This window comes from Streptomyces sp. NPDC006610, assembly GCF_040611575.1.
Lineage (GTDB): Bacteria > Actinomycetota > Actinomycetes > Streptomycetales > Streptomycetaceae > Streptomyces.
On record NZ_JBEXOP010000027.1, the window covers coordinates 57,672 to 110,783 of the forward strand.

Below are 53,112 nucleotides of genomic sequence, written 5' to 3' on the forward strand. Positions count from 1 at the left end.
CGCCGCGCCGACTACGTCATCGCCGACGAGGCGCAGTTCCTCGCCCCGGCACAGATCGACCAGCTCGCGCGCGTGGTGGACGACCTGGAGGTGGACGTCTACGCCTTCGGCATCACGACCGACTTCCGCACCAAGCTGTTCCCCGGTTCCCAGCGGCTGGTGGAACTGGCGGACCGGGTGGAGGTGCTCCAGGTGGAGGCCCTGTGCTGGTGCGGCGCCCGCGCCACCCACAACGCCCGCACGGTGGGCGGGGTGATGGTGGTCGAGGGCGCGCAGGTGGTCGTGGGGGACGTCGACCAGGGTGACACGATCGGCTACGAGGTCCTGTGCCGGCGTCACCACCGCCGCCGCATGACGGCCGCATCGGCCCGCGCTGCGGCGCTGTCGCCGGACGTCCTGCCGATCACCTCGGCCTGACCCGCGGCCCGGCCGGCACGGGGACGACGGCCGACCCGACCCGCCGCCCGGTCGGCCGGACGAGGGGGCCGCCGTCCGGCCGACACCTGAACGATGGGCCTCGCCCGGCAGTTGATCAGCCGATGCGGGCCCCGGCGCCGCCGACCCGGACCCGTCGGTCGCCCGCGCGCAGCGTCACCGTCAGCTCGCCGGGCCGGCCGAGATCCTCGCCCTGATGCAGGGTGAGCACGGCATCCTCGGGGACCAGGCCCAGCTCCCGGAGGTACGCGCCGAACGCGGCGGCCGCGGCCCCGGTCGCCGGGTCCTCCACGACACCGCCCACGGGGAACGGGTCGCGGACGTGGAAGACGGTGGCCGACTCCCGCCATGCCAACTGGACGGTGGTCAGGTCCAAGCGGTGCATCAGTGCTTCCAGCCGCGCGAAGTCGTAGGCCAGATCGGCGAGGCGGGCGCGCGTCGCCGCCGCCAGCACGAGATGACGGGCGCCGGCGAACGCGATCCGGGGCGGGAAGGCAGGATCGAGATCGGCAGCCGGCCACCCTAGCGCGGCGAGCGCCTCCGCGAGGTCGGCGTCGGCGATCCCCTCGACGTGCGGCTCGACGCTGGTGAGCGTGGCCCGGAGGGCCCCGTCCACCTCGGCCACCTCCACCGGCACGGTGCCCGCCCGCGTCGCGAACACCAGCTCCCCGGGCCCGATCCGCTCGGCGAGCGCGACGGCGGTCGCGACGGTGGCGTGCCCGCAGAACGGCACCTCGGCCTTGGGACTGAAGTAACGGATCCCGAACGCCCGCCCCTCCTGACCGCCGAGCCCTTCCGGGGGAGCGGTCAGGAACGCGGACTCCGAGTAACCGAGGTCCGCGGCGATGGCCAGCATGTCCTCGTCGCCCAGCCCGGTGGCGTCCAGCACGACACCGGCGGGGTTCCCGCCCTCGGGATCGCCGGAGAAGGCGGTGTACTTCAGTACCTCGGGCTTGGATGCGCTCGTCGTCATGATCGCGGCAACGCGGGGTGGGGCGGGCCTATTCCGGCTACGGACGCCCCGCTGAGACGGGCCCGACGAACTCCGCCCACGCCTGGCGCGAGACGGTGAGGACGGGGCCGGTTATGGCCTTGGAGTCGCGGACGTGCACGACTGCCGTGGCGTCAGCGACCTCGACACATTGACCGCCCTCGGTGTCGCTGTAGCTGCTCTTGAACCAGGTGAGTTCGGACTCGGCGGTGTTCATAGCTCTCCCAGCAATCTCTCGATGAACTGCGAGGACTCTCGCGGACTGAGAGCCTGTGATCGGATGATCCCATAGCGTGCGGCGGCGAGAACCGTCTGTTCAGGGTCGGCTTCGAGCGCGCTGATCGCGTGGGCCTCGGAGTAGACGAACTTCTTGCCGTCCCTACGAGTGACGACGGTGAACGGCCCGTTCACACCCGCGTTGTCCTCGCAGTTGAGCGGCATGACCTGGATCTCAACGTTTCGCTTCTGTCCGACCAGGAGTAGGTGTTCCAGTTGGCCGCGTAGTACGCCGTTGCCGCCGTACAGTTGCCGCAACACCGCCTCGGTCATCACGAAGCCCAGTAGTGGCGCGGGCTGCCGGTCGAAAATGTCCTGTCGGGCCAGCCGCGCGGCCACCCGCTGATCGATCGTTTCTTGTGTGAGGGGCGGTCGCCTCATGCCGAGCAGGGCCCGCATGTACGCCTCGGTCTGGAGGAGGCCGTTGACGATGAGCGCGTCGTACATGAGCAGTTCGATGCACTGCTTCTCCAACTGCGCCATGCCTTGGAATCGCACCGGATACTGCGCCCGCTCCACCTCCTCCTTCCACAGACACAGCAACCCCCCGGCCCCCAGCACCTCGTCCGCCCGGTCGATCGTCCTCGGCGACGGAATCCTCCGCCCCTGCTCGAACGACGCGACCGTGGACGCGGAGTACCCGAGCAGCCGCCCGAACTCCTCGCGCTCCAGCCCCGCCCGCACCCGGAGCGCCTTCATCGTCTGCCCGAAGGCGACGACCACTCCGTGCCCGGCCTCGTCCTCCGGACGCCGCCCCGCCCCGTCGTCGTCCCAGCCGTCCCCGAGCCCCACGACCGACCCGGTGCCGTCGTTCTCACGCTGTCCCGGCACTTCACCGGCCCCCGTCGCACCCTTGCGCTCGGCCATCCGCATCACCGCCTCCTCGAACCAACGCCCCGCAGTGGACGCCGTCACGATCCGCGGCGCAGACACGCGCCGACACCGCGCGTACAGCCGCCCCCTGTCGTAGCGTGACCGATGGTAACGCTACGCGACCGGCGGCATCTTGGTCGGCATGACGACGAACCCCATGGCGGCCCCGACCGCGGCGCGCACGTTCGCGATGTGCTTCACCTCCACACCGCGCGGGGCGCGCCTCGCCCGGAGACTGGCTGCCGTCAGGCTGGACGAGTGGGGAATTCCGTACGGCACCGAGCCGCACGAGGAAATCACCCTGATCGTCGCGGAGCTGGCCGCGAACGCCGTGCGGCACGGACACGTCCCCGGCCGGGACTTCCGCCTGCGGTTGCAGGCCGCGCCCCACGGCGGAGCCGTCCGTGTCGAGGTCGCCGACGCCCGCGCGGAGCGCGTTCCCCGCCGCCCCGCGCTCCGGGAGGGCGACGCCGGTGACGGGGAAACCGGCCGTGGGCTGCTCCTCGTGTCGGAGCTCGCGGCCCGTTGGGACTGGCATCCGCGCCCGGACGGGCCGGGCAAGACGGTGTGGGCGGAGTACGCGCTCGGGTCCCGGCCGGTCACGGGCTGACGCCGGGCGGCCGAGCGGAGAGCGCTACCGCCCGCTCCGGATCAGGGAGAACCGCGCCCCCGCCGGATCGGTCACCGTCGCCGTCCTGCCCCGCCCCGTCTCGTGCGGCGGATCCAGCACCTGTCCGCCCAGGTCGGTCACCAGGTCCGCCGCGGCATCCGGGTCGGCGGTCTCGAAGTACGTCAGCCAGTGCGGGCCCCGGTCGCGGGGCAGGGCTCTGCCGAGGCCGTGCACCCCGGCGACCGGGCGGCCGTCGAGGTGCAGCATCACCCGGTCGAGGCCGGCGGACTCCACCGTCTTGACCTCGTGGCCGAAGAGGGTGCCGTAGAACTTGGCGACGTTCGTGGTCTCGTACGTCAGCAGCTCGTGCCACGCCGGGGCGCCGGGGACGCCGGCGACGTCCGTGCCGCGGTGCGCCGCCGCCTGCCACACGCCGAAGACCGCGCCCGCCGGGTCCGAGCAGATGGCGAGCCGCCCGGCGTCGTCGGCGTCGAGCGGGCCCACGCCGACCGTGCCGCCGCACAGCCGCACCCGCTCGGCCGTCCGGTCGGCGTCGTCGGAGGCGAAGTACGGCGTCCACGCGACCGGCAGATGCCGGTCCGGCGGCAGCAGTCCGATGCCCGCGACGTCGTGGCCGTCGAGCAGGGCCCGCACGTACGGGCCGAGTTGGCGCGGGCCGGGCCGGAACTCCCAGCCGAACAGTGCTCCGTAGAAGTCCTGGGTCGCGGCCATGCCGTGCACCATCAGGCTCACCCAGCAGGGCGCGCCGGGCGTGTACCGGGCGTGTGCTGCGCCGCGTCGGCCGTCCGGCCCCCGTGCCTCGGTCATCGTCAACTCTCTCCTCGGCCCCTCGTGGTGGCCGCGTCGTGTCCGCACTCCGGCCCCCCGGGGGCCGATGCTCGCACCGGCCCCGGCGTCACGCGCTCCGGCGCGCCGCCGCTACCGGACCGTGTCCGAAGGGTGTCCGAAGCGCGGCTTACGTCCGTTCGGTGAGTGGGTTGATCGATGGTTGACCGAGTGACTTGATGCGGCTTGCTGTGGCTCGCTACAGCTTGATGCGGGTGGATGCGGGGTGATTGCGTCTCATTGATCGGCTGCACAGCAGGTACTCGGTCGAGTACGGGCGGTGATGCAGCCTGTCAGGCCGAGCAGAGTAGCCGGACCTGGACGACGCGGCCACCCTGTGCGCCAGGATGGGGCCATGAACGCCATCATCTCCGCATCCGACCTCGCGACCGCGCTGGCGGGCGAGGCGCCGCCCGTACTGCTCGACGTGCGCTGGCAGTTGAGCGTGGCCAAGGCGGCCGGCGAGCCGTCCTTCGACGGGCGGGCCGAGTACGCGGCCGGCCACATCCCCGGTGCGGTCTTCGTCGATCTGGACCGTGAGCTGGCCGGCCCGCCGGGCGCCGGCGGCCGGCATCCGCTGCCGGACCTGGAGGTGTTCGGCGCGGCCATGCGCCGGGCCGGGGTGTCGGCCGGGCGGCCGGTCGTCGTGTACGACGGCGGGCAGGGCTGGGCCGCCGCCCGCGCGTGGTGGCTGCTGCGCTGGACGGGTCACCCGGAAGTGAGCGTCCTCGACGGAGGATTGACCGCCTGGGAGGGACCGCTGTCGGTGGAGGCGCCGTCGCCCGAAGCGGGCGACTTCCGGCCGGCGCCCGGCGCGACGGGGCTGCTGGACGCCGACGGGGCCGCGGCGCTGGCCCGCACCGGCGTGCTGTTCGACGCCCGCGCGGGGGAGCGGTACCGCGGGGATGTGGAGCCGATCGACCGGGTCGGCGGGCACATCCCGGGCGCGGTGTCCGCGCCGACGACCGGGAACGTGGCGGCGGACGGCCGGTTCCGGCCGGCGGATGAACTGGCGGCGCGGTTCGCGTCGCTGGGCGCCTCCGGCGGCACGGAGGTCGGCGTGTACTGCGGGTCGGGTGTCTCGGGAGCGCACGAGGTGCTGGCGCTCGCGGTGGCGGGCATCCCGGCCGCGCTGTACGTCGGCTCGTGGTCGGAGTGGTCCTCGGACCCGGAGCGCCCGGTCGCGGTCGGCCCCGACCCGCAGTAGCTCGCCGTAGGGCCCTCACGGGCCCCGTACGCGACGAGGCCCGCGCCGTTTCGACGGCGCGGGCCTCATGGTCGTACGACCGCCATGGTCGTACGGCCGATTACTCCTGCTTCTTGCGCCGGGTCCCGAACACGATCTCGTCCCAGCTCGGGACCGCCGCGCGGCGGCCCGGGCGGACGCCGTCGGCCTCGGCCTGGCGGTCGGTCGCGCCGACGAGGCGGTCGCGGTGGGCGCCGACCGAGCGGGGCATGAGGACGTCGGCGTAGGCCGAGCCGGCCCCGGCCGAGGCGGCGGGCGCGGGCGGCTCCTCCTCCACGGGGACGGGCGCCGATGCCGCCGGCTCCTCCTCCGGGTCCGTGGGACGCTCGGGCACCACGAGGTCGCCCCGGAAGCTCGGCACCGCCTCCAGCAGGCTGGTCAGCGAGTCGCGCTCGCTCGCGCTCTCCTCGGCCGGCTCCGGCGGACCGGGCAGGCTCGGGCGCTCGCGGTCGCCGCCGCGGTCCAGCGGGCGGTCGCGCGGCAGCCGGGCGATGCGCGGCACGAACGGGAAACTGGGCTCGGGGGCGCCGAGGTCGTCGGTCTCGCCGATCAGCGAGCGCGCCTCGTCGTCCACGGCCTGGACGAGCCGCCGGGGCGGGTCGTAGGTCCAGCTCGCCGAGTGCGGCTCGCCCGCGACGCGGTAGACCAGCAGCACTTCCCAGGTGCCGTCGTCGCGCCGCCAGGAGTCCCACTGGACGGTGTCCTTCTCGGCGCCGCGCAGCAGCAGTCGCTCCTGGACGGCCTCGCCGAGCAGCGGGCCGGAGTTCTCGCCGGGGCGGCGGACGGGGGTCTTGCGGGCACGCTCGGCCATGAAGGCGCGCTCGGCCAGCACGGGGCCCTCGAAGCGGCGGACCCGGTCGACGGGGATGCCCGCCATCTGGGCGACCTCTTCCGCGGTCGCACCCGCGCGTATCCGCGCCTGGATGTCGCGGGGGCGGAGATGGCTCTCCACCTCGATCTCGATCTGGCCGAGGCGAGGACGGTCGCCGCGCACGGCGGCGCGGAGCCGTTCGTCGATCGGAAGCGTGTACTCCGTGCTGTCCGCAGCCTTCAGCACCAGCCGTGTGCCGTCATTGGAGACGGCCACGACACGCAGTTCGGGCATGGGGACCTCCCGGGTGGTGCCTGCCGACGTCACGTGCGTCGCTGCTTCCGCTAGTCGAGTGTGGCCTGCCCGGGTGCAGCCTGCCACAACCTTGCCGAGTTGCCCGGCGTGTCGGGCACGGGCCCTGGAACGCCGTTATGGCACGGTTACCTATTCGCAACGCTAAGTGACCAACTCCGTCACCCTGTGCAACAAGCCCCCTCCCGGCGGTCCTTCGCGGTCCCGGACGCCCAGGTGGGAGACCGGACCCAGGGCTCGCAACAGTACTCCATTCGGGCCAAGAGCGTGGGTCGCCGCGCCGCCCAACTTGCTCGGGGCGACGGGACTTCGCCGTCACGCGGGGGTTTCCCGGATCATGAACGTGGCGAACTTCACGGAATCACCGGAAGCGGAAGCGACGGTTTCCCGGGCCCGGCGGACGGTCCCCGGATCACGCCATCGGGTGACGCCGCGTTCGCGGACTACGGCCCAAGAACCCTCCGCAAGTAGTCGTTCTGGAACAGCCGTTCGGGATCGAGTCGGTCGCGCAGGGCCGTGAACTCACCGAAACGCGGATACACCCGCGCGAAGTACTCCGCGTCACGGGTGTGCACCTTGCCCCAGTGCGGCCGGCCCTCGTGCGCGACGAAGATCCGCTCGGCCTCGGTGAAGTACGCCCGATAGGGGGTGCCGCGGAACATGTGCACGGCGATGTACGCGCTGTCCCGGCCCGACGCGGTGGACAGCGCGATGTCGTCGGCCGGTGCGGTGCGCACCTCGACGGGGAAGCTGATCCGCAGCCGGGACCGGTCCACCATCGCCTTCAGCTCGCGCAGCGCGTCCACGACCGCCGCACGCGGAACGGCGTACTCCATCTCCACGAAGCGCACGCGGCGCGGAGAGGTGAAGACCTTGTAGGGGATGTCGGTGTAGGTCCGCGCGGACAGCGCCCGGCTGGAGACGCGGGCGATCGCCGGGACGGCGGCGGGCGCCGCGCGGCCGACCCAGTTGGCCGCCCGGAAGACGCCGTTGGAGAGGAACTCGTCCTCCAGCCAGCCCCTGACCGGGCTCACCGGCCGTGCCGGGCCCCCGCTGCGGTTGTTGCGCTTGGTGTTGGTGTTGCCGGTGTGCGGGAACCAGTAGAACTCGAAGTGCTCGTTCTCGGCCCACAGCTCGTCGAACGCGCCGGTGACCCGGTCGAGGCTCATCGGCTCCTCGCGGGCCGTGAGCAGGAAGATCGGCTCCACGGCGAACGTGATCGCGCTGACGACGCCCAGGGCGCCCAGGCCGATCCGGGCGGCGGCGAAGACGTCCGGGTTCTCCCGCGCGGAGCAGGTGAGGACCGAGCCGTCGGCGGTGACCAGTTCCAGCGCCCTGATCTGGGCGGCGAGGGAGGCGGAGTCGCGGCCCGTGCCGTGCGTGCCCGTGCCGACGGCCCCGGCGACCGTCTGCTCCATGATGTCGCCCATGTTGGTCAGCGACAGACCCTCGCGGGCCAGGGCGATGTTGAGTCTCTTGAGCGGAGTGCCGGCCTCCACGGTGACCGTCCCGGCCTCCCGGTCGATGTCACGTATGCCGGTCAGCAGTTGAGGGCGGATCAACATGCCGTCCGTCGCCGCTATGGACGTGAACGAGTGCCCGGTGCCGACGGCCTTCACGCGCAGGCCGTCCTCCGCGGCCCGCCGCACCGCGGCGCACAGCTCCTCCACGGAGGCGGGCGCGACCTCCCGCGCCGGCCGGGCCGAGACGTTGCCGGCCCAGTTACGCCAGGTGCCGTTCTTTCCGTTCGCTGTGCTGCCCAACGGTGCCTCCCCGACCCGGAACCGGCCGCTTGAGCCGGCGGTACCCGAGGAAACCGACCGCGACCGCGACGGCTCCGGACACCGCCGGAACCCCGTACCCGGCGCGCGCCCCGGCGGCGTCGATCACCCAGCCGGCCACGGCGGAGCCCAGCGCGACCCCCACCGCGAGCCCGGTGCTCACCCAGGTCATGCCCTCGGTCAGCTGCGCGCGTGGTACGTGCTCCTCGATCAGGGACATCGTCGTGATCATCGTGGGAGCGATGGCCAGACCCGCGACGAAGAGCGCCACGGCCAGAAACGGCAGGTTCCCGACCAGTAGGAGGGGGATCATACTCACGCCCATCGCACACACGCCCAGCAGCCAGCGAGGTTCGGGCGCCCCCTTGAAGTGCAGCAGCCCGAACACGGCGCCCGCCACACAGGAGCCCGCCGCGTACAGCGCGAGGACGATGCTGGCCGCGGCCTTGTGGCCCTGCTCCTCGGCGAAGGCCACGGTGACCACGTCGACCGCGCCGAAGACCGCGCCGGTGGCGACGAACGTCATGACCAGCACCTGGAGGCCCGGGGCGCGCAGGGCGCTGCCGCCGCCGTGGCGCTCGCGCGGATGAGGCTCGGGTTCGGTCGAGCGCTGCGCGGTCAGCCAGAAGACGCCGGCCGCCAGGAAGCAGGCCGCCAGCAGCGGCCCGGCCTCGGGGAACCACGCGGTGGACAGACCGATGGAGATGATCGGCCCGAAGATGAAGCAGACCTCGTCCACCACGGACTCGAAGGAGTACGCGGTGTGCAGCTGCGGGGTGCCCCGGTACAGGGCCGCCCAGCGGGCCCGGACCATCGCACCCACGCTGGGCACGCAGCCGACGCCGACGCACGCGACGAACAGCGTCCAGTCCGGCCACCGGTAGTGCGCGGCCAGCAGCAGCACGCCCGCGGCGACCAGCGACACCAGCGTCGCCGGGCGCAGCACCCGCCGCTGCCCGTGCCGGTCCACCAGCCGGGACACCTGCGGACCGGCCACCGCCGCCGACAGGGCGATGGTGGCCGACAGCGCGCCCGCGAGGCCGTAGCGGCCGGTCAGCTGGGAGACCATCGTGACCACGCCGATGCCCATCATCGACAGCGGCATCCGGCCGAGGAGACCCGCCGCGGAGAAGGCCTTGGAGCCGGGGGCGGCGAACAGGGCGCTGTAAGGGCTGGGCACGGGGTCTCCGACGGCAGGGTAAGGCGTGAACGCTGCGGATACAGCTTACGAGTTAGGTGACCCTAACGCACCTCGTGCGCGTCCCGATCGGCACCCCACCGTTTCCCGGCCGTCAGTGCCGGGTGGCAGGATCGACCTCATGCCAGACGCGCTCGATTCCGCCCCTTCCACCCCTTACGACGCCCTGCTCCTGCTCTCGTTCGGCGGCCCGGAGGGGCCGGACGACGTCGTCCCGTTCCTGGAGAACGTGACGCGCGGACGCGGCATCCCGGCCGAACGCCTCAAGGAGGTCGGCAAGCACTACTTCCTGTTCGGCGGGGTCAGCCCGATCAACGACCAGAACCGCGCCCTGCTCCAGGCCCTGCGCGAGGACTTCGCCGACCACGGCCTCGACCTGCCGGTCTACTGGGGCAACCGCAACTGGGCCCCCTACCTGACCGACACCCTGCGCGACATGGTCCGGGACGGCCGCCGGCGCGTCCTGGTCCTCGCCACCAGCGCGTACGCCTCCTACTCGGGCTGCCGCCAGTACCGCGAGAACCTCGCCGAGTCGCTGGAGGCGCTGAAGGCCGAGGGCCTCGAGCCGCCGCGGATCGACAAGCTGCGGCACTACTTCAACCACCCCGGCTTCCTGGAGCCCATGATCGACGGCGTCCTCGAGTCCCTCGCCGACCTCCCCGGGCACGTACGCGACCAGGCGCACATCGCGTTCACCACCCACTCCATCCCGGTCTCCGCGGCGGACACCTCCGGTCCGGTGGAGGGCCACGGCGACGGCGGCGCCTACGTCAGGCAGCACCTGGACGTGGCCCGGCTGATCGCCGACGCCGTCCGCGAGCGCACCGGCGTCGACCACCCGTGGCAGCTCGTCTACCAGTCCCGCTCCGGCGCCCCGCACATCCCCTGGCTGGAGCCCGACATCTGCGACCACCTCGAGGAGCGGCACGCGGCCGGCGTCCCGGCCGTCGTGATGGCCCCGATCGGTTTCGTCTCCGACCACATGGAGGTCCTCTACGACCTCGACACGGAGGCGAAGGCCAAGGCCGAGGAACTGGGCCTGCCGGTGCGCCGTTCGGCCACCGTCGGCGCGGACCCCCGGTTCGCCGCCGCCGTGCGCGACCTCGTCCTGGAGCGCGCCGCCCTGGAACGCGGCCAGGACGTCACGCCCTGCGCGCTCGGCGCCCTCGGCCCGAGCCACCAGCTCTGCCCCGTGGGCTGCTGCCCGGCCCGCGCCCCGCGCCCCGCCGCCGCGGGCGCCGACAGCCCCGTCGCCTGAATCCCCGAGTCCCCGCATCCGGAACCGAAGCCGGAATCCCGAAGCCGGAATCCCGACTCCCGAATCCGGGATTGCGGCTCCCCACCCGGAATCCGAAGCCGAAGCGCGAACAAGGAGCACCGTGACCGACGCCCTGCCCACCGAACTGCTGCGGCTCGCCCGGGAGGCCGCCCGGCGCGCGGGCGAGCTGCTGCGGGACGGCCGCCCGGCCGACCTCGCGGTGGCCGCCACCAAGTCGAGCCCCATCGACGTGGTGACCGAGATGGACATCGCGGCGGAGAAACTGATCACCGGCCTGATCGCCGAGCACCGCCCCGACGACGGCTTCCTCGGCGAGGAGGGCGCCGCCACCGAGGGCACCAGCGGCGTCCGCTGGGTCATCGACCCGCTCGACGGCACCGTCAACTACCTCTACGGCCTGCCCACCTGGGCCGTGTCCATCGCGGCCGAGCAGGACGGCGAGACCGTCGTCGGCGTGGTCGCGGCGCCCATGCGCGGCGAGACGTACCACGCGGTGCGCGGCGGCGGGGCCTGGGCCACCGGCGCCTGGGACGGCGAACGCCGGCTCTCCTGCCGCCCGGCGCCGCCCCTGGACCAGGCCCTGGTCTCCACCGGGTTCAACTACGTCACCGAGGTCAAGATCCACCAGGCCGAGGTGGCCCACCGGCTGATCCCGCTGCTGCGCGACATCCGCCGAGGCGGCTCGGCCGCGGTCGACCTGTGCGACCTGGCCGCCGGCCGCCTGGACGGCTACTACGAGCGCGGCCTCAACGCCTGGGACTACGCCGCGGGCGACCTGATCGCCCGGGAAGCGGGCGCGCTGACCGGTGGACGCCCCGGAGAGCGCCCCTCACGCGACCTGACGGTCGCGGCCACCCCCGGCGTCTTCGAGCCCCTCCAGCGCCTCCTGGAGGACTTCGGCGCCTGGCACGACTGATCGCGGGGCCTGCCCTCGGTGCCTGCGGTGGACACACCACTGCCCCGGCGATGGATTCGCCGGGGCAGTGGCGCACGGATCGGTCGGCCGGTTGGTCGCTCGGCCGGTCAGACGCCGGACATGCCGACTTCCACGCCGTGTTCGGCCGCGAGGCGGCGCAGGTCGTCGAGCTCGCCCTGCTCCACCTCGACGAGGAAGTCGTCGCCCTCGTCCCGGGCCCGCGTCAGGTCGGACTCGGTCGCCCTTATGCGCTGCAGAAGTCCTGCGGTGAAAGCGTCCATGCTGCGCCCCCTCGTCCTGGGTCGGTGGGTCGTCGGCACGGGGGTGTGCCGTACTGGAAGGGGCGATCACGTCTCCCATGGGTGCCCAGCGCAGCCCTGCCGGGCGGCGACGGTGCCGGACACCCACGCCCACTCTGCGGAAAGCGGACCCGATGTACCGCATGGTGGCGCGGCACAAGCAGAGCGTGATCGCGGGGTGTAAACCGTCCTCCCCCCGCCGTCCTTCGCGGAAACCTCCACTCGGGGAGAAAATCTCGCATTCCCGGACCCGCCGCCCTCCAGTCGCCCTCCGGTCGCAGTCCCGCCACCGTCCCGCCGCCGTCCCGGCGCGGGGCCGCCCGGCCGCCTTACCGCCGACTTATGGCCGAAAAAGGCAGGATGGAGGCAACAGACCACAGAGGAAGGACAACCGACGTGCGCGTACTCGTCGTCGAGGACGAGCAGCTGCTCGCCGATGCGGTGGCCACCGGACTGCGCCGGGAGGCCATGGCCGTCGACGTCGTGTACGACGGTGCGGCCGCCCTGGAGCGCATCGGCGTCAACGACTACGACGTGGTCGTCCTCGACCGCGACCTCCCGCTGGTGCACGGCGACGACGTCTGCCGCAGGATCGTGGAGCTGGGGATGCCCACGCGCGTGCTGATGCTCACGGCCTCCGGCGACGTCAGCGACCGCGTCGAGGGGCTGGAGCTGGGCGCCGACGACTACCTCCCCAAGCCCTTCGCCTTCAGCGAGCTGACGGCACGCGTGCGTGCCCTCGGCCGGCGCACCAGCGTGCCGCTGCCGCCGGTCCTGGAGCGCGCCGGGATCAAGCTCGACCCCAACCGCCGCGAGGTCTTCCGCGACGGCAGGGAGGTCCAGCTCGCCCCCAAGGAGTTCGCCGTCCTGGAGGTGCTGATGCGCAGCGAGGGCGCCGTCGTCTCCGCCGAGCAGCTCCTGGAGAAGGCGTGGGACGAGAACACCGACCCGTTCACCAACGTCGTCCGGGTCACCGTGATGACCCTGCGCCGCAAGCTGGGCGAGCCGCCCGTCATCGTCACCGTCCCCGGCTCCGGTTACCGGATCTGATTCGATGGCGACCACCCCCGTACCTCCCCAGGCGCCTCCCAAGCCCACCTGGGACCCGAGGAAGCCGCCCCCCTTCCCGCTGCTGCGCCCGACCATCCGGATAAGGCTCACGCTGCTGTACGGCGGGATGTTCCTGATCGCCGGCATCCTGCTGCTGTCGATCATCTACCTGCTGGCCGCGAACGCGCTGAACGTCGGCAGCGACCTGCCCTTCAAGATCGTCTCCGGCGCGGTCTCCAGCGACGTGTGCAACCTGCGCAGCAGCGAGCTGGAGGCGGTCGAGCTCAACCGGGCCCTGAACGAGTGCGTCAACGAGCAGCGCCAGCACGCCCTGGACGACCTGCTCAGCCGCTCCCTGCTGGCCCTGCTCGGGCTCGCGGTCATCGCCTTCGCGTTCGGCTACGCCATGGCCGGCCGGGTGCTCTCCCCGCTCGGCCGGATCCTGCGCACCGCGCGCGCGGTGGCCGGCTCGGACCTGTCCCGGCGGATCGAGCTGGACGGCCCCGACGACGAGCTGAAGGAGCTGGCCGACACCTTCGACGACATGCTGGAGCGGCTCCAGCGGGCGTTCACCGCCCAGCAGCGCTTCGTCGGCAACGCCTCCCACGAGCTGCGCACCCCCCTGGCGATCAACCGCACGCTCCTGGAGGTGCACCTGTCCGACCCGGACGCCCCGGTGGAACTCCAGCAGCTGGGCAGGACGCTGCTGGCCACCAACGAGCGCAGCGAACAGCTCGTGGAGGGTCTGCTGCTGCTCGCCCGCAGCGACAACCAGATCGTGGAGCGCAAGCCGGTCGACCTGGCCGAGGTGGCCTCACGGGCCGTCGACCAGGTGCACGGCGAGGCCGAGGCCAAGGGCGTGGAGATCCGCGGCGCGCGCGAGCCCGTGATCGTCCAGGGCAACGGCGTCCTGCTGGAGCGCATCGCCCTGAACCTGGTGCAGAACGCCGTGCGCTACAACATCCCCGAGGGCGGCTGGGTCGAGGTCACCACCGAGAGCCGGCCGGGCCAGGCCGTCCTGGTCGTCGCCAACACGGGGCCGGTGGTGCCGGCGTACGAGATCGACAACCTCTTCGAGCCGTTCCGGCGGCTGCGCACCGAGCGCACGGGCAGCGACAAGGGCGTCGGCCTCGGCCTGTCCATCGTGCGGTCGGTGACCCGGGCGCACGGCGGGCACATCACGGCGCAGCCGCGCGAGGGGGGTGGTCTCGTGATGCGGGTGACCTTCCCTGTCTGAGATCATGTCGCGACACACTCGAGGATGTTCGCTTTGCGCGGAATTTTCGGGGCACTCTTCAAGTTGCTTCATGTGTGATCGATCACAGGGAGGATTTTCCGGCCATCTACTCTCCGTGATCATGTGACCGGACGGAAAGCCCGTAAACTCCGGGTTTTCCAGCGGTCCGATCACGGGAAGTACCGGATGGGACCCCTTTGTAGTGCGACATTCGGACCGTGTACGGTCCCGATCGCCATCCAAGCCGATCGCTCCTGCGGAGTCCGGTTGGGTGTCGATTGAGTAACAGACCTTGATGTGAGGCAAAATCTCCGCCTCGGGTCGGGCACAAGTCCGGCCTCTCACGCGTTACGTGCGCTGGAGACACCGCAGACACCCGGAGGGGGAGAGCGACCATGGCCACCGATTACGACACTCCACGCAAGACCGACGACGACGTCGACTCGGACAGCCTCGAAGAGCTGAAGGCACGGCGGAACGACAAGTCGGCCTCTGCGGTCGACGTCGACGAGTTCGAGGCCGCGGAAGGCCTCGAACTGCCCGGCGCCGACCTCTCGAACGAGGAACTGGCAGTCCGCGTGCTGCCGAAGCAGCAGGACGAGTTCACCTGCATGAGCTGCTTCCTGGTCCACCACCGCAGCCAGCTGGCCCGCGAGAAGAACGGCCAGCCGATCTGCCGCGACTGCGACTGAGGCGGGGTCGGCCGTGACTGGCTCGACCCCACCCTGGAAGCGCCGCTTCCCCCGGGGAGCGGACTCGGGGCCGTCCGACGGCCCTCACGGCGTGCGTGACGACGAGCGGGGCTCCTCCGGCACGGGACCGGTTCCTCCGGGGCCGGCCTCGCTCGAACCGGCCGGTGACCGGGCCGACCACCCGGTACCGGCGCCCGTTCCCGTTCCCGCACCCGCCGCCCGACGGCGCGCGGCGGTGCTGCGGGAGAAGGCCGGGGAACTGGCCAGAGAAGGGGTCCGCAAGGGCTCGGACCGCGCCAGAGCGGGTCTCGGGTACCTCGCCGACCGGGTCATCGAGCTGGCTCCGCGAGTGCCCGTACGGGACCTCGCGACGCTGCGTCTGCAGTTCCCGGGCCTGGGGCCCGAGGAACTCGCGGACAAGCTCGTCGCGGGCGCCGCCAAGGCGTCGGCGACGGTCGGAGCCGGCGTCGGCGCGGCGGCGATGCTGCCCGTGCCCCCCGCCATGCCCGCCGAACTGGCCGCGGAGGTCACCGGCGTCGCCGCGGTAGAACTGAAGCTCATCGCCGAGCTGCACGAGGTGTACGGCGTGCGCCCGCCCGGCGGCCTGAAGGACCGCAGCAGCGCCTACCTGAAGGCCTGGACCGAGGAGCGCGGCGTCGATCCGCTCAAGCCCGCCTCGCTCAACTCCGCCCTCGGCGGCCACATGAAGCGGGAACTGCGGCAGCAGATCATGAAGCGCATGGTGCGCAACCTGCCGAACCTCATGCCGTTCATGGTGGGAGCCGCGGTCGGCGCGGCCATGAACCGCCGCGACACCAGAAAGCTCGCCGCCCGCGTCCGCGAGGACCTCCGCAGGATGCAGGTGCCCTGGGAGAAGCTCCCGGAACTGCCCCCGCTGGAGCGCCCCGCCGACCCCCTGGCCCTGGACGAGGGCCCCGGCAGCACCGAGCACAAGCTCTGACCCCGGCCTGACGGCCCGCCGCGGCGGGCCGTGCGGTGGTGCGTCCCTGCGGTCATGGGGTGGTGCGATGGAACGTGCGGTGGTGCGGCTATGCGGCGGTCGCCGCCTTCGCCGCCCGCAGCGCCTCGGCCAGCCGCTCCGGCTCCCGCGTCGACAGATACAGGTACGGCGTCGGGTCCGCCGGATCCACCACCTCCACGCGCAGCGCGGTCGGGATGTAGGCCCGCAGCAGCAGGAAGGCGCGGGTGTCCGCCTTGTGCGTGCGCCAGGCGCGGGCCTCCTCGGCGTCCAGCACCTCCGCCTCGCCCAGTGCCGACACCGGGATCTTCGCCTCGCCCGCGATCAGCGAGTCGCCCACCACGCGGATGCGCACCGAACCGTACGAACTCGCCGCCACGGCCGCCGCGGCGGTGCCCCCGGCCAGCCCGGCCAGCATCGGCAGCACGCCGAACGGCAGCAGGATCAGCGCCATCGAGACCCCGACCAGGAAGCTGATCAGCCACCAGGTCCGGGGCGCGGTGAGGCGTTCTTCGTAGGGGGCGGCGGAGAGCTGCATGAAGTCAAGCTTGGCACGGTGTCCGCAAGAAGCCGACGCGCGGGTAAGGTCTGCGCCTGTGAGTGGTACATCCCCGGCCCTGCAGCCCCCCGCCGACGCGGCCAAGCCCGTACGGCACCCCGACGCGCCCGCGCCCGGCGAACTCCTCGGCCCGCACTACGCCCAGTGCTTCGGCTGCGGCGGCGAGCAGCCCCACGGACTGCACCTGGAGGCGCGGGCCGGCGACGGCGTGACGATCACCGCCGAGTTCACGGTGCGCCCCGAGCACCAGGGCGCCCCCGGCCTCGCCCACGGCGGTGTGCTCACCTCCGCGCTGGACGAGACCCTCGGCTCGCTGAACTGGCTGCTGCGCACCATCGCCGTGACCGGACGGCTGGAGACCGACTTCGTACGGCCCGTGCCGGTCGGCACCACCCTCCACTTGGCCGCCGAGGTGACCGCGGTCGCCGGACGCAAGATCTACTCGACCGCCACCGGACGCGTCGGCGGCCCCGACGGGCCCGTCGCCGTGCGCGCCGACGCCCTCTTCATCGAGGTCAAGGTCGACCACTTCATCGACCACGGCCGCGAGGAGGAGATCCGGGCGGCCATGAACGACCCCGACCAGATCAGGCGGGCCCGCGCGTTCGAGGTGAACCCGTGAGCCGTGACCCCCTGGACGTGCTGATCCGCCGGGTGGACCCGGACGTGCCGCTCCCGTCGTACGCGCACCCCGGCGACGCGGGCGCCGACCTGCGCACCACCGTCGCCGCAAAGCTGCTGCCCGGAGAGCGGGCCGTGCTGCCCACGGGGGTGTCCGTGGCCCTGCCCGAGGGGTACGCGGCCTTCGTGCACCCCCGGTCCGGCCTCGCCGCCCGCTGCGGTGTGGCCCTGGTGAATGCCCCGGGGACGGTTGATGCCGGGTACCGTGGGGAGATCAAGGTGATCGTGGTGAATCTCGACCCGTACGAGCCGGTGCGGTTCGAGCGCTTCGACCGGATTGCCCAACTGGTCGTCCAGCAGGTCGAGAAGGTCCGCTTCCGGGAAGTCGCGGAGCTTCCCGGCTCCGCGCGGGCCGAGGGGGGCTTCGGGTCCACCGGCGGGCACGCCGCGGTGGGCGACGGGGCAGGCACAAACGGTCGTGCCGCCATGGGCGGCGACACGGGTGGGAATCGATACGCTTCGGTCGTATCCGACCGGGAAGGACAGTGACGTGTTCGGACGTCGCAAGAAGAAGGGTGCCGCCGAGGACGCGGCCGGCGAGGCCGAGCAGGTCGTCGACACCGTCGACACCGACGACGCTGAGGCGGACGGCGAGGGCGCACGCGCGCGCGTGCGGCTGGAGCCGGAGCCGCGTCCCGACGGGCCCTGGGACAGTACCGAGGTGCGCGACCCGGGCGAGGGCCGGGTGGACCTGGGCGGCCTGTTCGTGCCGGGCGTCGACGGCATGGAACTGCGCGTGGAGGTCGCGGGCGACGCGATCGTCGCGGCGACCGTGGTGCTGCGCGACAGCGCCATCCAGCTCCAGGCCTTCGCCGCCCCCAAGCGCGAGGGCATCTGGGGCGAGGTGCGCGAGGAGATCGCGACCGGCATCACCCAGCAGGGCGGCATCGTCGACGAGGTCGAGGGCCCCCTCGGCTGGGAGCTGCGGGCCCAGGTGCCGGTGCAGCTGCCCGACGGCACCGGCGGCTTCCAGGTCGTGCGGTTCGTCGGCGTGGACGGCCCCCGCTGGTTCCTGCGCGGTGTGATCTCCGGCCAGGGCGCGGTCCAGCCGCAGGCCGCCGGGCTGCTGGAGCAGATCTTCCGGGACACCGTCGTCGTCCGCGGCGACGGCCCCATGGCGCCCCGCGACCCGATCGTCCTCAAGCTGCCCAACGACGCCCAGATGGTGCCCGAGGGCGTCCAGCAGGACGAACAGGCCGGCTCCCGCTTCTCCGGCGGCATGGGCCAGCTCCAGCGCGGACCGGAGATCACCGAGGTCCGCTGACGAACGTATCCGGACGTCGAGGGCCGCGCCCCCCACGGGGGCCGCGGCCCTCGTCGTGTGTGGGGGCGGGGCGGTGGCTGGGAGCGGGGCTCTCGTCGTCGTGGGGGGAGGGCTTCGTCGCCCCGTCCCCGTGCCAGAGGTCCGGGGCCGGCCGGGGCGTGGCCCTCGCCGTCGCGCACTTCGGGCAGGACGGACAATGAGGCCATGGCACGCGGCAAGCTCAGGATCTACCTCGGCGCGGCGCCCGGCGTGGGCAAGACCTACGCCATGCTCTCCGAGGCCCGGCGCAGGACCGAGCGGGGCACGGACTGCGTGGTGGCGTACGCCGAGCACCACGACCGGCCGCGCACCGAGGCGCTGCTCCTCGGCCTGGAGATCGTCCCACGCCGCCGCCTGGAACACCCGGGGGTGGCCGCCTTCGAGATGGACGTCGACGCCGTCCTCGCCCGCCGCCCGCGCGTGGCCCTGGTGGACGAACTCGCGCACACCAACGACCCCGGCTCGCGCAACGCCAAGCGCTGGCAGGACGTCGAGGAACTGCTCGCGGCCGGCATCGACGTGATCTCCACCGTCAACATCCAGGACCTGGAGTCCCTCGGCGACGTCGTGGAGTCGATCACCGGCGTACGGCAGCGGGAGACCGTGCCGGACGAGGTGGTGCGCCGCGCCGACCAGATCGAGCTGGTCGACATGTCTCCCGAGGCGCTGCGCCGGCGGCTGGCGCACGGCAACGTCTACCGGCCCGACGAGGTGGACGCCGCCCTGTCCAACTACTTCCGGCCCGGCAACCTCACCGCCCTGCGCGAGCTGGCGCTCCTGTGGGTGGCCGACCGGGTCGACGAGTACCTCAAGCGGTACCGCAGCGACCACCGAGTCTCCCGGATCTGGGGCTCCCGGGAGCGCATCGTGGTCGGCCTGACCGGCGGCCCCGAAGGACGCACGCTGATACGGCGGGCCGCGCGGCTCGCCGAGAAGGGCGCCGGCGGCGAGGTACTGGCCGCCCACGTCGCCCGAAGCGACGGCCTCACCTCCGCCTCCCCCGAGGAACTCGCGGTCCAGCGCACCCTGGTGGAGGACCTCGGCGGCACCTTCCACCACGTCGTCGGCGACGACGTGCCGGCCGCGCTGCTGGACTTCGCCCGCGGCGTCAACGCCACCCAGATAGTGCTCGGCTCGTCCCGGCGCAAGACCTGGCAGTACGTCTTCGGACCCGGCGTCGGCGCCACCGTCGCCCGCGAGTCCGGCCCCGACCTGGACGTGCACATCGTCACGCACGAGGAGGCCGCCAAGGGCCGCGGACTGCCGGTGGCGCGCGGGGCGAGGCTCGGGCGGGCCCGCATCGTCTCCGGCTGGCTCGTCGGCCTCGCCGGCCCGCCGCTGCTCGCGCTGCTGCTGAACGCCGTCCACCTCGGCCTCGCCAACGACATGCTGCTGTTCCTCGCGCTGACGGTGGCGGCGGCGCTGCTCGGCGGCCTCTTCCCGGCGCTCGCCGCGGCGGCCTTCGGCACCTTCCTGCTGAACTACTTCCACGCGCCCCCACTCCACCGCCTGACCATCGCCGACCCCCGCAACATCGTCGCCCTGGTGATCTTCGTGGCCGTCGCCGTGTCCGTGGCGTCGGTCGTGGACCTCGCCGCCCGGCGCACCCACCAGGCGGCCCGGCTGCGCGCCGAGTCGGAAATCCTCTCCGTCCTCGCCGGGAACGTGCTGCGCGGCGAGACCAGCGTCGAGGCGCTGCTGGAACGCGTCCGCGAGACCTTCGGCATGGAGTCCGCCGCCCTGCTGGAGCGGGCCAGCGACGTCGAACCGTGGGCCTGCGTCGGCCGCGTCGGCCACGGCGCCCCCGTGGAACGGCCCGAGGACGCCGACGTCGACATGCCGGTCGGCGACCAGCTCGCGCTCGCGCTGACCGGACGCGTGCTGCCCGCCGAGGACCGCCGGGTGCTCGCCGCGTTCGCCGCCCAGGCCGTCGTCGTACTGGACCGCAGGCGCCTGCAGGAAGAGGCGGACCGCGCGCGGGCGCTGGCCGAGGGCAACCGCATCCGCACGGCCCTGCTGGCCGCCGTCAGCCACGACCTGCGCACCCCCCTCGCCGGTATCAAGGCGGCCGTCTCCAGCCTCCGCTCCGACGACGTGCAATGGTCCGAGGAGGACCGGGCGGAACTGCTCCAGGGCATCGAGGAGGGCGCCGACCGCCTCGACCACCTGGTCGGCAACCTGCTCGACATGTCCCGCCTCCAGACCGGCACCGTCACGCCGATCATCCGCGAGGTCGACCTCGACGAGATCGTGCCGAGGGCACTCGGCGGGGTCCCGGAGGACAGCGTCCACCTCGACATCCCCGAGACGCTGCCCATGGTCGACGTCGACGGCGGGCTGCTGGAGCGGGCCGTCGCCAACGTCGTGGAGAACGCCGTCAAGTACAGCCCGCCCGGAACGCCCGTGCTGGTCTCGGCCAGCGCGCTCGCCGACCGCGTCGAGGTCCGGGTCGTGGACCGCGGGCCCGGCGTCCCCGACGAGGCGAAGGAACGCATATTCGAACCCTTCCAGCGGCACGGCGACGCCCCGCGCGGCGCCGGGGTCGGCCTCGGCCTCGCCGTCGCCCGTGGTTTCGCCGAGGCCATGCACGGCACCCTCGACGCCGAGGACACCCCCGGCGGCGGCCTGACCATGGTCCTCACCCTCCGCGCGGCCGGCCACCCCCGTACCCTGTCCCTCGCACAAGCGGAAAGGCAGGTCCGATGGTGAGCAGTGCCGCGGGGACGCCCAGGACCCCCAGGGTGCTCGTGGTCGACGACGAGCCGCAGATCGTGCGCGCGCTCGTGATCAACCTCCGGGCGCGCGCGTACGAGGTCGACGCGGCCCACGACGGCGCCACCGCCCTCCGGCTCGCCACGGCCCGCCACCCCGACGTCGTCGTCCTGGACCTCGGACTGCCCGACATGGAGGGCGTCGAGGTGATCCGCACCCTGCGCAGCCGGACCCGCGTGCCGATCATCGTCCTGTCCGCCCGGCACTCCTCCGACGAGAAGGTCGAGGCGCTGGACGCCGGCGCCGACGACTACGTGACCAAACCCTTCGGCATGGACGAGTTCCTCGCCCGGCTGCGGGCTGCCGTCCGCCGTGCCGAGCCCGTCGGCCCCGGCGAGGACGAGACGGTCGTGGAGACCGACGAGTTCACCGTCGACCTCGCCGCGAAGAAGGTCAACCGCGGCGGCCGGGACGTACGGCTGACCCCGACCGAATGGCATCTGCTGGAGGTGCTGGTCCGCAACGCCGGCCGGCTGGTCGGCCAGAAGCAGCTGCTCCAGGAGGTCTGGGGGCCGTCGTACGGGACGGAGACCAACTACCTGCGGGTCTACATGGCCCAGCTGCGCCGCAAGCTGGAGGCGGACCCCTCGCACCCCAAGCACTTCGTCACCGAGCCCGGCATGGGCTACCGGTTCGAGCGGTAGGCGGGCCGCCGGCTGGGGCGGAGGCAGGGCTGTCGGCTCGGGCGGTGGCCGGGCCGGCGGTTCGGCGGTGGGCGCGGGCTCCCGGTCCGGTGGTGGCCGGGCCGGCGGTCCGGGTGGTGGTGCGGCAGCGCGCGGACAAGGGCCGATACGGGGGTTACCGGGCTGTCGGTGCACCCCGGTACGCTTCAGGTATGAGTGCTGTTCCTCGTTCCGAAAAGCCGGTGGGCCGGTTCCGGCGCATGCTCGACCGGCTCTCCTCCTCGCAGGAGGACCTGGAGTCGGAGGAACTGCGGGAGGACGCCGAGACCGCCGGCTGCACCCGGATCGGCGACTGCCACGACCGGCAGATCGTCACGGTCACTGGTACCTTGCGCACGGTGACGCTGCGCCCCAGGGCCGGGGTACCGGCCCTGGAGGCCGAGCTGTTCGACGGCTCCGCGGCGCTGGACGTGGTGTGGCTCGGCAGACGCTCCATCGTCGGCATAGAGCCGGGACGCAAGCTGATCGCGTCCGGGAGGGTCTCGATGAGCCGGGGCCGCCGGGTGCTGTTCAATCCCAAGTACGAACTGAGACCCCTCGGACGGGAGTAGCCGGTGACGTCGCTCGACAAGCCGACCGAAGACACCGAAGCCATCGAAACCGCCGACGCCGACGGGGCCGCCGACCGGGATGCCCGCGCGGTCACCGAGGCCGCGCTCTTCGAGGCGTTCGGCGGGCTGCGGGGCATGATCGAGACGGTCCTGCCGGGTCTGCTCTTCGTGACCATCTACACGATCAACAAGGACCTGCACCTGTCGGCCATCGCCGCGCTGGGCGTGTCCCTGCTGCTCGTGGTGGTCCGCCTGGTCCGCCGGGACACCGTCAAGCACGCGTTCAGCGGCGTCTTCGGCGTGGCCTTCGGCGTCGTCTTCGCGATGATGACCGGCAACGCCAAGGACTTCTACCTGCCCGGCATGCTCTACACGCTGGGCCTGGCGCTCGCCTACATCATCACCACCCTGTGCGGCGTGCCGCTGATCGGCCTGATGCTCGGCCCGGTCTTCAAGGAGAACCTCTCCTGGCGCACCCGCAACCCCGGCCGCAAGAAGGCGTACGCCAAGGCCAGCTGGGCCTGGGGGCTGATCCTGCTCGGCAAGTGCGCCATCCTCTTCCCGCTGTACTGGTGGGCGGACACCACCCAGCTGGGCTGGGTCCTGGTGGCGCTGAAGATCCCGCCCTTCCTGCTCGCGGTGTGGCTGACCTGGGTGTTCCTGGCCAAGGCGCCCGCGCCGATCGACGTCTTCGCGGAGATGGAGGCGGAGGAGAGGGCGCGGGAGGAACGCGAGGAGCGGGAGCGCGAGGAGCGCGAAAGCGGGGAGCGGGAGGCTCCGGCTCGGGCGGGGGAGTAGACCGCACGGGCGTGCAAGGCGGCGTGGGCGACGCCCCGTCACAGCAGGACCATGCAGGACCATGAGAGAAGGGCGCCCCGGGATTCCCGGGGCGCCCTTCTCGTCGTCCGCCACGACGGCCCGCCGAGCGTCGGCTACGACGGCCCGCCAGCCGTCCGTGCCGACGGTCCGCCGATCGTTCGCTACGACGGGCCGCCAGCCGTCCGTTGCGACGGCCCGCTACTCCGCAGACCCCTCCCGGCGCACCGACAGCAGGTCCTCCAGCTGCTCCTCCCTGGCCTGGGCGGCGACGAAGAGGAGTTCGTCGCCCGCCTCCAGGGAGTCCTCGCGGGACGGGGTCAGGACCCGGGTGCCGCGGATGATCGTGACCAGGGAGGTGTCCTCCGGCCACTCCACGTCGCCCACCTGCGTGCCGGCCAGCGCCGACTCCTCCGGCAGGGTCAGCTCCACCAGGTTGGCGTCGCCGTGGCTGAAGCGCAGCAGCCGGACCAGGTCGCCGACGCTCACCGCCTCCTCCACCAGGGCCGACATCAGGCGCGGGGTGGAGACGGCGACGTCCACGCCCCAGGCCTCGTTGAACAGCCACTCGTTCTTGGGGTTGTTGACGCGGGCGACGACGCGCGGGACGCCGTACTCCGTCTTGGCGAGGAGCGAGACGACCAGGTTGACCTTGTCGTCGCCCGTCGCGGCGATCACGACGTTGCAGCGCTGGAGCGCCGCTTCGTCCAGGGACGTGATCTCACAGGCGTCGGCGAGCAGCCACTCCGCCTGCGGGACGCGCTCGACCGAGATGGCGGTCGGCGCCTTGTCGACGAGCAGGACCTCGTGGCCGTTCTCCAGCAGTTCGCCGGCGATCGACCGGCCGACCGCGCCGGCTCCGGCAATGGCGACCCGCATCAGTGACCGGCCTCCCTCTCAGGTCCCTCGGCGAACGCCGCCTCGACCTTCTCGACGTCGTCCGAGCGCATCATCACATGCACCAGGTCGCCCTCCTGCAGCACGGTCTGCGAGGTGGGCAGTATGGCCTCGCCGAGCCGGGTGAGGAACGCGACGCGGACGCCGGTCTCCTCCTGCATCGTGCTGATCCTGTGACCGACCCAGGCGGCGGAGGCGTGCACCTCGGCGAGCTGGACGCCGCCGGTGGGGTCGCGCCACAGCGGCTCCGAGCCGGACGGCAGCAGCCGGCGCAGCATCTGGTCGGCCGTCCAGCGGACCGTGGCCACGGTCGGGATGCCGAGGCGCTGGTAGACCTCGGCGCGGCGGGGGTCGTAGATGCGGGCCGCGACGTTCTCCACGCCGAACATCTCCCGGGCCACCCGGGCCGCGATGATGTTGGAGTTGTCGCCGCTGGAGACGGCGGCGAACGCCCCCGCCTCCTCGATGCCGGCCTCGCGCAGGGTGTCCTGGTCGAAACCGACCCCGGTGACCCTGCGGCCGCCGAAAGAGGAGCCCAGTCGTCGGAAGGCGGTGGGGTCCTGGTCGATCACGGCGACCGTGTGCCCCTGTTGCTCCAAGTTCTGCGCGAGAGCGGAACCCACTCTGCCGCAGCCCATGATGACGATGTGCACGACCGTCCTTCCGAGATCAAGTGTGGTGACTTGGCTTGAACAGGGTCTCAGACCGCCGACCAAGCTACACACGCACGGTCCGCGGGGGGACCCCCGTGCACCGTGCGCGGCCGGCCGGATCAGCGGCGGCTGATGCTCCAGACGCTGAGGAAGGTGAGCACGGCGAGTCCCGCGAGGGCGGCGGCGGCGCCGATCAGCTCTGCGGTGGCGGGCATGGTGCCTCCGGAGGGGCCCTGGTGGACGGGGGTGACGGGTCGGGGGAGGGAGGTGGACGGGGGTTGTTCATCTAGGCATGAGGGCCGGCCGCGGCGGCGAAACCGCTGCGCGAGCCGTGCGCTATTTCACTCGGGGAGCAGATGTCCGTGCGCCCCCGGAGCCTCACCGCGTCGAGGTCGCGTAGAGGCCCGCGTCAAGGTCGCGTATGGGTCCGCGTCAAGGTCGCGTATAGGTCGGGTGGCGCGGAGGCGCCCCTCAGTTCGAAGGCTTACGATCCTCAGTTGTGTCCAAACTGACCGACGTGCCCAAACGGATCCTGATCGGGCGCGCACTGCGCAGTGACCGGCTGGGCGAAACGCTCCTGCCGAAGCGCGTCGCACTCCCCGTCTTCGCCTCCGACCCGCTGTCCTCCGTGGCCTACGCGCCCGGCGAGGTGCTGCTGGTCCTGTCCGTCGCGGGCGTGTCGGCGTACCACTTCAGCCCCTGGATCGCCGCCGCGGTGGTCGTGCTGATGTTCACGGTCGTCGCCTCCTACCGGCAGAACGTCCACGCCTACCCGAGCGGCGGCGGCGACTACGAGGTGGCCAACACCAACCTCGGTCCCAAGGCCGGCCTCACCGTCGCCAGCGCCCTGCTGGTCGACTACGTCCTGACCGTCGCCGTCTCCATCTCCTCCGGCATCGAGAACCTCGGCTCCGCGATCCCCTTCGTGGTCGAGCACAAGGTGATGTGCGCGATCGCCGTGATCGCGCTGCTGACGGTGATGAACCTGCGCGGCGTCAAGGAGTCCGGTTCGCTCTTCGCCATCCCGACGTACGTGTTCGTCTCGGGCGTCTTCCTCATGATCGCGTGGGGGGCGTTCCGGGGGCTGGTGCTGGACGACACGATGCGGGCGCCCACGGCCGGGTACGAGATCAAGGCCGAGCACGAGGGCCTCGCCGGATTCGCGCTCCTCTTCCTCCTGCTGCGCGCGTTCTCCTCGGGCTGCGCCGCGCTCACCGGCGTGGAGGCGATCTCCAACGGCGTGCCGGCCTTCCGCAAGCCCAAGTCCCGCAACGCGGCCACCACCCTGGCCCTGATGGGCCTGCTGGCCGTCACCATGTTCTGCGGCATCATCGGCCTGGCCATGGCCTCCAAGGTCCGGATGGCCGAGAACCCGGCCCACGACCTGCTCGACAACGGCGTCCCGGTCGGCGCGGACTACGTCCAGAACCCGGTGATCTCCCAGGTCGCCCAGGCCGTCTTCGGCAAGGACAGCCTCCTGTTCATCGTGCTGGCCGCGGCCACCGCGCTGGTGCTGTTCCTCGCCGCGAACACCGCGTACAACGGCTTCCCCGTCCTCGGCTCGATCCTCGCCCAGGACCGCTACCTCCCGCGCCAGCTGCACACCCGCGGCGACCGCCTCGCCTTCTCCAACGGCATCGTGCTGCTGGCCGGCGCCGCCGGACTGCTGGTGTGGATCTACGGCGCCGACTCGACGCGGCTGATCCAGCTGTACATCGTCGGCGTGTTCGTCTCCTTCACGCTCAGCCAGACCGGCATGGTCCGGCACTGGAACCGGCACCTGGCCACCGAGCGGGACCCCGCCAAGCGCCGCCACATGGTCCGCTCCCGCGCGATCAACGCGTTCGGCGCCTTCTTCACCGGCCTGGTCCTGGTCGTCGTCCTCGGCACCAAGTTCACCCACGGCGCCTGGGTCGCCCTGCTCGGCATGGTCATCTTCTACGGCGTGATGACCGCGATCCGCCGCCACTACGACCACGTCGCCAAGGAACTCGCCGCCCCCGAGGGCCCGAGCGACGACAGCGTGCGCCCCTCCCGAGTCCACTCCGTCGTCCTCATCTCCAAGATCCACCGCCCCACCCTGCGGGCCCTGGCCTACGCCAAGCTGATGCGCTCGGACACCCTGGAGGCGCTCAGCGTCAACGTGGACCCGGCCGAGACCAAGGCGCTGCGCGAGGAGTGGGAACGGCGCGGGATCGACGTACCGCTGAAGGTGCTGGACTCGCCGTACCGCGAGGTCACGCGGCCGGTCATCGAGTACGTCAAGAACCTGCGCCGGGAATCGCCGCGCGACGCGGTGTCGGTGATCATCCCCGAGTACGTCGTGGGCCACTGGTACGAGCAGCTGCTGCACAACCAGAGCGCCCTGCGCCTGAAGGGCCGGCTGCTGTTCACGCCGGGGGTGATGGTGACGTCGGTGCCGTACCAGCTGGCCTCGTCGGAGATCGCGAAGAAGCGGGCCCGCAAGCAGGCGGAGTGGGTCGCGCCGGGCTCGGTGCGGCGGGGGCCTGCACAGGAGCGGCCGAAGGGCTGAGGCCGGGGCTCGGGCTTGGGGCTTGGGGCTTGGGGCTGGGGCAGACGCGCGGACGCGGGCGCGGCGGCTGCCGGCTGGTGAACGGCCGGGCGGCGCCGACGTAGACTGGTGGGCTGTTGTCCGGCCGTACAGCCGTTACAGCCCTGGGGCCGGACGGCCGTACCCTCCCTCTCATCTCTGGAGCCACCCCGCCATGCAGGCAGAACCGAAGAATCCGCAGTCGGGGCACGTACGGGCCGGGCAGGCGCCGACCGGTCGCTCGCTGGTCGGCGAGGAGTACGAGGTGGAGGTGGGCCCCGTCGCGCACGGCGGCCACTGCATCGCCCGCACCGACGCCGGCCAGGTGCTGTTCGTCCGGCACACGCTGCCCGGCGAGCGGGTCGTGGCCCGGGTGACCGAGGGAGAGGAGGGCGCCCGGTTCCTGCGCGCGGACGCGGTACGGGTACTGGACGCGTCCAAGGACCGCATCGAGGCCCCCTGCCCCTACGCCGGCCCCGGCCGCTGCGGCGGCTGCGACTGGCAGCACGCCAAGCCGGGGGCCCAGCGCCGGCTCAAGGGCGAGGTCGTCGCCGAGCAGCTCAGGCGCCTGGCGGGTCTCACGCCGGAGGAGGCCGGCTGGGACGGCACGGTGATGCCGGCCGGGGGCGACAAGCTGCCTGCGGGTCAGGTACCGCAGTGGCGGACGCGAGTGCAGTACGCCGTCGACGCGGAGGGGCGGGCGGGACTGCGCCGGCACCGCTCGCACGAGGTGGAGCACATCGACCACTGCATGATCGCCGCCGAGGGGGTCAGCGAGCTGGGCGTCGAGAAGCGGGACTGGACCGGCATGGAGTCGGTCGAGGCGATCGCGGCGACGGGCTCGCAGGACCGGCAGGTCATCCTCACCCCGAGGCCGGGCGCCCGCCTGCCGATCGTCGAGCTGGACCGCCCGGTCTCCGTGATGCGGGTCGGCGAGAAGGACGGCGGCGTCCACCGCGTCCACGGTCGGCCCTTCGTCCGGGAGCGCGCGGACGGCCGTACCTACCGCGTCGGCAGCGGCGGCTTCTGGCAGGTCCACCCGAAGGCCGCCGACACCCTGGTCACGGCGGTCATGCAGGGCCTGCTGCCGCGCAAGGGCGACATGGCGCTCGACCTGTACTGCGGCGTCGGCCTCTTCGCGGGCGCCCTGGCGGACCGGGTCGGCGAGGCGGGCGCGGTCCTCGGCATCGAGTCCGGCAAGCGCGCGGTGGAGGACGCCCGGCACAACCTGGCCGACTTCGACCGCGTCCGCATCGAGCAGGGCAAGGTCGAGAGCGTGCTGCCGCGCACGGGGATCACGGAGGTCGACCTCATCGTCCTCGACCCACCGCGAGCGGGCGCCGGCCGCAGGACGGTCGAACATCTGGCCTCCCTGGGAGCCCGCCGGATCGCGTACGTGGCGTGCGATCCGGCGGCACTGGCCCGGGATCTGGGGTACTTCCGGGACGGGGGGTATCGGGTGCGGATGCTGCGGGTGTTCGATCTGTTTCCGATGACGCATCACGTGGAGTGCGTGGCGATTCTGGAGCCGGCAGGGAAGGGCTCCTGACAGTACGGCGGGTTCCATGAGCCGCAGGTGTCCGAAGTACAGGGAGCCGGCATCCGGTTCTGGTCCTCCCGGCTCCTTCCCGAGCCGGGGAGAAACAGCCCATGCGGCACAACAGGCACCCGCCAGGATGAGCACGAATCCGCCTCGGCCGTCGCATCCGCGACGGCCGACTGGATCTTCCACGCTGTTTCGGTCGGCTCAGTCGGCACCGTGGCATCCCCCCGGGTGCAGCGATTAGCACTCACTGGTGCTGCGCTGAAGGCTGCGCAGGCATGGGGCGGACGTCGCGCGGAGGCGATGGAGATATGCCGCACGAGCGGATTTCCCTGGGGTCGCACTACGCTTTCCCCGTTCGGTCGAGCGGGTGTCGAAGGACAGCCGGCTTCCGCTGGTGAGACCAATCAGCAACTCGTCACTGTCAATCAGGGGTTAGTCGAGCGCGCCGGGTTGGCTCCGTGGACCACTACGATCGCAGTGCGAGTCGGCTTCGCTGCGAGGTGACGTACGCGCTGAGGAATGACCGAAAAGGGACCTCTGGAGTGCTGGTTCGGGTGTCGGCTGCTGTAGTCGTGGCGGCCGTGCGGTCGCGTCGAAGGTCGAGGTCCGCGGGGTGTCGGGTGTGGCTGTCGGCGGCTTCGTGACGAGATTTCGTAGCGTCCTCGCTTGACTTGATTATTCAGGTCGTGGCGACTGGAATAGCGATTATCTGCAAGATCTTCCCTCTCTGTCGATGGGTTGTTTCCTGAAGCCGGTTGTATTGATCGGTCATTGCGGCGTAAGCGGGCCAGAGTTTCGACTGTTGTCCGTCCGGTGAAGGAAAGCAGGGCGAACAGGAAAACGGCCCTGTCCCGCTCGTATCTGCTCCATGAGGAGGTCCCCTCCGCGGTACGGCGAGGGCTGGACACTCTGGCGCCGGTGGGTACGCCCGTGCCTCCGAGCGGCGTCGACGCGAGGCCGTTGTGCTCCGGATGGTGCGCTCGCACCGCCGGACGCCGCCGAGGCGTTGGTGTCTCACGCCCGGCCGTTCGCGCACGGTCGCTCCAGTGAGGGCCGCCGTAGTCCCGCCACCCCGGTTCGAAACTTTCGAACAGGGTGCTCATGCTTGCGTTGTCGCCCCTCCTCATCTCATTCAATCCCCCCTGGCAGTCCGCGCGAAGAAAGGTCTGACCAGCGGCGATGCATTCGCCGAGCCCACTCCTGATTGCGTAGTTGTTTCCGAAAGCCTGTCGAAACTGTTGACAGGCTCATGGCGCTCTACGAAAACTGTCGCCACCGAACGACAGGAGACCGTCGTCCCCTCTCCCCTGTACCGGGGATGGCGGTCGGTCGTTGCGGCACGACGACGGGCGACCCCCGCCGTGTTCCATGCAAGGCCGGCGGGCAGCAGGAGTCGCCCGCCCCCACCAGCCTTCATCGGGAGGACGCATGCACCAGGACGGCACGCAGCAGCACCAGATCCAGCAGAACCCCGCTCCCTTCAGCGGCTTGAGCCGACGTGGCTTCCTCGGCGGCGCCGGCACCGTCGCGATCGCCACCGCGTCGGGACTGCTGCTGCCCGGCACCGCCCACGCCGCCACCACCATCACCACCAACCAGACCGGGTACGACGGCATGTACTACTCGTTCTGGACCGACGGCGGCGGCTCCGTCTCCATGACGCTCAACGGCGGCGGCAGTTACAGCACCCGGTGGACCAACTGCGGCAACTTCGTCGCCGGCAAGGGCTGGAACACCGGCGGGCGCAGGACGGTCCGCTACACCGGCTGGTTCAACCCGTCGGGCAACGGCTACGGCTGCCTCTACGGCTGGACGTCGAACCCGCTGGTGGAGTACTACATCGTCGACAACTGGGGCAGCTACCGGCCCACCGGCCAGCACAGGGGCACGGTCTACAGCGACGGCGGCACGTACGACATCTACCGGACGACGCGGTACAACGCCCCCTCCGTCGAGGGCACCCGCACCTTCGACCAGTACTGGAGCGTCCGGCAGACGAAGGTGACCAGTGGCTCCGGCACCATCACCACCGGCAACCACTTCGACGCCTGGGCGCGCGCGGGCATGAACCTGGGACAGTTCAGGTACTACATGATCATGGCCACCGAGGGCTACCAGAGCAGCGGAAGCTCGAGCATCACGGTCAGCGGCTGACGTAGGGCCGGCGAACGACCGGTTGCGGGCTCCGTCCTCGTGGCGGGGCCCGCAGCCATGACACTCCCGGCACCGTCGTGGGAGTCTTCCGGTCGCCCATGGCATGGTCGGCACGCCGTGCCGACCGCCAGGACCTGGCCGGTGAACCCAGGGGGCGCCGTCGGCCGGACACCGAGAGTGGGCGGCCCGCCTGTCGTGCACAAGCGCCGCGCAGACCACGGCCGGGGGCACGCCGACTTCGGCGGCGACGCAGGCGACGGCGTCACGTGTCGCTGCGCCGCAACGGTGGGCCGGGGCCGGCCCGCGGAGGCGGGCCGGCCCCGAACGAAGTGCTCCGCGATCGCCGCGACCGCGACGAAGTCCCCTGTCAGTCGCGGTAGGAGCCGAGGTGCCAGACGCGGGCATGGTCCAGCTTCACCGAGCCGTGCTCGGCGAAGACCTTCACCCCCCGGCTGTCAGGGTCCGGGAAGATCAGGTCGGTGATCACCGCTTCACCGCTGCCGCCGAAGACCTCGACGGACGACCGGTCGACGAGGATCCGCAGTCTCACCTTGCCGTCCTTCGCCTTCAGCGGCGCCCGCTGGACACCCGGGAAGGTGGTGCTGAAGTCCGCCGTGCCCGAGCGGGTCCGGTCGACGTACAACTCCTCGGTCGTGGCGTCGTAGCCGATGACCGTCTCCTCGCCGTCGGCGCCGGTGCGGACCTTCAGGCCGAAGCGTTCGGCGTCCTTCAGGGAGAACCTGGCCTCGATGTCGAGGGCCTCGCCCTCGGCGGCCGGGCCGATCAAGGGCTTGACGCCGTCCGTGACGGTGACGCCGGCAGCCGTCGCCGGTCCGCCCTGCCGTCTGAGGGATCTCAGGGCGCCCACCGGCTCGCTGGTCAGCCGGATCCGGCCGTCGACGGTGCGCAGGGCCATCTCGCGGGGGACGCTCTGCGCGCCGCGCCAGGGGGAGGTGGGGACGGCGCCGCCGTACTCCCAGTTGCTCATCCAGCCGATCATGTGCCGCTTGCCGCCGGGGGTGTTCTCCCAGGACACGGCCGCGTAGTAGTCCTTGCCGTAGTCCGCCCAGTCGGCGCGCTCCACGACGGAGCGGGCGGGTGCGTCGGCGGCCGTGAACCGGTCGACGAGGATGTGGCCCCAGCCGGCGGTGTTCATGTCGACGACCTGGAGACGCGCCTTCTTCCCGGCGTAGGCGCGCGTGTCGAAGGAGGCCCAGTCGAGGGTCTCGCTGTTGGGGCCGGTGGCGCTGCGGACGACCTTGCCGTCGACGATCAGGTTGACGGAGGTCTCCTGGGAGACCCGCCGGGCGGCGGTGTCGGACAGCATGATGTGGTCGACGTTGATGTGACCCCAGCCGCCGGTGTGCTGGTCGACGATCCTGATCCGCGCCTCCTTGCCGGCGAGGTCGCCGACGTCCCACGACGCCCAGTTGAGCGCCTCGCCGTCCCTGCCGGTGGCGCTGCGGACGACCTTGCCGTCGACGAGGAGTTCGAGGGCGGTGGGATCGAAGGAGCCGGAGGGGTGGTTGCCGCCGCCGATCAGGAAGTTGATGTGCTTCCTGTCGATGGTGAACGCCGGCGAGGTGAGGGTGCCGGTCGTCGCGTCGCCGTTCAGGAAGCTGTTGACCAGGCCGCTGCCGAGGAAACCGGAGACCTCCTGCTGGCCGGGGAGGGTTCCGGGGGCCGGCGCGTCGCCGAAGGCGTCCCCGGTCTTCGTCCAGTCGCCGTAGGCGCCGCCCTCGAAGTCGGCGAGGACCGTGCCGGCGGGCGGCGGCCCCTGCTCCATGACGGTGCCGGGCTCGTGCGGGTGGCGTCCGCCGCCCACCTTGAAGTTCAGGTAGGGGCTGTCGACGGTGAACTCGGGCGAGGTGAGGGTGCCGGTGGCGCCGTCCCCGCCGTGGAAGCTGTTGGCGAGGCCCTTGCCCTCGAAACCCTCGACGGGGAGCTGACCGGACAGGGACCCGGCCGACGGTCCGCCGCCGAAGGCCGTGCCGGTGGTCGTCCACCCGCCGAAGTCGCCGCTCTCGAAGTCCTCAAGGACCGTGCCGGCGGGCGGCGTGTAGGTCCCCTTGTCCTCGGCGGTGAAGGTGGTGCCGTCGAAGTCGCCGATGAAGTACTGGGCGGCCGAGCCTCCGGCGATGCCGCCGGGGTTGATGTTGACGACCAGGACCCACTTGATGTTGTTCTCGTCCCCGTCGACCGCGAGCGGGAAGAGGTCGGGGCACTCCCACACGCCGCCGGTGGCGCCGGCCGGGCCGAACTCGCTGAGCAGCTCCCAGTCCTTGAGGTTCTTGGACGAGTAGAACCGCACCTTGCGCTCGGTGGACAGCGACACCGTCATCAGCCAGCTCCCGGTCGGCTCGTGCCACTGGACCTTGGGATCGCGGAACTCCTTGGAGCCGATGTCGATCACCGGGTTGTCCTGGTACTTCGTCCAGGTGCGCCCGCGGTCGGTGCTGTAGGCGAGCGACTGGGCCTGTGTGCCGTCCTTCTTGGAGGCGCTGGTGTAGACCGCCACCATGGGCGGGTTCTTCTCCGTGCCGAAGCCGGTGGTGTTCTTCCAGTCGACGACCGCACTGCCGGAGAACGCCATCTCCTCGTCGTCGTGCGAGATGGCGACCGGAAGTTCCTCCCAGTGCACGAGGTCCTTGCTCACCGCGTGGCCCCAGGAGATGTCGCCCCAGGAGTCGCCGTTCGGGTTGTACTGGTAGAAGAGGTGGTACTCGCCCTGGTAGTACACGAGACCGTTGGGATCGTTCATCCAGTTCTTCTCCGGGGTGAAGTGGAACCGGGGCCGGTGGGTCTCGGAGTACGGCGGGGTCTCGGCGCCGGCGGCCTGAGGGGCGAGCGAGGCCGAGGACAGAGCGCAGACGGTCGCCACCGCCGCGATCAGCCGCATGCGGGCATGACGGGATACACGTCCTGAGCTCATGGGATCTCCGTGGGTTGCTGCGGCCGTCCACACTGCGGGGCCTGCTGCCCGGCACGGACGGAGGGGTGATGACTTGACGGGCGCCGTCGTCCACGGCGCCCGTCGAGACGGTGAGGGAATGTGGTCGACGACTTGTGTCATCGATGACATCGAGGGCCCGATGATGAGGGCTCTTCGGCCGTCACGTCAACGGCCCGGCATCGAATCACCGCGCGAACCGTCCACCTGCTCAGCCGTTCCCGCCCGTCGCGAGCCGCTCCACCTCGGTCCGCCACGGCGGGTTGGGGCCGGAGACCGAGCAGGTCAGCGCCGCGACCCGGACCGCGAACCGGCAGGCTTCGGCGACGTCGTCGAGCCGCAGCCGCGTCAGCCGGCCGCCGAGGAGGCCGCGGTCCCCGAGGTGGTGCAGCAGTCCGGCGGTGAAGGAGTCCCCGGCCCCCACCGTGTCGACGACCCGCGCACGCACGGCCGGCACCTCGACCCGTTCGCCGTCCAGCGAGGCCAGGACGCCGCCGGAGCCGCGCGTGATCACCACCAGCCGCGCCCCTGCCCGGTGCCAGATGTCGCACGCCTGCTCGGGGGGCGTGCCCGGCAGCAGCAGTTGCAGGTCGTCCTCGCTCATCCGGAGCACATCGGCGAGGGAGCACCAGTGGGCCATCCGCGCACGGTAGACCTCCGGGTCCACCAGCAGCGGCCGGACGTTGGGGTCGATGCTGACGGTCGCCCGAGGGGCCGCGGCGGCCAGGAAGTCCTCCACCGCCGCCGACCCGGGCTCCCGGACGAGGGCCAGCGATCCGGTGTGCAGGCAGACCGTTCCGGTCAGGTCCACCCGGGCCAGTTCCCCGGCCGTCCACTGCCAGTCGGCCGTGTTCTGGGCGTGGAAGGAGAAGGCGGCCTGTCCCTGTCCGTCCAGTTCCGCGACGGCCAGGGTGCTGGGCTCCGCCGCCTCGACGGCGCTCGACAGATCCACCCCGGACGCCTCCAGACGCGTCCGGAACAGGCGGCCGAACACGTCGCCCGACAGTCGCGCCAGGAAACGGGCCGGGGTGCCGAGGCGGGCCAGCGCGACCGCCGTGTTCGCAGGTCCGCCGCCCGGCAGCACGCGCAGGGCGAGCTCGTTCGAGGCGCCGGCGGGTTCGGTGAACGCGTCCGCGATGCATTCCCCCAGGACGGTGATCTGGCTCGGGCTCATGGGCTGCTCTTCTCTGCGAAGGTACGGGCGGCTGCGGGCGCGCACCGTGCACGGACCGGGCGCTCGCCGGGCCGTTACGAACTTGTGTCGGAGGCAAGGCATTGACGTTGCCGGGACGGGGAGTCCATCATCCTCGGCAAGCGAGTGTCAACGATGACATAAGTCATCGATGACACTCCGGGACGGCAATATCCGATGCCGCCGCACCACCCCACGATCCCGCTGGAGTCGTTCATGTCTCGCACCTCTCGCCTGCCCTCGGCCCTCCTGCGGGCCGCCGCGTGCACCGGCCTGGCAGCCCTCACCCTGACGGCCTGCGGCTCCGGCGCCGGCACGGACGGCTCCGGATCCGGCTCGGAAGCCGTCAAGGTCGGCCTGATCACCAAGACCGACACCAACCCGTTCTTCGTGAAGATGAAGGAGGGGGCGGAGAAGGCCGCCGAGGAAGAGGGCGTCCAGCTGTCGACCGCCGCCGGCAAGTTCGACGGCGACAACGCCGGTCAGGTCACCGCCATCGAGAACATGGTGGCCGCCGGGGTGAAGGGCATCCTGATCACGCCCAGCGACTCCAAGGCGATCGTGCCCGCGATCGAGAAGGCCAGGGCGAAGGGCGTGATGGTGATCGCCCTGGACACCCCGACCGACCCGCAGAGCGCCTCCGACGCCCTCTTCGCCACCGACAACTTCAAGGCCGGCGAGCTGATCGGCCAGTACGCCAAGGCCGCCATGAAGGGCAAGGAGGCCAGGATCGCCACCCTCGACCTCGCCCCCGGCGTCTCCGTCGGCGTCCAGCGGCACGACGGCTTCCTCAAGGGCTTCGGCGTCGACGGCGGCAGCCCTGCCGTCGTCTGCTCCCAGGACACCGGCGGCGACCAGGCCAAGGGCCAGACGGCGATGGAGAACTGCCTGCAGAAGGAGCCGGGCATCAACGTCGTCTACACCATCAACGAGCCGGCGGCGCTGGGCGCGTACACCGCGCTGAAGGCGAAGGGCAGGGAGAAGGACGTGCTGATCGTCTCCGTCGACGGCGGCTGCACCGGCACCCGGGCGGTCCAGGAAGGCAAGATCGCCGCCACGTCCCAGCAGTACCCGCTCAAGATGGCCGCCGAGGGCGTCAAGGCCGTGGTGGCGTACGCGAAGGACGGCAAGAAGGCGTCCGGCTACACCGACACCGGCGTCACCCTGATCACCGACAAGACGCAGACGGGCGTCACCTCCAAGGACACCGCCTTCGGCCTGGAGAACTGCTGGGGCTGAGCCGCCGCCCGCCGATCCCGACCACCGTTCGACCTCCTTGGTGGGGCGGCCGGCTCCTCCTCCCCGACCGGGGACGGCCGCCTCCTTCCGCCCTCGACCCGCGCCCGGCGCTCCTTTGCCCGGTCCGGCCGAGGGCGGACAAGGCCGACAAGGACTTCTGTCTTCCGACAAGGACTTCGCATGACCGCCACGTCCACGCCCTCGCCGTACGCCGGGCTGAAAGCTCCGTCCACGGCCCGCAGACTGCTCACGGCACCGACCACCGGACCGCTGGCCGCTCTCCTTCTGGCCTGCGCGTTCTTCTCCCTCTCCACCGACCGGTTCCTCACGGGCGGGAACTTCTCCCTGATCGTGCAGCAGGTCATGGTCGTCGGCACGCTCGCCATCGGACAGACCCTGATCATCCTCACGGCGGGCATCGACCTGTCGTGCGGCGCCGTGATGGCCTTCGGCAGCATCGTGATCGCCAGAATGGCCGCCGAGGGCTCCCTGCCGCCGCTCGCGGCCATCGCCCTGGGCCTGGTCGTCTGCGGCGGCTTCGGCCTGCTCAACGGGCTCCTGGTGCAGAAGATCCCGCTGCCGCCGTTCATCGTCACCCTCGGCATGCTCAACGTGGCGTTCGCCCTGACCCACATCTACTCCGAGGAACAGACCGTCACCGACCTGCCCGGCCCGCTGACGGCCCTGGGGCAGACCTTCCCGCTCGGCAACACCGACATCACCTACGGCTCCCTGGTCACCATCGCCCTCTTCCTCCTGTTCGCCTACGCCCTGAGCAGCACCGGCTGGGGCCGGCACGTCTACGCCCTGGGCAACAGCCCGGAAGCGGCACGCCTGAACGGCATCCGCACCTCCCGCCTGACCATCGGCGTCTACACCGTCGCCGGCCTCCTCTACGGCGTCGCCGCCCTCCTGCTCATCTCCCGCACCGGAGTGGGCGACCCGCAGGCGGGCCAGACCGACAACCTCGACAGCATCACCGCCGTGGTCCTCGGCGGCACCAGCCTCTTCGGCGGACGCGGATCGGTCCTGGGCACCTTCATCGGCGTCCTCATCGTCGGCGTCTTCCGCAACGGCCTGCAGCTGATGGGCGTCGCCTCCATCTACCAGACCCTGATCACCGGAATCCTGGTCATCCTCGCGGTGACCGTCGACCAGATCTCCCGGAGGAAGGCCCGATGACCACCCCCGCCCCCACCCCCGTCCTGCAGGCCCGCGGCCTGGTCAAGCGGTACGGCCAGGTCACCGCGATCGACGGCGCCGACTTCGACCTGCTGCCCGGCGAGGTGCTCGCCGTCATCGGCGACAACGGCGCCGGCAAGACCAGCCTGATCAAGGCGCTCACCGGAGCACTCGTCCCGGACGCGGGCGAGATCCTCCTCAACGGCGAACCCGTCCACTTCTCCGGACCGCAGAGCGCCCGCGCCCACGGCATCGAGACGGTCTACCAGGACCTCGCCGTCGCCGCCTCCATGGACATCGCCTCCAACATGTTCCTCGGCCGCGAACTGCGCCGCCCCGGCGTCCTGGGCAGCGTCCTGCGCATGCTCGACAAGAAGCGCATGCGCCGGGAGGCCGCCGAGCACATGGCCGACCTCAAGATCGGCCTGCGCTCGCTCACCCAGGCCGTCGAGACCCTCTCCGGCGGCCAGCGGCAGGCCGTGGCCGTCGCCCGCTCGGTCGCCTGGGCCCGCAGCGTCGTCGTCATGGACGAACCCACCGCCGCCCTCGGCGTCAAGGAGTCCGGCCAGGTCCTCGAACTCATCCGCCGCGTCCGCGACAAGGGCATGCCGGTCGTCCTGATCAGCCACAACATGCCGCACGTCTTCGAGATCGCCGACCGGATCCACGTCCACCGGCTCGGCCGGCGCGCCGCCGTGATCAAGCCCTCCGACTACTCCATGGCCGAAGTCGTCGCCATCATGACCGGGGCGCTCACCGTCGACGCGGGCGGGGATACTGTCGTGGCGGATTCCGAGGCGGCCAAGGCCGCAGGCGTCCGCGCCACCTGACCGCATCACCCGACAACTCGACACTCGACGGATTCCGGCCGGGGCCGCGGCCGGATCCGCCCGGCACAGGAGACCGTCCATGGCAGCGAACCGCCGCCCCACCCTGGCCGACGTCGCCCGAGAAGTGGGCGTCAGCGCCAAGACCGTCTCCCGTGTCCTCAACGAGGACGGGCCCGCCTCGGCCCGCACCAGGGAACAGGTGCTGGCCGCAGTGGCCAAGCTCGGCTTCCAGCCGAACCTGATGGCCCGCAACATCCGGGTCGGCGGGCCCGACACCACCATCGGGCTGGTCGTCCCCGACCTGGGCAACCCCTTCTTCGGAGCCGTGGCCCAGAGCATCGAGGACACCGTCCGCGACCGCGGCCTGACCCTGCTGATGGGCTCGTCCGCGGACGACCCCGACCGCGAACGCGCCCTGACGGACAAGTTCCTGGCCCGCCGCGTCAGCGTCCTGATGGTGGTGCCGTCCGTGGGCGCCGACCACTCCGCTCTGAAGACCCACCGCGCCGGGGGTCTGCCCGTCGTCTTCCTCGACCGGCCGGGCGCGGGCCTGACCACGGACAGCGTCGTCAGCTCCAACCGCACCGGCGCTCAGGACGGCGTCGCCCACCTGATCGCCCACGGACACCGGCGCATCGGCTTCGTCGGCGACCTCCCCGCCAAGCTGTACACCCGCCGCGAGCGTCTGGCCGGGTACCGCACGGCCCTCCAGGACGCCGGCATCGCGTACGACCGGTCCCTCGTCGTCGACGCCCACGGCCTCGGCGAGGCGTCCGCCGTGACCTCCCGGCTGCTGAACCTGGCGGATCCGCCGACCGCGCTGTTCGCCGGCAACAACATCGTCGGCCTGGGCATCGTCACCGAACTCGCCCGCCGCGGGCGGAAGGACGTCGCCGTCGTCGTCTTCGACGACGTGGAGCTCGCCGAGGCGCTGGAGCCGGCGCTGACGGTCGTCGCCCAGAACCCCGGGGAGATCGGCCGGGCTGCGGCGACCACCGCACTGGCCCGCCTGGACGGCGACCGCTCCCGTGCCCGCAGCATCACCGTCCCCACCCGCCTGATAGCCCGCGGGTCGGGGGAACAGCCGGCGCCGGGGCGGTAGGGAAGCCCGGTGCCGCCGGCCCGGCCCGCGAGGGATTCGCGGACCGGGCCGGCCGGGAGCGGGCCGGTCGTCGGTGTCCGCGGGCCGGGACCGATCGGGACTCGGCTGCCCATGCCGACTGCCGCCCGGTGAGGACGCCGGGCGGCGCGCGGACGGGCAACCGGTCAAGCAGCCGCCGCTGCCGTCATCCGGTGTCCCTCGGCCTCGTGCAGGGACTCCAGCAGGGAGGTCCGCGCGCGGGCCACGCGGGAGCGTACGGTGCCGACCGGGCAGCCGCTGACCAGGGCCGCCTCCGCGTAGGACAGTCCCAGCAGCTGGGTCAGGACGAACGCCTCGCGGCGTCCGACGGGGAGTGCGGCCAGCAGCTCGGCGAGGGCGATGCCGTCGTCGAATCCCGGGAGGCCGCGCGGCTGGGCGCGTTCGACCGCCGACTGCCAGTCCTCGGTGGGTGACAGGCGGGGCCGGGCGGCGGCGTGCCGGAAGTTGTCGATCACCGTACGGCGTGCGATGGACAGCAGCCAGCTGCGCGCCGAGGAGCGGCCCTGGAAGCGGTGGAGGCTGCCGAGGGCGCGCAGGAAGGTCTCCTGGGTCAGGTCGTCGGCGGACTGCGGGTCGGCGCCGAGGTAGGTGATGTAACGGCTGACGTCCCTGTGCAGGGCGCGGACGAGCTTCTCGGCGGCCTCGGTGTCGCCGCCGCGGGCGGCGAGCGCCCATAACGTGATCGACTCGTCGGTCGGGCGCGGCGAAACGCGCGGGGTGGAAGTGGGCACCTGATGTCCTTCTCGGGGTCCTGGAACCGCGCGGGCGCGGCGCGAACCGGCGGTTCCGGTGAGTGTCGAGCGACATGTCGAGTGACGTGTCGAGTGACATGGCGTACGGCGCGCGCACGGGAGGGCGCGGCCGATGCCCGAGGCGGGAAGGGCCGTTGGCGGCGCTTCGTGACGGGCCTCGGGGAACCGGCTGTCGTCAGGCGACAGCGGGCCCGGCGGGCGGGCCCCGAGAGGTGACGGCGTGGACGAGGAGCAGCCTGCGCAGGGCGCGTTGCGCACCCCGCCGGCGGGCGCGGACGCGGGGGCGGTACGGCGGAGCGGGCAGTCGGAGCAGCAGGCCCAGGGGTGCGACGAGCCAGCCGGTCAGGACGCGCAGGATGCGGAAGGCGGCGCGTTCGCCGTGGGCGAGCCACAGGGCGCAGAGCAGGGCGCTCACCAGGTGGACCGCGACCATGCCGGTCGGGGACATGCCGTCCATGGCGTGGCCCGCGGGCGCCGGTGCGTCCGGGGACGTACCGCCGTCCACGCCGGTGCTCGCGACGATGGACCACGTGGAGCCCGTGGGCGTCATGGAGTGCGCGGCGGACGCGCCCGCCCTGCCATGGCCCGCGGCGTGAGCAGCGGTGACCCCGGCCGATTCCCCCGGTAACACGGCCACGCCCGCCTGGGCGAGTGAGAACAACGCGTGGAGGACCGCCTGTCCGGCGACCGCGAGTGAGCCCACCACGACGGGTCCGCGTTCGCGGCCGGCCAGGCGCCAGGCCGCCCCGCCCGTCACCACCGCACCGCCGATCAAGGCCCAACGGGGCACCGCGGCATGGGACATCATCACGTGCCCCTGGACAGCGAACAGCACGCTGATGACCGCGAACACGGCGGCCCTCAGCGCGCGGGAACTCCGTCCAACCGTCATGGCGGCCTCATCCTCGCACCGGAACCCCCTCCGTCACAGGGCTCGTGCGGCGACAGAAACCGCGCAGCCTTCCCAACGTCCCCTCATCGTGCGGGAGTTCCGCCGTCGGCCCGGAACTTCCCCGCACCCGCGGGAACTATCGGGCCGTCGTGGCCGACTACTGGGCAGCAGGCGGCGCTCGGGCATCCCGTGGACCAACCGCCCTGAAGCACCGTGGACCGACCGACCCCGAAGCAGGAGACCTCATGGCCGAGGCCGCACCGACACCGCCGCCGACAGGTCCCGCCGTCGTCGTCTCCTCGCCCGGAGCGGCGGGCGTGTTCTCGTCCGGGCCGGCGGGCGCGTCCTCGTCCGGGCCGGCGGGCGCGTCCCCGCCCGGCCGGGAGCCGCGGACGCGTGCCGCCGGTCGCGGTCGGCTGCCGGTCACGCTGGTGGCGTTGTCCGTGACGCTGGTCGTCTCCGTCCTGGCCGGCATCGCGCTGGGGCCGACGGTCGTCCCGCCGGGCGACGTCGTGCGTTTTCTGTACGCGGCGCTCACCGGGGGCGCCATCGGGGCGGACGAGGTGACCGGGTACTCCATCGTCTGGCACGTGCGCACCCCACGGGTGCTGCTGGCGGCGGTCGTGGGGGCGGGGCTCTCCGTCGTGGGCGTCGCCATCCAGGCGCTGGTGCGCAACGCCCTCGCGGACCCGTTCGTGCTGGGAATCTCCTCCGGCGCCTCGGTCGGGGCGACCGCGGTCGTGGTGTTCGGGATCTTCGCGGGCCTGGGGGTCTTCGCCCTGTCGGCCGCCGCGTTCCTGGGCGCCCTCGGCGCGACGGTGCTGGTGTATCTGGCCGCGCGCGGACCCCTGGGGCTGACGCCGCTGAGGCTGGTGCTGACCGGGGTGGCGCTGGCGTACGGCTTCCAGGCGCTGATGAGCGTCCTGGTCTTCCTCGCGCCGAACGGGCAGGCCGCCCGGACCATGCTGTTCTGGCTGCTGGGCAGTCTGGGGTCCGCGTCCTGGGAGTCGTTGCCGCTGGTGGCGGGCGCGGTCCTGGCCGCGGTGGTGGTGCTGCTGCGGCAGAGCCGGTCCCTGGACGTGCTGTCCCTGGGGGACGAGACCGCGGCGAGCCTGGGTGTGGACGCGGACGCGCTGCGGCGCGGGCTGTTCGTGCTCACGGCGGCCGTCACCGGGCTGATCGTGGCGGTCAGCGGCGCGATCGGCTTCGTCGGACTGGTCCTGCCGCACGTCGTGCGGATCTGGGTGGGCTCCACGCACCGGCGGGTGCTCGCGGTCGCCCCGCTGGCCGGGGCCTGCTTCATGGTGTGGGTCGATCTGGTGGCCCGTACCGCCTTCGCACCCGAGGAACTGCCGCTCGGGGTCATCACGGCGCTGATCGGCGTCCCCGTCTTCGTGGTGCTGATGCGGCGCCGCGGTTATCTCTTCGGAGGTCGGTGAATGGTCGGGACGGACTCCACGGTTGTCTCCCTGCGCGGCCTGTCGGTCGTGGCAGCCGGGCGCGCCCTGGTCGACCGGCTGCACCTCGACGTGCCCGCCGGGCGGGTGGTCGGGCTCGTCGGCCCCAACGGCAGCGGCAAGTCGACCGCGCTGCGATGCGTCTACCGGGCGCTGCGGCCCACCTCGGGCGCCGTCCTGCTCGACGGCGCCGATCTGACCTCCCTGAAACTGCGCGACAGCGCCCGGTCGATCGCCGCCCTGACCCAGGAGAGTCACACCGAACTCGACTTCACCGTCGAGGAGGTGGTGGCCCTGGGCCGGGCGCCGCACGCCCGCGGCAACCACCCCCTGACGGCTCGGGAGCGCGAGCTGTGCCGGCGGGCGATGGACCGGCTGGACGTCGCCCACCTCGCGGACCGCAGCGTGCTCACCCTCTCCGGCGGCGAGCGCCAGCGCGTCCTCGTCGCACGCGCGCTGGTCCAGGAGCCCCGCGTCCTGGTCCTGGACGAGCCCACCAACCACCTCGACGTACGGCACCAGGTGGAGCTGCTGTCCTTCCTGCACGGGTCGGGGCTGACCGTGCTGACCGCCCTGCACGACCTGAACCTGGCCGCCCAGGTCTGCGGCCGGGTCGCCGTCCTCAGCTCCGGCCGCCTGGTCGCCTGCGGTGCGCCGGCCGAGATCCTCACCCCCGAGCTGGTCCGCAAGGTGTTCGGCGTCGACGCCACGGTCGTGCCCCATCCGCGCACCGGCGTTCCCCAGCTGCTCTACGACTTCGCTCCGTCCCCGTCCGACGCTCCCGCATCCGCCGACGCTCCCGCACTCGCCGAAGGACCCCACTCGTGACCGGATCCCGCTCTCCCCAGACCACACCCCGCTCGCCCGCGAGCGCACCCGGATCCTCCCGGACCCGCCCCCGTTCCCCCCGCGTCCTCGCCGCCGGGCTGCTGACCGCCGCGCTGCTGCTGACCACCGGCTGCGGCGCCGAGGTCGAACCCGTTGCGGGCGGCCCGTCCGGCACGGTCACCGTCTCCAACTGCGGGCAGGACGTCACGTACACCGTCCCCGAGCGGGCGGTGGCCTACGACGTCAGCGGCGCGGAGAAGATGTTCGCCCTCGGGCTGGCCGACCGGATGCGCGGCTACGTCATGAACAAGCTCGGCGACCCCGCCATCAAGGGCTCCCCCTGGCGTGAGGACTACGCCTCGGTCGAGCGGCTCGGCACCGAGCGCATCACCCGGGAGATCGTCGTCGACGCCAGGGCCGACTGGGTGCTGGCCGGCTGGAACTCCGGCTTCAGCGAGGAACGCGGCATCACCCCGGCCCTCCTCGAGGACGTCGGCATCGCCAGTTACCTCCACACCGAGACCTGCTGGAGCTACGGCGACCGCGGCGTCGACGTGGCACCGCTGGAGGCCCTCTACACCGACCTGGACAACCTGGGGCGGATATTCGGCGTCGAGAAGCGGGCCGCCGAACTCGTCGCCGACCTCAAGGACCGCATCGCCGCGCTGAAGAAGACCTGGCCCGCCGAGGGCGACCCCGCCAGGGTGTTCGTCTACGACTCGGGCACCGACCAGCCCTACACCGCGGGCCGTCACGCCGCGCCGAACGACATCATCAAGGCCGCCGGCGGAACCAACATCTTCGGCGACCTCGACAAGGGCTGGACGACGGTCGGCTGGGAGCCGGTGATCCGGGCCAAGCCCGAGGTCATCGTCATCATCGACTACGCCGACCAGCCCGCCAAGGACAAGATCGCCCACCTCAAGTCGCTGCCGAGCCTCAGAGCCGTACCGGCCGTGAAGAACGACCGCTTCCTGGTCATGTCCTACGGCGACGCCGTCAGCGGCCCGCGCAACGTCACGGGCGCCGAGAACCTCGGCCGTTACCTGCGATCGATCGGGCGGTGACGGTGGCCTCCCCATGCGCCCCTGCCCCTGCCCCTGCCCCTGCCGCAGCCGCAGCCGCAGTCACTGCACCCGCACCCGCCACCCCTGTCCACCGGCACGAACGGGGCTCCCCATGCTGACCCTCGCCGAAGGCTCCCCGCCACCGCACCGGGCGGCCCCCAGCGTGTCCGGGGTCTGCCACGGCACGCTGGGCGAGCTGTACCAGGGCCCCCTGCGGGCGGGGCCGGACCCGGACATCGCGCTGGTGTCCTTCCCCGTGGACCGCCACACGTGGGTGCATTTCACGCGGGGCCCGCACGCGCCGACGCCGCCGCCGACCGGGGAGAAGTCGGCGACGGCGGCCCGGCTGTTCCTCGAGCACTTCGGGCTGACCCTGCCGCCGGGCCGCTGGACCGCCCACTCCGATCTGCGGGTGGGGGTGGGCATGGCCAGTTCCACCGCCGACATCGTGGCGACGCTGCGCTGCCTGTTCCGCCTCTTCGACCTGCCGTACGACCCGGAGGTGGTGCTCGGCGTGCTGGCGGCGATCGAGCGGGCCGACAGCGTGTTCCTGGACGAATGGGCGCTTCACCTCAGCGGCCGGCACCGCGTGGTCCGGCGGCTGGGCACCGGCATCGGCTTCCACACCGCCTACATCGTCGAGCCCGGCACGGTGGACACCGCGGCCGTCACCGGCCTGCTGCTCGCCCACTACCGGCGCCACGGCGAGGAGTACGAGCACTGCCTGGCGGACCTGCTGAAAGGCTTCGCCTCCGCCGACCCGGCCGTCGTCGCCCGGGCGGCGACCACCAGCGCCGCACTGTCCCAGCGCGTCCTTCCCAAGTCGACGTTCGACGACGTGCTGGCGCACCGCGAGCGCTTCGGCGCCGACGGGATCTTCGTCGCCCACACCGGCTCCCTGATCGGCTACCTCTTCCGGCGCCGGCCCGGCGCCGAGGTCAAGTCCGAACTGTCCGCGTTCTTCCACTCGCTCGGCCACCAGTGCTCATTCGCCCAAGGAGGCTACGGGTGATCCACCCCCACATCGCCGACGCCCTGAAGGTTCCCGACCTGGTCCGGCTCACCGACGGCCTGGTGCTGCTCCGGTTCGAGTCGATGAAGATATATTCGGCGCTCGCCGCCGTGCGGCACCTGCTGGAGCGGGGCACGATCCGCCCGGGGCAGACCCTGGTCGACAGTTCCAGCGGCATCTACGCCTACGCGCTGGCGCTCGCCTGCCACCGCTACGGCATGCGGTGTCACATCGTGGCGTCCACCACCGTCGACACCACCACACGCGCCCAGCTGGAGATCCTCGGCGCCACCGTCGAACAGGTCGCACCGTCGCAGAGCCTCAAACTCGACCAGCAGTTGCGGGTGCGGCGGGTGAAGGAGATCCTCGGCCGGCACCCCGACTGCCACTGGATGCGGCAGTACCACGACGACGTGCACTATCTCGGCTACCACGAGGTCGCCGACCGCGTCACCGCCGCGTTCCCCGGCCGGCCGCTGACCGTGGTGGGCGGCCTGGGCTCGGGAGCCTCCACCGGGGGCCTCGCGCAGCGCATGAGGGCCACCGACCCCTCGGTGCGGCTGGTGGGCGTGCAGCCCTTCGGCAGCGTCACCTTCGGCAGCCAGGACCACCACGACCCCGAGGCGATCATCGCCGGCATCGGGTCGTCGATCGTCTTCGACAACGTCCGCCACCACCTCTACGACGCCGTGCACTGGCTGGACTTCACCCACGCCATGGCCGGCACGGTCGCCCTGCTGCGCCACCACGCCGTCTTCGCCGGCCTGTCCACCGGCGCCGCCTACCTGGCCGCGACGCACGAGGCCCGCCGCCACCCCGACCGGCTGCACCTGGTGATCGGCGCCGACACCGGCCACCGCTACGTCGAGCGCGTCTTCGCCCGGCACGGGGAGGCCCTCGACCCGGCGGCGCTCAAGCCCGTCGAGATCGCCGCACCCGAGGAGATGACCATGCCCTGGTCGACGATGGCCTGGCGACGCGCCGCCTGCCCGGCGCACTGGAAGGAGCAGGCGGCATGAGCACCACCTGCCCGGCGCACCGGAAGGAACGAGCGGCATGAGCGTCGTCTGCCTGGAGTCCCTGACCTTCGGACTCGGTCACCTGGTCCGCGCCGCCGACGCGCTCGGTGAACGCCTGATACTGCTGACCCGCGACCCCGGCTACTACGCCTACGAACTGGAGCGGCTGGCCCCGGACGCCCTCGACGTCGTCGTGACGGACACCTTCGACACCGAGCAGGTCGCACAGGCCCTGCACCGCACGCCGGACCTGCGCGGACTGATCAGCTCGACGGACACCTGGACGCTGGTCGGCGCCGACCTCACCGCCCGCTTCGGGCTGCCCGGCCTCGACCCGGCCGTGCTGCGGCTGACCCGCGACAAGGCGGCCGTACGCAATCTGCTGCACGGGGCCGGGCTCACGCGCGGCCGGGCCGCCGAGCCCACGCCCGGTGGGGCCGGAATGCGGGAGCTGCTGCTCAAGGAGACCGGCCTGCCCGCGATCCTGAAGGACACCGCGGGCACCGGCAGCCAGAACGTCTGGCTGGTCCGCGACGAGACCGAACTGGACGCGGCGCTGGCGGAAGCGGCCGGCCGGGACCTGAAGGGACGGCTGTTCGCCGAGCCCTACTTCAGCGGCCCGGTGTACAGCGCCGAGACCCTCACCTGGGCGGGCGACACCCGACTGCTCGGCGTCTCCAGCCGGCTGATGTCGCCCGAGCCGCACTTCCGGGAGGAGATCACCGCCTTCCCCGTGGCGTTCCCCGCACCCCGCAGGGCCGCACTGGAGCAGTGGCTCGGGCAGGTGCTCGCGGCCGTCGGCTACACGGACCGCTTCGCGCACGTGGAGTTCGTCCTCACCTCCGGCGGCCCCGAGGTGGTGGAGATCAACCCCCGGATCGGGGGCGCCCTGGTGGGCGAGGGACTGTGCCGGGCGCTCGGCGTCAACGTGTACGAGGCGATGATCGAGACGGCGCTGGGCCGCCGCCCCCGCCTCATGGACGCGGACCTGCCCGGCGGCCCCGCCGTCGCCTTCGTCCTCGGCTACCCGGCCGCCCCCGGCCTGTACGCCGGGGTGGCCGGGCTCGACCGGCTGGCGGACATGCCGGGAGCGCCGGCCTGGTACCCGGTCAAACAACTCGGCGCCCCCGTCGAGCACTTGGACGACAGCCGCGGTTACGCCGGCATCGTCTACGCCGAGGCCGAGACGGCCGAACTCGCCACGCACCGGGCAGTGGCCGCCGCCAACGCCGTTCGCGTGCTCACCGAGCCGTTCCCGGCCCCCGAGGCGCCCGGTGGGTGAACGCGCCGCGGTGGGCGCGAGGCTGCGGGCGGCGCTGGCCACGGTCGACGGACCGCTGCGCTTCCTGCTGCTCAGCTCGTTCCTGATCCCGCTCGGCAGCTTCATGGTCCTGCCGTTCATGTCGGTGTTCCTGCACGAACGGCTCGGCATGGGGCTGGGCACGGTCGGTGTCGTGCTGGCCGCGGCGTCCTTCGTGCAGTTCTCCGGCGGGATCGTGGGCGGCGCCCTCGCGGACCGGATCGGACTGCGCCGCACCATGCTGTGGGCGCTGGTCGTCCGCACGGCCGGGTTCGTCGGACTGCTCCTGGCGCTGCGCTGGCCGCCCCTGGCCGTCGGCGCGCTGATCCTCACCTGCTGCGGCGCCGCGTTGTACCTGCCCGCCAACAAGGCGTATCTGATCCACGGAGTCGACGACGAACGCCGTCCGGCCTTCCTGTCGGCGGGCAACGCGGCCCTCAACGCCGGCATGGCGGTGGGCCCGCTGATCGCCGGGCCGTTCGTGCTGTCCGCACCGGGCGGGCTGTTCGTCGCCGTCACCGCGCTGTTCGTCATGGTCACCGCGGGCCACGCCCGGCTCCCCGACGCCGGGGCCGCGCACGAGCCGGACCCGCAGCAGGCGTCGCGGCCGGCCGCCGCGGACGGGCGGTCCACGCCGCCGGGGCGGCCGGGGACGGACGGTCGGGGCGGGGGCCTGTTCGCCGGGGTGGCGGTGCTGCCCTTCGCCGCCAACGCCCTCGCCTTCTACCTGTACTTCCACTTCCAGCACTACCTGGCGGTGTACGCCGTCGAGCGGGCCTCCAGCGCCTTCTACAGCCTGGTCCTGCTGCTCTGCTTCACCCTGGTGATCGTCGTGCAGCCGCTCGCGTCCGGCCTGATCCGGCGCATGCCCTACGCCACCGCCCTCGCCGTCGGCTTCACCGGCCTCGCGGCCGGCCTGGCCGTGCTCGCGGTCGGCAACCGGCCGGCCCTGCTGGCCGGCGGAGCGCTGATCACTCTCGGCGACATCGTGCTGTTCCTCAAGAACGACCTGGAAGCGCTGCGCCGCAGCGCGCGTTCCGACGCCGTCGTCTTCGGCCGGCAGCGGCTGGCCGCGGGACTCGGCGCCGGCCTGAGCGGGCTCGTGGGCGGACAGTTCTACGGCCTTGCCGAAGGGGCCGGGAACACCGGCCGGTTCTGGCTGCTGGCCGCCGCGCAGTGCCTGCTGCTCCCCCTGCTGCTGCCGGTACTGCGCGGTCGCGCGACGAAACCACCTCCCCTCGACGACGAAGGAGCACTGAGACCGCATGACACGGACGGGCGGATTCCAGGACGATGACTTCTGGACCGAGTTCCACGACTTCCTCTTCTCCGAGCAGCGCCACGACCAGGCCGAAGAACTCCTGGACGGCTCGCCCCTGCTGTCCTTCCCGCCCGGCTCGCGGGTGCTGGACCTGTGCTGCGGACCCGGCGTGTTCACCGTGCCGCTCGCCCGCCGCGGGTACGACGTGACGGGGGTGGACCTGAGTGAGGCCATGCTGGACCGGGCACGCGAACGGGCGGCCGGCCTCGGCGCCCGGGTCACGTACGTGCGGGCCGACGCCCGCGACTACGAGGCGCCGGGCCGCTTCGACGTCGTCCTCAACATGTTCACCTCGTTCGGATACTTCGAGGACCCCGCCGACAACGCCCGCGTGCTGCGCACCATGCACGACTGCCTGGCCCCCGGCGGCACCCTGATCCTGGACCTGGCAGGCAAGGAACTGCTGGCCCGCAGGGTCACCCCGCCCAAGGTGGTGCACCGCGGCGACGACCTCGTGGTGCAGACCGACACCGTCCTGGACGACTGGGCACGGCTGCGCAGCGACTGGGTCCTGGTGCGCGGCGAGCGGGTGACGCGGGCCACGCTGGAGTGGTTCGTGTACAGCGCGGTGGAACTGCGGCACATGGCGCGCGAGGCGGGGTTCGGCCGGGTGGAGATCTTCGGCGGCTTCGACGGCCGCCCCTACGACGAGAACGCCGAGCGCCTGGTGCTGCGGGGGATGCGGGGGGAGTGAGGGGGAGCGCGGGACGGTCTCACGGTCATCCGTGCCGCGGGACCGATCCCGCATCCGGGCCCAGCCGGTCGAGGCCGGGGCTTGACCTGGAGCGCGCTCCAGGTCCGAGGATGGCGGCGTGGAAACCACCGAACCCCAAATCGTCCTGGGCACCATGGATTTCGGCACCCGCGTCGAACCCGACCAGGCCTTCGCGATCCTTGATTCCTTCGTCGCCGGCGGCGGTGTCTGGCTCGACACCGCGAACTGCTACTCCTTCTGGAACGACCCCAGTGGCGTGGGCGGCGCCAGCGAGCGCGTCATCGGGGCGTGGCTTCGCGCCCGTCCGGGTGCGCGCGACTCGGTGCGGATCGCGACGAAGGTCCGGCAGAATCCGCTGGTCGCCCACTCCTGGCCGGACAGCGCCGAAGGGCTCTCCGCGCGCGCGATCCACGCCGGTGTCGAGGCGAGTCTGGAACGGCTGGGAGTCGATCACGTCGATCTGCTGTGGGCCCACGCCGAGGACCGTGCCGTGCCGCTGGAGGAGACGGTCGGCGCCTTCGGCGAGCTGGTGGCGAAGGGGACGGCCCTGCGGGTCGGGGCGGCGAACCATGCCGCCTGGCGGGTCGAGCGCGCCCGGTCACTCGCGCGGGAGCGGGGCGTGGAACCGTGGACGGCCCTGCAACTGCGCCACTCGCTCGTCCAGCCGCGCCCGCTCACTCCCCTCGCCGAGGCCGGCCACCGCATGCTCACCGCCGAGGACCTCGACCTCGCGCGCTCGGAAGGGCTCGCCGTGTGGTCGTACAGCTCGCTGCTGTGGGGCTCCTACGAGCGCGCGGACAAGCCGCTGCCGTCCACCTATGATCATCCCGGAACCACGCGGGTGCTCGACGCCCTGGACGACGTCGCCGGCGATCTCTCGGCCACGAGGAACCAGGTCGTCCTGGCATGGCTGATGCGACAGGGGATCGATCCCATCGTCGGCGCCAGCCGGGTGGAGCACGTCGAACAGGCACTTGACGCACGCGCTGTGCGACTTGGCGACGAGCATCTGACGCGGTTCGCCGAAGCGCGGTAGCGGCCCTCACCGGAGGAATCGTCATGACCATCCTGACCCCCGCGGCGGCCGCCGACCGCACCGGCGTCTCCATCGACACGCTGCGCTACTACGAACGCGAGGGGCTCATCGGCCCGATCCGGCGCTCCGCCGGAGGGCGAAGGGAGTACACGGAGGACGACGTCTTCTGGATCGGCCTGGTGACGTGTTTCCGCGAAGCCGGCCTCGGCATCGCGGACTTGCGGGAGTTCGTCGCGATCCTGCGCGCCGAGCACTCTCCGCAGGAGCGGGTCGCCTTCCTCCACGAACGCCGGGCCGCCCTGGAGCAGCGGGTGACGGCACTGCGCCGGGCCATGGACGTGCTCGACGACAAGATCGCCTATTACAGCTGAGCGCCGGGAGCAGGTTCGCCGTGCCGTCCCGGCGACGGCGGCCGCCGAACTCGTCGGCGCCGTGCCCCGGTTCGAGGAAGGCCAGCTGCTCCGCTACGCCCGCGGCCCGGAGGGCGTCGTCGGGCCGGCGGCGCAGCGACTGCGCCGAGGGGGAGACGGCGGACACGGCGCCCCGGCTTCTCCTAACCTGGCGCCATGAATGTGCCGGGGGAGCTGGTCGACGAGCGGTTCGAGTTGGTCGAGCGGCTCGGCAGCGGAGGCATGGGCACGGTGTGGCGGGCCCGCGACACCGTGCTCCACCGCGACGTCGCCCTCAAGGCGGTCAGATCGGACGCGGCGGCGAGCGACGCCGTGCGCGAGCGCGTGCTGCGCGAGGCCCGGGCCCTTGCCCGCCTCAGCCATCCGTACGTGGTGACGGTCCATCACATCGTGGACGCCCAGCCGCATCCGTGGATCGTGATGGAGTTCGTGCCCGGCTCCTCGCTCCAGGACCGGCTCGCCGCCCAGGGGCCGCTGCCGCCGGCGGAGGCGGCTCGCATCGGCCGGCAGGTGCTCTCCGCGCTGGCCGCCGCGCACGCCGTCGGCATCCTGCACCGGGACGTCAAACCGGCCAACATCCTGCTGCGACCCGACGGAACCGCGGTGCTCACCGACTTCGGGATCGCGGCGCTCCAGGGATCCGTCTCCCTGACGGCCACCAACGAGCTGATCGGCTCCCCCGAGTACGTCGCGCCGGAGAGGGCGCGCGGCCGGGACAGCGGTCCCTCGTCCGACCTGTGGTCACTGGGGCTGGTGCTGTACGTGTGCACCGAGGGCGTCAGTCCACTGCGCCGGGAGTCGACCCTGGCCACGCTGGCCGCCGTGCTCGACGACCCGGTGCCGCCCCCGGTGCGGTCGGGGCCCCTCGCCCCCGTGCTCCAGGCCCTGCTCGTACGGGACCCCGCGGCGCGCCCCGACGCGGTGCGACTGGACGCGATGCTGGCGCAGGCGGAGGCGGGGACGGCTCCGCACTGGGCCCTGCCGACGATGACGGGCCCGGTCGCGCCGGCGCCGGCGCCGGTGGTTCCCACGCAACTGGACAGCCCACGGCCGACGCTTCCGCAGCCGCCGGGCGGTGCACCGGCACGGCAGCGCAGTACCACCGCCGTCGTCGTCGCCGTGATCGCCCTGGCCGTCGCGGTCGTGGCCGCCACCGCGCTCGCCCTCACCCAGTACGACGCGGGCCGGGACACCGCGGACGGCACCCGCGGCGGGACGGGCACGAGCGCCCCGGCCACCCCCACGGCGCAGCCCACACCCGCCCCGACCCGGACGCCCACTCCCACGCCGGTGCCGACGCCGACGGTGACCGTCACCAGGTCGGTCACCCCGAGCACCGCCCCGCCGCCGGCCCCCGGGCGGTGGATCGCCCAGCTCCTGTCCGAGCCCGTCGGCTCCGGCGCCGGCGTCCGCGACCGGCGGCTCGCCAAGATCCGCGAAACCGTCCCCGAGGCCGAGTACCTCCGCAGCGACGACTACGCCTCGCTGCGCCGGGGCCACTGGGTGATCTACGCGCCGGGTCCGTTCAGCGACGGCAGGGCGGCGCTCGCCTTCTGCGCCGAGCGCGGCAGGACCACGGCCAACAGCTGCTTCGGACGCTATCTGTCCGCGGACCCCGCCGACTCGGTGCTCCAGTGCCACCCTCCGGCGAGCAGCCCGTCGGGCCGCTGCACCCGCCTCGGGTCCGAGGACACTGGAAGAACCCCGTCGAACCGCCCGGCCCCGGCCGCTCCGGCCGCCTCACGCCCTCGTCCCTCCGAACCGCCGTCGAA

Annotated in this window: 49 protein-coding genes (1 of these 49 cut by a window edge); 34 read left to right on the plus strand and 15 right to left on the minus strand. The window is 72.3% G+C overall.

Translation table 11 applies throughout. The features are described 5' to 3' along the window. On the plus strand, positions 1 to 417 hold the 3' portion of the coding sequence (locus tag ABZY13_RS21840) for a thymidine kinase (protein ID WP_356633199.1). It extends 231 nt beyond the left edge of the window; the window shows 417 of its 648 coding nt (coding positions 232-648); the start codon falls outside the window, past its left edge; its stop codon occupies positions 415 to 417. A gap of 115 nt (positions 418 to 532) precedes the next feature. Here the strand turns inward: ABZY13_RS21840 and ABZY13_RS21845 are convergent, their stop codons facing one another. From ABZY13_RS21845 to ABZY13_RS21855, 3 genes are read right to left on the minus strand one after another with little or no spacing between them, the layout of a single operon-like run. Continuing rightward, complete coding sequence (locus ABZY13_RS21845) at positions 533 to 1,408, minus strand: PhzF family phenazine biosynthesis isomerase (RefSeq protein ID WP_356633201.1); 876 nt, start codon at positions 1,406 to 1,408, stop codon at positions 533 to 535. Positions 1,409 to 1,445: 37 nt separating this feature from the next. Continuing rightward, positions 1,446 to 1,643: a DUF397 domain-containing protein gene (locus tag ABZY13_RS21850; protein ID WP_356633203.1), complete on the minus strand. Its 198-nt coding sequence runs from the start codon at positions 1,641 to 1,643 to the stop codon at positions 1,446 to 1,448. Next, positions 1,640 to 2,569 carry a helix-turn-helix transcriptional regulator gene (locus tag ABZY13_RS21855; protein WP_356633205.1) on the minus strand — a complete coding sequence of 310 codons (930 nt, stop codon included), beginning with the start codon at positions 2,567 to 2,569 and terminating at the stop codon, positions 1,640 to 1,642. Before ABZY13_RS21855 ends, ABZY13_RS21850 begins: the two co-directional genes overlap by 4 nt. A gap of 148 nt (positions 2,570 to 2,717) precedes the next feature. On the opposite strand from ABZY13_RS21855, the gene ABZY13_RS21860 reads away from it, so the two are divergent. Then, positions 2,718 to 3,185 (plus strand): ATP-binding protein, encoded by a 468-nt coding sequence (locus tag ABZY13_RS21860; RefSeq protein ID WP_356633207.1) that lies wholly within the window; start codon positions 2,718 to 2,720, stop codon positions 3,183 to 3,185. Positions 3,186 to 3,209: 24 nt separating this feature from the next. Here the strand turns inward: ABZY13_RS21860 and ABZY13_RS21865 are convergent, their stop codons facing one another. Continuing rightward, positions 3,210 to 4,013: a VOC family protein gene (locus ABZY13_RS21865; RefSeq protein WP_356633209.1), complete on the minus strand. Its 804-nt coding sequence runs from the start codon at positions 4,011 to 4,013 to the stop codon at positions 3,210 to 3,212. 373 nt (positions 4,014 to 4,386) lie between these two features. Here ABZY13_RS21865 and ABZY13_RS21870 point away from each other — a divergent pair, with 373 nt between their 5' ends. Then, positions 4,387 to 5,238: a sulfurtransferase gene (locus ABZY13_RS21870; RefSeq protein ID WP_356633211.1), complete on the plus strand. Its 852-nt coding sequence runs from the start codon at positions 4,387 to 4,389 to the stop codon at positions 5,236 to 5,238. Positions 5,239 to 5,338: 100 nt separating this feature from the next. On the opposite strand, the gene sepH is transcribed toward ABZY13_RS21870, so the two are convergent. The 3 genes from sepH to ABZY13_RS21885 all read right to left on the minus strand — a co-directional run bounded on the left by sepH (position 5,339) and on the right by ABZY13_RS21885 (position 9,361). Beyond that, complete coding sequence (gene sepH, locus ABZY13_RS21875; protein WP_356633213.1) at positions 5,339 to 6,382, minus strand: septation protein SepH; 1,044 nt, start codon at positions 6,380 to 6,382, stop codon at positions 5,339 to 5,341. Positions 6,383 to 6,843: 461 nt separating this feature from the next. Then, entirely contained in the window at positions 6,844 to 8,163 is a 1,320-nt protein-coding gene (locus tag ABZY13_RS21880; RefSeq protein ID WP_356633215.1) for a D-arabinono-1,4-lactone oxidase, read from the minus strand. Then, positions 8,123 to 9,361 carry an MFS transporter gene (locus tag ABZY13_RS21885; RefSeq protein WP_356633217.1) on the minus strand — a complete coding sequence of 413 codons (1,239 nt, stop codon included), beginning with the start codon at positions 9,359 to 9,361 and terminating at the stop codon, positions 8,123 to 8,125. Before ABZY13_RS21885 ends, ABZY13_RS21880 begins: the two co-directional genes overlap by 41 nt. A gap of 139 nt (positions 9,362 to 9,500) precedes the next feature. On the opposite strand from ABZY13_RS21885, the gene ABZY13_RS21890 reads away from it, so the two are divergent. Both ABZY13_RS21890 and ABZY13_RS21895 read left to right on the plus strand, forming a co-directional pair. Continuing rightward, entirely contained in the window at positions 9,501 to 10,637 is a 1,137-nt protein-coding gene (locus ABZY13_RS21890; RefSeq protein WP_356633219.1) for a ferrochelatase, read from the plus strand. Positions 10,638 to 10,758: 121 nt separating this feature from the next. Beyond that, positions 10,759 to 11,574, plus strand: coding sequence for an inositol monophosphatase family protein (locus ABZY13_RS21895; protein WP_356633221.1), 816 nt, complete (start codon positions 10,759 to 10,761; stop codon positions 11,572 to 11,574). Positions 11,575 to 11,681: 107 nt separating this feature from the next. Here ABZY13_RS21895 and ABZY13_RS21900 read toward each other — a convergent pair whose 3' ends face one another. Further along, positions 11,682 to 11,855, minus strand: a complete 174-nt coding sequence (locus tag ABZY13_RS21900) for a hypothetical protein (protein WP_356633223.1) — start codon at positions 11,853 to 11,855, stop codon at positions 11,682 to 11,684. A gap of 414 nt (positions 11,856 to 12,269) precedes the next feature. On the opposite strand from ABZY13_RS21900, the gene ABZY13_RS21905 reads away from it, so the two are divergent. The 4 genes from ABZY13_RS21905 to ABZY13_RS21920 all read left to right on the plus strand — a co-directional run bounded on the left by ABZY13_RS21905 (position 12,270) and on the right by ABZY13_RS21920 (position 15,813). Then, positions 12,270 to 12,923, plus strand: coding sequence for a response regulator transcription factor (locus ABZY13_RS21905; protein WP_356633225.1), 654 nt, complete (start codon positions 12,270 to 12,272; stop codon positions 12,921 to 12,923). Between the two features lie 4 nt (positions 12,924 to 12,927). Beyond that, complete coding sequence (locus ABZY13_RS21910) at positions 12,928 to 14,160, plus strand: HAMP domain-containing sensor histidine kinase (RefSeq protein WP_356633227.1); 1,233 nt, start codon at positions 12,928 to 12,930, stop codon at positions 14,158 to 14,160. A 395-nt stretch (positions 14,161 to 14,555) separates the two neighbouring features. After that, a complete protein-coding gene (locus ABZY13_RS21915; protein ID WP_003993510.1) occupies positions 14,556 to 14,852 on the plus strand; it encodes a DUF4193 domain-containing protein in 297 nt (98 codons plus the stop codon). 13 nt (positions 14,853 to 14,865) lie between these two features. Continuing rightward, positions 14,866 to 15,813, plus strand: a complete 948-nt coding sequence (locus tag ABZY13_RS21920) for a hypothetical protein (protein ID WP_356633229.1) — start codon at positions 14,866 to 14,868, stop codon at positions 15,811 to 15,813. Positions 15,814 to 15,901: 88 nt separating this feature from the next. Here ABZY13_RS21920 and ABZY13_RS21925 read toward each other — a convergent pair whose 3' ends face one another. Next, on the minus strand, positions 15,902 to 16,369 hold the full coding sequence (locus ABZY13_RS21925; protein WP_356633231.1) for a DUF3093 domain-containing protein: 468 nt from the start codon (positions 16,367 to 16,369) through the stop codon (positions 15,902 to 15,904). A 58-nt stretch (positions 16,370 to 16,427) separates the two neighbouring features. Between ABZY13_RS21925 and ABZY13_RS21930 the strand changes: the two genes are divergently transcribed. The 7 genes from ABZY13_RS21930 (at position 16,428) to ABZY13_RS21960 (ending at position 23,178) form a co-directional block, all read left to right on the plus strand. After that, positions 16,428 to 17,012 (plus strand): PaaI family thioesterase, encoded by a 585-nt coding sequence (locus tag ABZY13_RS21930; RefSeq protein ID WP_356633233.1) that lies wholly within the window; start codon positions 16,428 to 16,430, stop codon positions 17,010 to 17,012. After that, positions 17,009 to 17,560, plus strand: a complete 552-nt coding sequence (dut, locus tag ABZY13_RS21935; RefSeq protein WP_356633235.1) for a dUTP diphosphatase — start codon at positions 17,009 to 17,011, stop codon at positions 17,558 to 17,560. Before ABZY13_RS21930 ends, dut begins: the two co-directional genes overlap by 4 nt. A gap of 1 nt (position 17,561) precedes the next feature. After that, positions 17,562 to 18,335 carry a DUF3710 domain-containing protein gene (locus tag ABZY13_RS21940; protein WP_356633237.1) on the plus strand — a complete coding sequence of 258 codons (774 nt, stop codon included), beginning with the start codon at positions 17,562 to 17,564 and terminating at the stop codon, positions 18,333 to 18,335. A 204-nt stretch (positions 18,336 to 18,539) separates the two neighbouring features. Next, the gene (locus ABZY13_RS21945) at positions 18,540 to 21,083 is read left to right on the plus strand and encodes an ATP-binding protein (protein WP_356633239.1); all 2,544 of its coding nucleotides are present in this window, start codon (positions 18,540 to 18,542) and stop codon (positions 21,081 to 21,083) included. Beyond that, positions 21,077 to 21,790: a response regulator transcription factor gene (locus ABZY13_RS21950; protein ID WP_356633241.1), complete on the plus strand. Its 714-nt coding sequence runs from the start codon at positions 21,077 to 21,079 to the stop codon at positions 21,788 to 21,790. The genes ABZY13_RS21945 and ABZY13_RS21950 overlap by 7 nt, the downstream gene beginning before the upstream one ends. 191 nt (positions 21,791 to 21,981) lie before the next feature. Continuing rightward, positions 21,982 to 22,380, plus strand: coding sequence for an OB-fold nucleic acid binding domain-containing protein (locus ABZY13_RS21955; RefSeq protein ID WP_356633243.1), 399 nt, complete (start codon positions 21,982 to 21,984; stop codon positions 22,378 to 22,380). A gap of 3 nt (positions 22,381 to 22,383) precedes the next feature. Next, entirely contained in the window at positions 22,384 to 23,178 is a 795-nt protein-coding gene (locus ABZY13_RS21960) for a DUF3159 domain-containing protein (protein ID WP_356633245.1), read from the plus strand. A gap of 219 nt (positions 23,179 to 23,397) precedes the next feature. Here the strand turns inward: ABZY13_RS21960 and ABZY13_RS21965 are convergent, their stop codons facing one another. Both ABZY13_RS21965 and ABZY13_RS21970 read right to left on the minus strand, forming a co-directional pair. After that, the gene (locus ABZY13_RS21965) at positions 23,398 to 24,075 is read right to left on the minus strand and encodes a TrkA family potassium uptake protein (protein ID WP_356633247.1); all 678 of its coding nucleotides are present in this window, start codon (positions 24,073 to 24,075) and stop codon (positions 23,398 to 23,400) included. After that, the gene (locus tag ABZY13_RS21970) at positions 24,075 to 24,746 is read right to left on the minus strand and encodes a TrkA family potassium uptake protein (RefSeq protein ID WP_356633249.1); all 672 of its coding nucleotides are present in this window, start codon (positions 24,744 to 24,746) and stop codon (positions 24,075 to 24,077) included. Before ABZY13_RS21970 ends, ABZY13_RS21965 begins: the two co-directional genes overlap by 1 nt. Positions 24,747 to 25,245: 499 nt before the next feature. Here ABZY13_RS21970 and ABZY13_RS21975 point away from each other — a divergent pair, with 499 nt between their 5' ends. From ABZY13_RS21975 to ABZY13_RS21985, 3 genes are all read left to right on the plus strand, one after another. Further along, a complete protein-coding gene (locus ABZY13_RS21975; RefSeq protein WP_356633251.1) occupies positions 25,246 to 27,279 on the plus strand; it encodes an APC family permease in 2,034 nt (677 codons plus the stop codon). 193 nt (positions 27,280 to 27,472) lie between these two features. Next, positions 27,473 to 28,846, plus strand: coding sequence for a class I SAM-dependent RNA methyltransferase (locus ABZY13_RS21980; protein WP_356633253.1), 1,374 nt, complete (start codon positions 27,473 to 27,475; stop codon positions 28,844 to 28,846). A gap of 1,425 nt (positions 28,847 to 30,271) precedes the next feature. Then, positions 30,272 to 30,997, plus strand: coding sequence for a glycoside hydrolase family 11 protein (locus ABZY13_RS21985; protein ID WP_356633255.1), 726 nt, complete (start codon positions 30,272 to 30,274; stop codon positions 30,995 to 30,997). Positions 30,998 to 31,364: 367 nt separating this feature from the next. Here the strand turns inward: ABZY13_RS21985 and ABZY13_RS21990 are convergent, their stop codons facing one another. Together ABZY13_RS21990 and ABZY13_RS21995 are read right to left on the minus strand one after the other, a co-directional pair. Next, the gene (locus tag ABZY13_RS21990; protein ID WP_356633257.1) at positions 31,365 to 33,929 is read right to left on the minus strand and encodes a GH32 C-terminal domain-containing protein; all 2,565 of its coding nucleotides are present in this window, start codon (positions 33,927 to 33,929) and stop codon (positions 31,365 to 31,367) included. 229 nt (positions 33,930 to 34,158) lie between these two features. Next, a complete protein-coding gene (locus ABZY13_RS21995; protein WP_356633259.1) occupies positions 34,159 to 35,121 on the minus strand; it encodes a carbohydrate kinase in 963 nt (320 codons plus the stop codon). 234 nt (positions 35,122 to 35,355) lie between these two features. Between ABZY13_RS21995 and ABZY13_RS22000 the strand changes: the two genes are divergently transcribed. From ABZY13_RS22000 to ABZY13_RS22015, 4 genes are all read left to right on the plus strand, one after another. After that, positions 35,356 to 36,378 (plus strand): sugar ABC transporter substrate-binding protein, encoded by a 1,023-nt coding sequence (locus ABZY13_RS22000; protein WP_356633261.1) that lies wholly within the window; start codon positions 35,356 to 35,358, stop codon positions 36,376 to 36,378. 180 nt (positions 36,379 to 36,558) lie between these two features. Then, on the plus strand, positions 36,559 to 37,560 hold the full coding sequence (locus tag ABZY13_RS22005) for an ABC transporter permease (RefSeq protein ID WP_356633263.1): 1,002 nt from the start codon (positions 36,559 to 36,561) through the stop codon (positions 37,558 to 37,560). Next, a complete protein-coding gene (locus tag ABZY13_RS22010; protein WP_356633265.1) occupies positions 37,557 to 38,390 on the plus strand; it encodes an ATP-binding cassette domain-containing protein in 834 nt (277 codons plus the stop codon). The genes ABZY13_RS22005 and ABZY13_RS22010 overlap by 4 nt, the downstream gene beginning before the upstream one ends. 79 nt (positions 38,391 to 38,469) lie before the next feature. After that, positions 38,470 to 39,492 (plus strand): LacI family DNA-binding transcriptional regulator, encoded by a 1,023-nt coding sequence (locus ABZY13_RS22015; RefSeq protein ID WP_356633267.1) that lies wholly within the window; start codon positions 38,470 to 38,472, stop codon positions 39,490 to 39,492. Positions 39,493 to 39,656: 164 nt separating this feature from the next. Here ABZY13_RS22015 and ABZY13_RS22020 read toward each other — a convergent pair whose 3' ends face one another. Both ABZY13_RS22020 and ABZY13_RS22025 read right to left on the minus strand, forming a co-directional pair. Beyond that, on the minus strand, positions 39,657 to 40,262 hold the full coding sequence (locus tag ABZY13_RS22020; RefSeq protein WP_356633269.1) for a sigma-70 family RNA polymerase sigma factor: 606 nt from the start codon (positions 40,260 to 40,262) through the stop codon (positions 39,657 to 39,659). Between the two features lie 196 nt (positions 40,263 to 40,458). Next, positions 40,459 to 41,175 carry a hypothetical protein gene (locus tag ABZY13_RS22025; protein ID WP_356633271.1) on the minus strand — a complete coding sequence of 239 codons (717 nt, stop codon included), beginning with the start codon at positions 41,173 to 41,175 and terminating at the stop codon, positions 40,459 to 40,461. A 245-nt stretch (positions 41,176 to 41,420) separates the two neighbouring features. Between ABZY13_RS22025 and ABZY13_RS22030 the strand changes: the two genes are divergently transcribed. The 11 genes from ABZY13_RS22030 to ABZY13_RS22080 all read left to right on the plus strand — a co-directional run. Further along, positions 41,421 to 42,614 carry an iron ABC transporter permease gene (locus ABZY13_RS22030; RefSeq protein ID WP_356633273.1) on the plus strand — a complete coding sequence of 398 codons (1,194 nt, stop codon included), beginning with the start codon at positions 41,421 to 41,423 and terminating at the stop codon, positions 42,612 to 42,614. Next, positions 42,615 to 43,460, plus strand: a complete 846-nt coding sequence (locus ABZY13_RS22035; protein WP_356633275.1) for an ABC transporter ATP-binding protein — start codon at positions 42,615 to 42,617, stop codon at positions 43,458 to 43,460. Beyond that, entirely contained in the window at positions 43,457 to 44,527 is a 1,071-nt protein-coding gene (locus ABZY13_RS22040; protein ID WP_356633277.1) for an ABC transporter substrate-binding protein, read from the plus strand. Before ABZY13_RS22035 ends, ABZY13_RS22040 begins: the two co-directional genes overlap by 4 nt. Before the next feature lie 112 nt (positions 44,528 to 44,639). After that, positions 44,640 to 45,539 (plus strand): hypothetical protein, encoded by a 900-nt coding sequence (locus ABZY13_RS22045; protein ID WP_356633279.1) that lies wholly within the window; start codon positions 44,640 to 44,642, stop codon positions 45,537 to 45,539. Beyond that, a complete protein-coding gene (locus ABZY13_RS22050; RefSeq protein WP_356633281.1) occupies positions 45,536 to 46,558 on the plus strand; it encodes a cysteine synthase family protein in 1,023 nt (340 codons plus the stop codon). Before ABZY13_RS22045 ends, ABZY13_RS22050 begins: the two co-directional genes overlap by 4 nt. A 37-nt stretch (positions 46,559 to 46,595) precedes the next feature. Beyond that, positions 46,596 to 47,840 (plus strand): ATP-grasp domain-containing protein, encoded by a 1,245-nt coding sequence (locus ABZY13_RS22055; protein ID WP_356633283.1) that lies wholly within the window; start codon positions 46,596 to 46,598, stop codon positions 47,838 to 47,840. Beyond that, positions 47,833 to 49,155, plus strand: coding sequence for an MFS transporter (locus tag ABZY13_RS22060; protein ID WP_356633285.1), 1,323 nt, complete (start codon positions 47,833 to 47,835; stop codon positions 49,153 to 49,155). Before ABZY13_RS22055 ends, ABZY13_RS22060 begins: the two co-directional genes overlap by 8 nt. Next, positions 49,124 to 49,873 carry a class I SAM-dependent methyltransferase gene (locus ABZY13_RS22065; protein WP_356633287.1) on the plus strand — a complete coding sequence of 250 codons (750 nt, stop codon included), beginning with the start codon at positions 49,124 to 49,126 and terminating at the stop codon, positions 49,871 to 49,873. Before ABZY13_RS22060 ends, ABZY13_RS22065 begins: the two co-directional genes overlap by 32 nt. A gap of 118 nt (positions 49,874 to 49,991) precedes the next feature. Then, positions 49,992 to 50,930 carry an aldo/keto reductase gene (locus tag ABZY13_RS22070; RefSeq protein ID WP_356633289.1) on the plus strand — a complete coding sequence of 313 codons (939 nt, stop codon included), beginning with the start codon at positions 49,992 to 49,994 and terminating at the stop codon, positions 50,928 to 50,930. 23 nt (positions 50,931 to 50,953) lie between these two features. Beyond that, positions 50,954 to 51,301, plus strand: coding sequence for a MerR family transcriptional regulator (locus ABZY13_RS22075; protein ID WP_356633291.1), 348 nt, complete (start codon positions 50,954 to 50,956; stop codon positions 51,299 to 51,301). A gap of 195 nt (positions 51,302 to 51,496) precedes the next feature. After that, the coding region (locus ABZY13_RS22080) for a serine/threonine-protein kinase (RefSeq protein ID WP_356633293.1) at positions 51,497 to 53,112 on the plus strand (1,616 nt) is incomplete at its 3' end.

What these genes read in the sequence shown, in the direction of transcription:
- ABZY13_RS21845 (WP_356633201.1), bottom strand. Translation starts at nt 1,408, where the DNA reads ATGACGACGAGCGCATCCAAGCCCGAGGTACTGAAGTACACCGCCTTC.
- ABZY13_RS21850 (WP_356633203.1), bottom strand. Translation starts at nt 1,643, where the DNA reads ATGAACACCGCCGAGTCCGAACTCACCTGGTTCAAGAGCAGCTACAGC.
- ABZY13_RS21855 (WP_356633205.1), bottom strand. Translation starts at nt 2,569, where the DNA reads ATGGCCGAGCGCAAGGGTGCGACGGGGGCCGGTGAAGTGCCGGGACAG.
- ABZY13_RS21860 (WP_356633207.1), top strand. Translation starts at nt 2,718, where the DNA reads ATGACGACGAACCCCATGGCGGCCCCGACCGCGGCGCGCACGTTCGCG.
- ABZY13_RS21865 (WP_356633209.1), bottom strand. Translation starts at nt 4,013, where the DNA reads ATGACCGAGGCACGGGGGCCGGACGGCCGACGCGGCGCAGCACACGCC.
- ABZY13_RS21870 (WP_356633211.1), top strand. Translation starts at nt 4,387, where the DNA reads ATGAACGCCATCATCTCCGCATCCGACCTCGCGACCGCGCTGGCGGGC.
- sepH (WP_356633213.1), bottom strand. Translation starts at nt 6,382, where the DNA reads ATGCCCGAACTGCGTGTCGTGGCCGTCTCCAATGACGGCACACGGCTG.
- ABZY13_RS21890 (WP_356633219.1), top strand. Translation starts at nt 9,501, where the DNA reads ATGCCAGACGCGCTCGATTCCGCCCCTTCCACCCCTTACGACGCCCTG.
- ABZY13_RS21900 (WP_356633223.1), bottom strand. Translation starts at nt 11,855, where the DNA reads ATGGACGCTTTCACCGCAGGACTTCTGCAGCGCATAAGGGCGACCGAG.
- ABZY13_RS21910 (WP_356633227.1), top strand. Translation starts at nt 12,928, where the DNA reads ATGGCGACCACCCCCGTACCTCCCCAGGCGCCTCCCAAGCCCACCTGG.
- ABZY13_RS21915 (WP_003993510.1), top strand. Translation starts at nt 14,556, where the DNA reads ATGGCCACCGATTACGACACTCCACGCAAGACCGACGACGACGTCGAC.
- ABZY13_RS21925 (WP_356633231.1), bottom strand. Translation starts at nt 16,369, where the DNA reads ATGCAGCTCTCCGCCGCCCCCTACGAAGAACGCCTCACCGCGCCCCGG.
- ABZY13_RS21945 (WP_356633239.1), top strand. Translation starts at nt 18,540, where the DNA reads ATGGCACGCGGCAAGCTCAGGATCTACCTCGGCGCGGCGCCCGGCGTG.
- ABZY13_RS21950 (WP_356633241.1), top strand. Translation starts at nt 21,077, where the DNA reads ATGGTGAGCAGTGCCGCGGGGACGCCCAGGACCCCCAGGGTGCTCGTG.
- ABZY13_RS21955 (WP_356633243.1), top strand. Translation starts at nt 21,982, where the DNA reads ATGAGTGCTGTTCCTCGTTCCGAAAAGCCGGTGGGCCGGTTCCGGCGC.
- ABZY13_RS21965 (WP_356633247.1), bottom strand. Translation starts at nt 24,075, where the DNA reads ATGCGGGTCGCCATTGCCGGAGCCGGCGCGGTCGGCCGGTCGATCGCC.
- ABZY13_RS21980 (WP_356633253.1), top strand. Translation starts at nt 27,473, where the DNA reads ATGCAGGCAGAACCGAAGAATCCGCAGTCGGGGCACGTACGGGCCGGG.
- ABZY13_RS21985 (WP_356633255.1), top strand. Translation starts at nt 30,272, where the DNA reads ATGCACCAGGACGGCACGCAGCAGCACCAGATCCAGCAGAACCCCGCT.
- ABZY13_RS21990 (WP_356633257.1), bottom strand. Translation starts at nt 33,929, where the DNA reads ATGAGCTCAGGACGTGTATCCCGTCATGCCCGCATGCGGCTGATCGCG.
- ABZY13_RS21995 (WP_356633259.1), bottom strand. Translation starts at nt 35,121, where the DNA reads ATGAGCCCGAGCCAGATCACCGTCCTGGGGGAATGCATCGCGGACGCG.
- ABZY13_RS22000 (WP_356633261.1), top strand. Translation starts at nt 35,356, where the DNA reads ATGTCTCGCACCTCTCGCCTGCCCTCGGCCCTCCTGCGGGCCGCCGCG.
- ABZY13_RS22005 (WP_356633263.1), top strand. Translation starts at nt 36,559, where the DNA reads ATGACCGCCACGTCCACGCCCTCGCCGTACGCCGGGCTGAAAGCTCCG.
- ABZY13_RS22010 (WP_356633265.1), top strand. Translation starts at nt 37,557, where the DNA reads ATGACCACCCCCGCCCCCACCCCCGTCCTGCAGGCCCGCGGCCTGGTC.
- ABZY13_RS22015 (WP_356633267.1), top strand. Translation starts at nt 38,470, where the DNA reads ATGGCAGCGAACCGCCGCCCCACCCTGGCCGACGTCGCCCGAGAAGTG.
- ABZY13_RS22025 (WP_356633271.1), bottom strand. Translation starts at nt 41,175, where the DNA reads ATGACGGTTGGACGGAGTTCCCGCGCGCTGAGGGCCGCCGTGTTCGCG.
- ABZY13_RS22030 (WP_356633273.1), top strand. Translation starts at nt 41,421, where the DNA reads ATGGCCGAGGCCGCACCGACACCGCCGCCGACAGGTCCCGCCGTCGTC.
- ABZY13_RS22035 (WP_356633275.1), top strand. Translation starts at nt 42,615, where the DNA reads ATGGTCGGGACGGACTCCACGGTTGTCTCCCTGCGCGGCCTGTCGGTC.
- ABZY13_RS22045 (WP_356633279.1), top strand. Translation starts at nt 44,640, where the DNA reads ATGCTGACCCTCGCCGAAGGCTCCCCGCCACCGCACCGGGCGGCCCCC.
- ABZY13_RS22055 (WP_356633283.1), top strand. Translation starts at nt 46,596, where the DNA reads ATGAGCGTCGTCTGCCTGGAGTCCCTGACCTTCGGACTCGGTCACCTG.
- ABZY13_RS22065 (WP_356633287.1), top strand. Translation starts at nt 49,124, where the DNA reads ATGACACGGACGGGCGGATTCCAGGACGATGACTTCTGGACCGAGTTC.
- ABZY13_RS22075 (WP_356633291.1), top strand. Translation starts at nt 50,954, where the DNA reads ATGACCATCCTGACCCCCGCGGCGGCCGCCGACCGCACCGGCGTCTCC.